The organism is Acinetobacter sp. YH12040 (assembly GCF_013420005.1).
GTDB classification, from domain to species: domain Bacteria; phylum Pseudomonadota; class Gammaproteobacteria; order Pseudomonadales; family Moraxellaceae; genus Acinetobacter; species Acinetobacter amyesii.
In genome coordinates this window covers 1-57,671 of record NZ_VOZB01000014.1, presented here as the reverse complement: position 1 = coordinate 57,671, position 57,671 = coordinate 1, and the positions used below count along the sequence as shown (strand labels likewise).

The 57,671-nt window shown below is 40.7% G+C and carries 55 protein-coding genes (1 of these 55 running past the window's edge); 15 read left to right on the top strand and 40 right to left on the bottom strand.

Going from position 1 to position 57,671, the window contains the following annotated elements:
* A protein-coding gene (locus FTT99_RS14360) for an energy transducer TonB (protein WP_180130718.1) crosses the window boundary here: on the top strand, positions 1-496 show its 3' portion. The gene continues 239 nt to the left of window position 1, outside the view; 496 of the gene's 735 nt are visible here — the last part of the coding sequence; its start codon lies beyond the left edge, outside the window; the stop codon is at positions 494-496.
* Between the two features lie 57 nt (positions 497-553).
* Here the strand turns inward: FTT99_RS14360 and FTT99_RS14355 are convergent, their stop codons facing one another.
* Together FTT99_RS14355 and FTT99_RS14350 are read right to left on the bottom strand one after the other, a co-directional pair.
* Positions 554-982, bottom strand: a complete 429-nt coding sequence (locus FTT99_RS14355; protein WP_180130721.1) for a YqaA family protein — start codon at positions 980-982, stop codon at positions 554-556.
* 12 nt (positions 983-994) lie between these two features.
* On the bottom strand, positions 995-1,279 hold the full coding sequence (locus FTT99_RS14350; protein ID WP_078192639.1) for a hypothetical protein: 285 nt from the start codon (positions 1,277-1,279) through the stop codon (positions 995-997).
* A gap of 181 nt (positions 1,280-1,460) precedes the next feature.
* Between FTT99_RS14350 and FTT99_RS14345 the strand changes: the two genes are divergently transcribed.
* Complete coding sequence (locus FTT99_RS14345; protein WP_180161615.1) at positions 1,461-1,874, top strand: energy transducer TonB; 414 nt, start codon at positions 1,461-1,463, stop codon at positions 1,872-1,874.
* A gap of 30 nt (positions 1,875-1,904) precedes the next feature.
* Here FTT99_RS14345 and FTT99_RS14340 read toward each other — a convergent pair whose 3' ends face one another.
* Positions 1,905-2,522 carry a glutathione S-transferase N-terminal domain-containing protein gene (locus tag FTT99_RS14340; protein WP_180130726.1) on the bottom strand — a complete coding sequence of 206 codons (618 nt, stop codon included), beginning with the start codon at positions 2,520-2,522 and terminating at the stop codon, positions 1,905-1,907.
* 319 nt (positions 2,523-2,841) lie between these two features.
* Here FTT99_RS14340 and FTT99_RS14335 point away from each other — a divergent pair, with 319 nt between their 5' ends.
* The gene (locus FTT99_RS14335) at positions 2,842-3,303 is read left to right on the top strand and encodes an Hsp20 family protein (protein ID WP_078192642.1); all 462 of its coding nucleotides are present in this window, start codon (positions 2,842-2,844) and stop codon (positions 3,301-3,303) included.
* Positions 3,304-4,015: 712 nt separating this feature from the next.
* Here the strand turns inward: FTT99_RS14335 and infC are convergent.
* Together infC and thrS are read right to left on the bottom strand one after the other, a co-directional pair.
* Positions 4,016-4,564 carry a translation initiation factor IF-3 gene (gene infC / locus FTT99_RS14330; RefSeq protein WP_078192643.1) on the bottom strand — a complete coding sequence of 183 codons (549 nt, stop codon included), beginning with the start codon at positions 4,562-4,564 and terminating at the stop codon, positions 4,016-4,018.
* A 5-nt stretch (positions 4,565-4,569) separates the two neighbouring features.
* Positions 4,570-6,492, bottom strand: coding sequence for a threonine--tRNA ligase (gene thrS / locus FTT99_RS14325; protein WP_078189589.1), 1,923 nt, complete (start codon positions 6,490-6,492; stop codon positions 4,570-4,572).
* A gap of 319 nt (positions 6,493-6,811) precedes the next feature.
* Here thrS and FTT99_RS14320 point away from each other — a divergent pair, with 319 nt between their 5' ends.
* Positions 6,812-8,431 carry a glutamate synthase-related protein gene (locus FTT99_RS14320; RefSeq protein ID WP_180130729.1) on the top strand — a complete coding sequence of 540 codons (1,620 nt, stop codon included), beginning with the start codon at positions 6,812-6,814 and terminating at the stop codon, positions 8,429-8,431.
* A gap of 63 nt (positions 8,432-8,494) precedes the next feature.
* Here the strand turns inward: FTT99_RS14320 and FTT99_RS14315 are convergent, their stop codons facing one another.
* Positions 8,495-9,646, bottom strand: coding sequence for an alanine racemase (locus FTT99_RS14315; protein ID WP_180130732.1), 1,152 nt, complete (start codon positions 9,644-9,646; stop codon positions 8,495-8,497).
* Between the two features lie 57 nt (positions 9,647-9,703).
* On the bottom strand, positions 9,704-10,984 hold the full coding sequence (locus FTT99_RS14310; RefSeq protein ID WP_180161619.1) for a D-arabinono-1,4-lactone oxidase: 1,281 nt from the start codon (positions 10,982-10,984) through the stop codon (positions 9,704-9,706).
* A gap of 534 nt (positions 10,985-11,518) precedes the next feature.
* Here FTT99_RS14310 and FTT99_RS14305 point away from each other — a divergent pair.
* A complete protein-coding gene (locus FTT99_RS14305; protein ID WP_111884733.1) occupies positions 11,519-13,159 on the top strand; it encodes an acyl-CoA synthetase in 1,641 nt (546 codons plus the stop codon).
* Between the two features lie 176 nt (positions 13,160-13,335).
* On the opposite strand, the gene yjgA is transcribed toward FTT99_RS14305, so the two are convergent.
* The 9 genes from yjgA to mazG all read right to left on the bottom strand — a co-directional run bounded on the left by yjgA (position 13,336) and on the right by mazG (position 20,009).
* Entirely contained in the window at positions 13,336-13,869 is a 534-nt protein-coding gene (yjgA, locus tag FTT99_RS14300) for a ribosome biogenesis factor YjgA (RefSeq protein WP_180130735.1), read from the bottom strand.
* 2 nt (positions 13,870-13,871) lie between these two features.
* Complete coding sequence (locus FTT99_RS14295) at positions 13,872-14,141, bottom strand: HPr family phosphocarrier protein (RefSeq protein ID WP_067763492.1); 270 nt, start codon at positions 14,139-14,141, stop codon at positions 13,872-13,874.
* The gene (gene rapZ, locus FTT99_RS14290; protein ID WP_078189595.1) at positions 14,138-14,989 is read right to left on the bottom strand and encodes an RNase adapter RapZ; all 852 of its coding nucleotides are present in this window, start codon (positions 14,987-14,989) and stop codon (positions 14,138-14,140) included. The genes FTT99_RS14295 and rapZ overlap by 4 nt, the downstream gene beginning before the upstream one ends.
* Positions 14,990-15,011: 22 nt before the next feature.
* Positions 15,012-15,860 carry a pantoate--beta-alanine ligase gene (gene panC, locus FTT99_RS14285; protein WP_078192648.1) on the bottom strand — a complete coding sequence of 283 codons (849 nt, stop codon included), beginning with the start codon at positions 15,858-15,860 and terminating at the stop codon, positions 15,012-15,014.
* Between the two features lie 3 nt (positions 15,861-15,863).
* Positions 15,864-16,673 (bottom strand): 3-methyl-2-oxobutanoate hydroxymethyltransferase, encoded by an 810-nt coding sequence (panB, locus tag FTT99_RS14280; RefSeq protein WP_111884734.1) that lies wholly within the window; start codon positions 16,671-16,673, stop codon positions 15,864-15,866.
* A 46-nt stretch (positions 16,674-16,719) separates the two neighbouring features.
* Positions 16,720-17,205, bottom strand: a complete 486-nt coding sequence (folK, locus tag FTT99_RS14275) for a 2-amino-4-hydroxy-6-hydroxymethyldihydropteridine diphosphokinase (protein WP_078192650.1) — start codon at positions 17,203-17,205, stop codon at positions 16,720-16,722.
* Complete coding sequence (gene pcnB, locus FTT99_RS14270) at positions 17,202-18,671, bottom strand: polynucleotide adenylyltransferase PcnB (protein ID WP_180130737.1); 1,470 nt, start codon at positions 18,669-18,671, stop codon at positions 17,202-17,204. The genes folK and pcnB overlap by 4 nt, the downstream gene beginning before the upstream one ends.
* Positions 18,672-18,805: 134 nt before the next feature.
* Positions 18,806-19,237, bottom strand: a complete 432-nt coding sequence (locus FTT99_RS14265) for a ComEA family DNA-binding protein (RefSeq protein WP_180130739.1) — start codon at positions 19,235-19,237, stop codon at positions 18,806-18,808.
* A complete protein-coding gene (mazG, locus tag FTT99_RS14260) occupies positions 19,215-20,009 on the bottom strand; it encodes a nucleoside triphosphate pyrophosphohydrolase (protein WP_180130741.1) in 795 nt (264 codons plus the stop codon). Before mazG ends, FTT99_RS14265 begins: the two co-directional genes overlap by 23 nt.
* A 104-nt stretch (positions 20,010-20,113) precedes the next feature.
* Between mazG and FTT99_RS14255 the strand changes: the two genes are divergently transcribed.
* Together FTT99_RS14255 and FTT99_RS14250 are read left to right on the top strand one after the other, a co-directional pair.
* Positions 20,114-20,890 carry an SDR family oxidoreductase gene (locus tag FTT99_RS14255; RefSeq protein WP_180130743.1) on the top strand — a complete coding sequence of 259 codons (777 nt, stop codon included), beginning with the start codon at positions 20,114-20,116 and terminating at the stop codon, positions 20,888-20,890.
* A 165-nt stretch (positions 20,891-21,055) separates the two neighbouring features.
* Positions 21,056-21,475, top strand: coding sequence for a hypothetical protein (locus FTT99_RS14250; protein ID WP_078192655.1), 420 nt, complete (start codon positions 21,056-21,058; stop codon positions 21,473-21,475).
* Positions 21,476-21,561: 86 nt separating this feature from the next.
* On the opposite strand, the gene FTT99_RS14245 is transcribed toward FTT99_RS14250, so the two are convergent.
* Entirely contained in the window at positions 21,562-22,203 is a 642-nt protein-coding gene (locus FTT99_RS14245) for a 4'-phosphopantetheinyl transferase superfamily protein (protein ID WP_180130745.1), read from the bottom strand.
* A gap of 277 nt (positions 22,204-22,480) precedes the next feature.
* On the opposite strand from FTT99_RS14245, the gene FTT99_RS14240 reads away from it, so the two are divergent.
* Positions 22,481-23,050: a hypothetical protein gene (locus FTT99_RS14240; RefSeq protein ID WP_111884741.1), complete on the top strand. Its 570-nt coding sequence runs from the start codon at positions 22,481-22,483 to the stop codon at positions 23,048-23,050.
* 77 nt (positions 23,051-23,127) lie between these two features.
* On the opposite strand, the gene der is transcribed toward FTT99_RS14240, so the two are convergent.
* The 22 genes from der to FTT99_RS14130 form a co-directional block, all read right to left on the bottom strand.
* Positions 23,128-24,537, bottom strand: a complete 1,410-nt coding sequence (der, locus tag FTT99_RS14235; protein WP_078192658.1) for a ribosome biogenesis GTPase Der — start codon at positions 24,535-24,537, stop codon at positions 23,128-23,130.
* Positions 24,538-24,710: 173 nt separating this feature from the next.
* Positions 24,711-25,856: an outer membrane protein assembly factor BamB gene (gene bamB, locus FTT99_RS14230; protein ID WP_078189607.1), complete on the bottom strand. Its 1,146-nt coding sequence runs from the start codon at positions 25,854-25,856 to the stop codon at positions 24,711-24,713.
* Positions 25,853-26,551: a tetratricopeptide repeat protein gene (locus tag FTT99_RS14225; RefSeq protein ID WP_078189608.1), complete on the bottom strand. Its 699-nt coding sequence runs from the start codon at positions 26,549-26,551 to the stop codon at positions 25,853-25,855. The genes bamB and FTT99_RS14225 overlap by 4 nt, the downstream gene beginning before the upstream one ends.
* Positions 26,552-26,581: 30 nt before the next feature.
* Complete coding sequence (gene hisS, locus FTT99_RS14220; RefSeq protein WP_078189609.1) at positions 26,582-27,877, bottom strand: histidine--tRNA ligase; 1,296 nt, start codon at positions 27,875-27,877, stop codon at positions 26,582-26,584.
* Between the two features lie 3 nt (positions 27,878-27,880).
* On the bottom strand, positions 27,881-29,002 hold the full coding sequence (ispG, locus tag FTT99_RS14215) for a flavodoxin-dependent (E)-4-hydroxy-3-methylbut-2-enyl-diphosphate synthase (protein WP_078192661.1): 1,122 nt from the start codon (positions 29,000-29,002) through the stop codon (positions 27,881-27,883).
* A 23-nt stretch (positions 29,003-29,025) separates the two neighbouring features.
* Positions 29,026-29,820, bottom strand: coding sequence for a RodZ domain-containing protein (locus FTT99_RS14210; protein ID WP_180130747.1), 795 nt, complete (start codon positions 29,818-29,820; stop codon positions 29,026-29,028).
* Complete coding sequence (gene pilW / locus FTT99_RS14205) at positions 29,811-30,614, bottom strand: type IV pilus biogenesis/stability protein PilW (RefSeq protein WP_078189612.1); 804 nt, start codon at positions 30,612-30,614, stop codon at positions 29,811-29,813. Before pilW ends, FTT99_RS14210 begins: the two co-directional genes overlap by 10 nt.
* Before the next feature lie 15 nt (positions 30,615-30,629).
* Entirely contained in the window at positions 30,630-31,865 is a 1,236-nt protein-coding gene (gene rlmN, locus FTT99_RS14200) for a 23S rRNA (adenine(2503)-C(2))-methyltransferase RlmN (RefSeq protein ID WP_180121602.1), read from the bottom strand.
* Between the two features lie 123 nt (positions 31,866-31,988).
* Positions 31,989-32,420, bottom strand: coding sequence for a nucleoside-diphosphate kinase (ndk, locus tag FTT99_RS14195; protein WP_078189614.1), 432 nt, complete (start codon positions 32,418-32,420; stop codon positions 31,989-31,991).
* Between the two features lie 109 nt (positions 32,421-32,529).
* Positions 32,530-32,730 (bottom strand): Fe-S cluster assembly protein IscX, encoded by a 201-nt coding sequence (gene iscX, locus FTT99_RS14190; RefSeq protein ID WP_078189615.1) that lies wholly within the window; start codon positions 32,728-32,730, stop codon positions 32,530-32,532.
* Positions 32,731-32,851: 121 nt separating this feature from the next.
* Positions 32,852-33,403 carry a phosphatase PAP2 family protein gene (locus tag FTT99_RS14185; protein WP_180130749.1) on the bottom strand — a complete coding sequence of 184 codons (552 nt, stop codon included), beginning with the start codon at positions 33,401-33,403 and terminating at the stop codon, positions 32,852-32,854.
* 193 nt (positions 33,404-33,596) lie between these two features.
* On the bottom strand, positions 33,597-34,874 hold the full coding sequence (locus FTT99_RS14180) for a glycosyltransferase family 4 protein (RefSeq protein ID WP_373684577.1): 1,278 nt from the start codon (positions 34,872-34,874) through the stop codon (positions 33,597-33,599).
* Between the two features lie 119 nt (positions 34,875-34,993).
* A complete protein-coding gene (locus FTT99_RS14175; RefSeq protein ID WP_180130752.1) occupies positions 34,994-35,467 on the bottom strand; it encodes a sensor histidine kinase in 474 nt (157 codons plus the stop codon).
* 475 nt (positions 35,468-35,942) lie between these two features.
* The gene (locus FTT99_RS14170; protein WP_180007213.1) at positions 35,943-36,353 is read right to left on the bottom strand and encodes a hypothetical protein; all 411 of its coding nucleotides are present in this window, start codon (positions 36,351-36,353) and stop codon (positions 35,943-35,945) included.
* Positions 36,354-36,366: 13 nt separating this feature from the next.
* Positions 36,367-38,676, bottom strand: coding sequence for a fimbria/pilus outer membrane usher protein (locus FTT99_RS14165; RefSeq protein ID WP_180130754.1), 2,310 nt, complete (start codon positions 38,674-38,676; stop codon positions 36,367-36,369).
* 5 nt (positions 38,677-38,681) lie between these two features.
* A complete protein-coding gene (locus tag FTT99_RS14160) occupies positions 38,682-39,410 on the bottom strand; it encodes a molecular chaperone (RefSeq protein ID WP_180024408.1) in 729 nt (242 codons plus the stop codon).
* A gap of 91 nt (positions 39,411-39,501) precedes the next feature.
* On the bottom strand, positions 39,502-40,002 hold the full coding sequence (locus tag FTT99_RS14155; protein ID WP_180130755.1) for a hypothetical protein: 501 nt from the start codon (positions 40,000-40,002) through the stop codon (positions 39,502-39,504).
* 836 nt (positions 40,003-40,838) lie between these two features.
* Positions 40,839-41,663 (bottom strand): hypothetical protein, encoded by an 825-nt coding sequence (locus FTT99_RS14150; RefSeq protein ID WP_257229308.1) that lies wholly within the window; start codon positions 41,661-41,663, stop codon positions 40,839-40,841.
* Between the two features lie 114 nt (positions 41,664-41,777).
* Positions 41,778-42,569, bottom strand: a complete 792-nt coding sequence (locus FTT99_RS14145) for a DUF2971 domain-containing protein (protein WP_180132092.1) — start codon at positions 42,567-42,569, stop codon at positions 41,778-41,780.
* Between the two features lie 443 nt (positions 42,570-43,012).
* Positions 43,013-44,029: a ketol-acid reductoisomerase gene (ilvC, locus tag FTT99_RS14140; RefSeq protein WP_078192867.1), complete on the bottom strand. Its 1,017-nt coding sequence runs from the start codon at positions 44,027-44,029 to the stop codon at positions 43,013-43,015.
* Between the two features lie 109 nt (positions 44,030-44,138).
* Positions 44,139-44,630, bottom strand: a complete 492-nt coding sequence (gene ilvN / locus FTT99_RS14135; protein ID WP_078189625.1) for an acetolactate synthase small subunit — start codon at positions 44,628-44,630, stop codon at positions 44,139-44,141.
* Positions 44,627-46,354 (bottom strand): acetolactate synthase 3 large subunit, encoded by a 1,728-nt coding sequence (locus tag FTT99_RS14130; protein ID WP_180132091.1) that lies wholly within the window; start codon positions 46,352-46,354, stop codon positions 44,627-44,629. The genes ilvN and FTT99_RS14130 overlap by 4 nt, the downstream gene beginning before the upstream one ends.
* A 699-nt stretch (positions 46,355-47,053) precedes the next feature.
* On the opposite strand from FTT99_RS14130, the gene FTT99_RS14125 reads away from it, so the two are divergent.
* The 7 genes from FTT99_RS14125 to FTT99_RS14095 all read left to right on the top strand — a co-directional run bounded on the left by FTT99_RS14125 (position 47,054) and on the right by FTT99_RS14095 (position 56,753).
* Positions 47,054-47,395, top strand: a complete 342-nt coding sequence (locus tag FTT99_RS14125) for a DUF4124 domain-containing protein (RefSeq protein WP_249708160.1) — start codon at positions 47,054-47,056, stop codon at positions 47,393-47,395.
* Between the two features lie 127 nt (positions 47,396-47,522).
* Positions 47,523-50,144 (top strand): leucine--tRNA ligase, encoded by a 2,622-nt coding sequence (gene leuS / locus FTT99_RS14120; protein WP_180161613.1) that lies wholly within the window; start codon positions 47,523-47,525, stop codon positions 50,142-50,144.
* 197 nt (positions 50,145-50,341) lie between these two features.
* A complete protein-coding gene (gene lptE / locus FTT99_RS14115) occupies positions 50,342-50,875 on the top strand; it encodes an LPS assembly lipoprotein LptE (RefSeq protein WP_078192675.1) in 534 nt (177 codons plus the stop codon).
* A gap of 9 nt (positions 50,876-50,884) precedes the next feature.
* A complete protein-coding gene (gene holA / locus FTT99_RS14110) occupies positions 50,885-51,868 on the top strand; it encodes a DNA polymerase III subunit delta (RefSeq protein WP_180109003.1) in 984 nt (327 codons plus the stop codon).
* Between the two features lie 136 nt (positions 51,869-52,004).
* Positions 52,005-53,357 (top strand): MacA family efflux pump subunit, encoded by a 1,353-nt coding sequence (locus FTT99_RS14105; RefSeq protein ID WP_180132089.1) that lies wholly within the window; start codon positions 52,005-52,007, stop codon positions 53,355-53,357.
* Positions 53,358-53,359: 2 nt separating this feature from the next.
* Positions 53,360-55,339, top strand: coding sequence for a MacB family efflux pump subunit (locus FTT99_RS14100; RefSeq protein ID WP_180132088.1), 1,980 nt, complete (start codon positions 53,360-53,362; stop codon positions 55,337-55,339).
* Between the two features lie 10 nt (positions 55,340-55,349).
* Positions 55,350-56,753, top strand: a complete 1,404-nt coding sequence (locus FTT99_RS14095) for an efflux transporter outer membrane subunit (protein WP_180132094.1) — start codon at positions 55,350-55,352, stop codon at positions 56,751-56,753.
* A 29-nt stretch (positions 56,754-56,782) separates the two neighbouring features.
* Here the strand turns inward: FTT99_RS14095 and FTT99_RS14090 are convergent, their stop codons facing one another.
* Positions 56,783-57,286 carry a hypothetical protein gene (locus tag FTT99_RS14090; RefSeq protein ID WP_257230547.1) on the bottom strand — a complete coding sequence of 168 codons (504 nt, stop codon included), beginning with the start codon at positions 57,284-57,286 and terminating at the stop codon, positions 56,783-56,785.
* Positions 57,287-57,671 lie beyond the last annotated feature (385 nt).

Genomic DNA, 57,671 nt, shown 5'->3' with positions numbered 1-57,671 from the left:
TGCAAGTGTTGAAGAAAGTACAGGGGTCGATCAACTCGACCGAATCTTAATTGCTGCTGTCAAAAAAGCTAAAGTCAAACCACATTTAGAAAATGGTGAATCCAAAGCCATTATTGGCTATCAAGCGTTTAATTTGAGAGTTAAAGGCAATACGCCTGAATGTGATTTCAACTTTGATTCAAAAGTTTGGAATGCACAGAGTGCAGATAAGAAAACGCCATTCCAATATGTATATCAACCAAAATTAGATCTCACTAGTCATGAGTTGAAACAGCACGATCGTAAAGTCAAATTTAACTTTAAAGTGGATAAACACGGACAAGTAAAAAAGGTCAAGATCAAGCAAGGCTCTGGCATTTATGTACTCGATCAGAAAGTCGTTGAAGCACTAAGAAATAGTCAGATCTCGGTTAAACGTACTGCGAGCACCCTTTGGATCTACAAAAAGTCGAACTTTAAAGATGAAATTCAATTTAAAGTGAATGGCTGTAAATAAATAATAGATTCAACTTTTCAAACAGGGATTGAATATTTCAATGCCCTGTTTTTTATCTCAGAAAAAACCTAAAAATATAAGATAAATACAGAGATAACGCCCTGTTTTCGCCACGGTAACCATCAATACAAAGCGCCAAAAGTTTTCTTTCATTAAACCCGCGATTAAAGTAATTGGGTCTCCAATTATCGGCAGCCAACTCAGTAGCAAAGACCAATAGCCATATTTGTGATAAATGCCCTGTGCCTGCTGCATTTTCAGCTCTGACACTGGAAACCATGTTTTATTTTTATAATGTTCTACTTTTAAACCAAGCCACCAATTCGCACAAGAACCGAGAATATTACCAATACTGGCCACCACAATCAGCAGCCATGGATTATGTTGACCATAGCTCAACAAGCCGAGCAATACGGCTTCGGACTGTAAAGGAAGTAAGGTCGCAGCCCCAAATGCCGCGAAGAATAAAACTAAAAACGACCACATCGAAACGAATGCTTAGAGACCTAATTTTTTCTTCGACTTCAAATATTCAAAATTTGACCAAAGCACTGCTGCAACAATTACAACGATTCTCGACCATTTATATTGTGAAGAAATCGGTTCAATCGCAGCTCGCATCAAGTTTTGATCTTTGGTATGTAAATCTGCAAGAATATTTTGAACATGCACAATTTCAGCGACAAATAGCACTAAGCAGCCTGCAATACCAAAAATAATACTCCAATAGATTCTTGGGTTATTTTCAACAATACGGGTAAAATTTAAGAAAAAGTCTTTCATCGCAAAATCGTCCAACTAAGCCGTCAACAACGCGTTCTTTTCGGCAGCGCCGCATTCTAACACAGCGTTAGAATTTTCTTCCGTCCTATCTAAAATCTTAAGGTGAGTCTTTCCGCACTTTACTTTTATACATGAGACTTCTAATCTGCCACGCAAATATTGAATAATTTTAACTCACTTTATGAAAAAAATTCTTTGCTTAAGTTTTATCGTGTTATTACAAATTTTGACCGCTTTATATGCACAAAGTCCTTCTGAAGTTGCCAAACAACACCTGATTACACAAGATCAAATGATTTGGCAAAAGCGACCTATCTTTAACTTCAACAATGACGATCTGGGCAATCAAAATCGTGACCTTAGTTTTAAATTGTATGTTTTAGCCACCGGCGAAGTTCAAAAAGCTAAATTAATCAAAAGCTCTGGACTTACACACATTGATAAGCGGGTTGAGCAGTCACTTTTACGTGCCAAGTTCAAACCTTATATCGAAAATGGTGTAGCCTCCCCCTTTGTTGCCTTACAGCCCTTCTCACTCAAGACCCTGAAAGAAAACCAAAGACCTTGGTGGAAAAAGCTTCTATTCATTTCATAAAAAAAAAGAGCATGTTTCCATGCTCTTTTTTTAAACCTGTATTGTTAAGGCTTTTTGTACCGCTGGACGGACCGTCAGTCGATCGATATAGTCTTTCACGTATGGATAATCTTCCAACTGAATTTGCTGCCATTCATGACGCAGCGCCCAAGGCAGAATAGCCATATCTGCAATCGAATACTCTCCAGCCACAAATTTTTGACCAATCAACTGATGGTTCAAAACTTTATATAAGCGTTTAGATTCATTTACATAACGTTCAGTTGCATACGGAATACGTTCAGGTGCAAAACGACTAAAATGATGATTTTGTCCTAACATGGGCCCAAAACCACCCATTTGCCACATCAACCATTGTTCAACTTCAACGCGCTCAAACTCATCTTCTGGATAAAACAAACCTGTTTTACGTCCAAGATATTGCAGAATCGCACCAGACTCAAAAACTGAAATTGACTCTCCTCGTGGGCCATTCTGATCCACGATTGCAGGGATTTTATTGTTCGGAGAAATTCTCAAAAAGTCTGGCTGAAATTGATCATTTTCCAAGATATTAATCGGAAAAATTTGGTATTCCAAACCCATTTCTTCTAAAGCGATGGTAATTTTATGTCCATTGGGTGTACCCCAATAGTAGAGATCAATCATCTATATTCCTTTTTAATTTTCAGTAAGGCAATCTCATTTTGCTTTATGTATAACATGTTTAATCCAGTGAAAGCTTGTCAGTTTTTCTGAAAAGTAACGTTAAAATGTGAATTATCACTTTGCTTTTAAAATCACTTAAGGTACAAAAATTCAAAAAATATAATTTTTTTATAAAAATCCCTTGAAAAAAATCAGCACAGACCGATATTGATACATGTACAAGGATCAAACGATCTTGTTAGTGAACAGTGGATGCCAAGCATCACTGAACATTTCTTTCTTATTGTTACAACTTTGCTTATTAAAGAGAGTTCTAATTATGAGTAGTTTAAATCTTAACCCACTTTTCCGTCGTAGCATTGGTTTTGATCGTTTCAACGATTTATTTGATTATGCCATGCAAAGCGACACTCCAAATTACCCGCCATACAATATTGAAAAAACGGCTGAAAATAGCTATCGCATTGTGGTGGCAACCGCAGGTTTTACAGAAGATGAACTTTCGCTAAACTTAGAAAATCAAGTGCTAAGCATTTCAGGTAAACCAACTGAAGCGCAAGATACAACTGTGGAATTCCTGCATAAAGGCATTGCTCGTCGTACATTTAAACTGTCTTTACGCTTAGATGAACATATAGAAGTGCAACAAGCCCTATATGAAAATGGTTTATTGACAGTGGACTTACAGCGTATTATTCCTGAAGAAAAACTACCACGCCAAATTCCAATTGGCAAAAAGGCATTGATAGAAAGTCCTGTCCAAGAAAATATCGCTGAGTAAACTCTCATAAAAAAAAAGACCCTTCGGGGTCTTTTTTATATTAAGAAAATTAGTTAGATTCAAAACATGACAAACAAGAATAAAAAATCATGCCATCTCAAGAATATAGTGTCTCGATTCCAATTTATATGTTTCGTTTTTTATCTATTCTAAACTTAATCTTACCCATAGGTGTTTTTAATGAATCCTTGGTGGGTCTGGCTTACAAGCTGTTCATCTACTCTTTTTAAATTTTGGCGTATCTTGCAAAAAATAATCCTACTCTGTATTACTATCTATTTATATGAAATGTACTTTGTTCTGATCGCTTTTATGACATGGAATATACGACCTAATATTACCAAGATGAAAATCTATTGGAGGGTACTGAAAACCCCTATTTCACGGCCTGTTTTATGTAAAAAGATCTCACATAGTTAGCTCAATAAAAAGCTTTGCTCACTTCATACCTACATTAAAACTAAATTAAAGCATTTCAAAACGTCTGAATCGAAACAACGATTGAATATCAATTAAAATATAATCAAATTTGTCTTTCTTAAAGAAACTTACTTAATACCCTCAGACATAAGTTCGCATTCATGAATTTTGCTCTATTTTACAATCAATACGCAGCAAAAATTATTGGTGCCCTTGAACATCATTGAGATTAAAAAACCAAAATATAGGCAAAAAAAAAGCACTGCAAATGCAGTGCTTTTTTAATGGATACTTACTTTTTCTTTTTAGGACCAAGCAGCATACCCATTTGACGGCCTTCCATTTTTGGTGTTTGTTCAACAACACCATAGTCAACCACGTCAGCTTCAATTTTTTGCAATTGAGCCAAACCTAACTGTTGGTGTGCCATTTCACGACCACGGAAACGAAGCGTGATTTTTACCTTATTGCCTTCTTCAAGGAACTTGATAATGGCACGTAGTTTAACGTTGTAGTCACCAACATCAGTACCAGGGCGTAGCTTGATTTCTTTCACCTGTACTTGATGTTGTTTTTTCTTCGCTTCTTTTTGCTTTTGTTTTAGATCAAACAAATGCTTGTTAAAATCCATGATTTTGCAGACTGGTGGCTCAGCATTAGCAACAATCTCAACAAGGTCAAGATCTACTGCTTCTGCAGCACGCAAAGCGTCAGCAAGAGATACAATCCCTTTTTGCTCGCCATTTTCGTCTACTAGACGGACTTCTTTTGCACGAATTTCATCATTCAAGGCAGGACGGTTTGATTTTCCGCCCTGTTGATTACGGTCAGGCTGTTTAATCGCTTTTACTCCACAATGTACCGGCCGCGTTCGGCTACGGCTGCTTTTACTAGGTCAACGAATGCATCAATTGACATAGTACCCAAATTTTTTCCAGAGCGAGTACGGACGTTTACAGTACCTTCCTCAACTTCACGGTCCCCAAGAACCAATAAGTAAGGAATACGCTCTAAAGTACGTTCACGAATCTTAAAGCCGATTTTCTCATTTCTCAAGTCTGAAATCGCGCGGATACCGCTTTCTTTAAGTTTAGCGACGACTGACTCACATGCTTCAGCTTGTGAATCGGTAATGTTCATCACACATGCTTGAATTGGAGACAACCAAGGTGGCATGAAACCAGCATAGTGTTCAATAAGTATACCAATAAAACGCTCGAAACTGCCAAGAATTGCACGGTGCAACATTACAGGCTGATCACGGTCGTTATCTTCAGTCACATAAGACGCATCTAAACGTTCTGGTAAGTTAAAGTCACATTGAATTGTACCGCACTGCCATACACGACCTAAGCAGTCTTTCAATGAGAATTCAATTTTCGGACCGTAGAATGCACCTTCACCCGGTTGAAGTTCCCACTCTAGGCCTGCAGCATCTAAAGCATCTGCTAAAGATTTTTCTGCCATGTCCCAAAGTTTGTCATCACCCACACGTTTTTCTGGACGTGTCGACAACTTCATTTGTACTTCTTCAAAGCCGAAGTCTTTATAAACATCTAATGTCAGTTTAATAAAGTCTGCAACTTCAGTACCGATTTGTTCTTTGGTACAGAAGATATGCGCATCATCTTGTGTAAAGCCACGTACACGCATAATGCCGTGTAATGAACCCGATGGTTCGTTACGGTGACATGAGCCAAACTCAGCTAAACGGATTGGCAGGTCACGGTAAGATTTTAAACCTTGGTTGAACACTTGCACGTGACATGGGCAGTTCATTGGTTTTACTGCATAATTACGGTTCTCTGAGTGAGTCGTAAACATGTTTTCAGCATAGTTAGCTGCGTGCCCTGATTTTTCCCAAAGCGTGAAATCAACCACTTGCGGTGTACGAATTTCTTGGTAACCATTAGCTTGTTGAACTTTACGCATGTATTGTTCAAGCACTTGGTAAATCGTCCAGCCGTTCGGATGCCAGAACACCATACCTGGTGCTTCTTCTTGCATATGGAACAAGTCTAACGCTTTACCAATTTTACGGTGATCGCGTTTTTCAGCTTCTTCAATACGTTTAATGTAGGCAGCTAACTGTTTTTTGTCCGCCCAAGCTGTACCGTAAATACGTTGTAGCTGTTCGTTTTTCGCATCACCACGCCAGTAAGCACCAGAGATTTTAGTCAACTTGAACGATTTTAAGAATTTAGTATTTGGAACGTGCGGACCACGGCACATATCCAAGTAGTCTTGATGGTAATACAAGCCCATTTCAGTTTCTTCAGGCATGTCTTCGATCAGACGCAGTTTGTATTCTTCGCCGCGTGCAGTGAACTCTTTGATCACTTCATCACGTGGAGTCATTTTTTTGATGACATCATAGTCTTGGTCGATGAGCTTTTTCATGCGCTCTTCGATTGCTGCCATGTCATCTAAAGTAAACGGACGTGGCATCCAGATGTCATAGTAGAAACCTTCTTCAATGACAGGACCAATGACCATCTTTGCTTCTGGGAACAATTGCTTAACTGCATGACCCACCAAGTGCGCACAAGAGTGACGAATAATGTGAATACCATCTTCATCTTTAGGCGTGATAATTTGTAGGCTAGCATCTTCTGTAATTAAATCAGACGCATCAACTAAACGATCGTTTACACGACCCGCAACTGTATTTTTTGCTAGACCAGGACCGATGCTTTGAGCAACTTCCATCACAGACACGGCATGATCAAATTCTTTTTGATCGCCATTTGGCAAAGTGATAATTGGCATATAAAAATCCTTAAGGAGTGATGCCCCGTACAATGGAGCATGTCACCGCGAGATTATGATCGAGGGAGACCCTCAAAAGATAAAAACGGTGGATAAATAAAATTCGACCTAAATTTTACACGCCCTGCCAACTTTAATAAACCTCTAATCCCATGGAAGTTGATTTTTCTACCGCCTTTTACAAGACTCCTGATAATTCAAGCAGATTTCAGCCGAAATGCGCTTTATGCTGTCAACATAATAATCACGTTCTAATTCATAAAATTATTCCGAATTTCGAACACCAATACCCACTGAAATCTTTATGTAGGCAGGTATCATGCAAGCACACTCACTTATATCTTGGTCTAGTTTAAAACCGCTCCAACCCGCTTATGCCCTCGCAGCCAATGTCGATCTTGTGGTCTTAAGGCTCGAAGATAATGATGCAGAACAAGTCGTGGTCATGTATGGTCGCTGTCAGCATCGTGGCGCCCTCATGGCTGATGCCCATATTCAAGGGGATAAAATCGTCTGTGGGCTGCATGGCTCGCACTATATTTATAAAACTGGTATCAACCCACGTTATCTGAATAAAAATTTGCAAAAGTTTAAAGCGTGGGTGGAAGGTGATCAGGTGTATGTCGATCTTGAAGAAATTCAAGCGTGGGAAAATAGAAATCCTCAACAATATAAGCGTGATCAATACCAAGGCCTATATGCTGACTCCGCGCCCGCACCAGAAGAACCACATAATAAATTGATCTTGGAACTTGCACGCAATGGCTTAAGTAAATTTGGACATCATGGTCCGACAGCGGCGATGGGCGTACCTTTTAATCAACTTCCGAAATGGGATGATATTCAACTGATCACCGCACAACTGTGGAAAATTCCATTGTTAGATGATGCACCCGTAGCAACCGAAGTGGTAATTGGCCCAAATGCTAAAAAACCATTAAAACTCAAAATCCCCCTGTTTGTGTCAGATATGAGTTTTGGTGCGTTATCTCAAGAAGCCAAAGTTGCCCTTGCAACAGGTGCTGAAATTGCGGGTACAGGAATTTGCTCAGGTGAAGGTGGAATGCTTACTGAGGAACAAGCGGCCAATTCACGTTATTTTTATGAACTTGCATCGGGTCGTTTTGGCTATGACATCGAAAAAGTTAAAAAGTGTCAGGCCTTTCATTTTAAAGGCGGTCAAGCTGCAAAAACAGGTACGGGAGGACATCTTCCAGGCCATAAAGTGGTTGGAAAAATTGCAGAAGTGCGCAAATTACCAGAAGGCACCGCAGCCATTTCTCCTGCAACTTTCCCCGACTGGACTCATCTTTCACAATATCGTGAATTTGCAGAATATGTCCGAGCAGAAACCGGCGGCATCCCGATCGGCTATAAACTCTCCGCACAGCATATTGAACGTGATATTGACGCAGCACTCAGCATCGGTGTGGACTATATTATTTTAGATGGTCGTGGCGGTGGAACAGGTGCAGCCCCAACCTTATTCCGTGACAATATCTCTGTACCGACCATTCCCGCGCTTGCACGAGCACGTCGTCATTTAGACCGTTTAGGACGGTCAGATATTAGTTTAGTGATCACAGGTGGACTTCGTGTACCCGCTGACTTTATTAAAGCACTGGCTTTAGGTGCAGATGCCATCGCGATTTCAAACTCTGCCATGCAAGCCATTGGCTGTTTAGCTATGCGTGCCTGTCAGACCAATGATTGTTCTGTCGGCATCGCCACACAACAAGATCATTTACGTCGTCGTTTAGAAATAGACAAGTCGGCACAACAACTGGCGAATTTTCTAAATGCATCCGTTGAACTGATGCAAGTTATGGCACGTGCCTGCGGACATCATCATCTGAATCAATTCTGCAAAGATGACCTGACCACATGGAAAAAAGAAATGTCGAACCTCACGGGTATTCACTACAGTGGATTTGAGTAAGCGTCAAATCATGAGCTTTTTTCAAAACAATTGAACCTAAAAAGAGTCCATACGGGCTCTTTTTTATTCTCTGAAGGTTTCAAAGGCAATGAATTGATCGGCTTGGTACAACCAAAGCTGTGAAAATTGAGGGATGATCATTTCACTTTGTGCAGGACGTAAAAATATATAATCATCTACATCTATGCTGCTTGTCTGTGGAATTTGCACAAGCTCCTGATTACTACTGCGACCATATAACGCATGGGGCTGACTGCCTTGAGGATAAACATAGTCCCCTCGCCAATAACCTCCATAAATAAACACAGCCTGAGATTTTGCCCAATGACTGAGCCATTCTAACTGTGGTAATTCAGTCCGCGGCAACACTTTTAGCACAGGTGTGGCGATCCATAAGGCACTTTGGAAAGCTTGTAAATTTTTCAGTTCAAAATCTACGGGTTTTAATAACATCGAGCCAAACGAGACTTCGTTACAGACACTCTGCTGACAATGAAAACTAAAACTAGGACTACCACCACCATTCCAACAGGTGTGTTCATCACATAAGGTTGGGTAGCGCTGTTGTACATAAGCTTTGAATTGTTGATAACTTTGCTGGGACTGTTGATAAGTCTGTTCAGTAGATTGGATCAGCCGTGGAATCTTCGCCACATGTGCGTCATAGCCCATTAATCCTGAAAATTTTAAATGTTGGGGATGTTGAACGATTTCATCCAAAACAGCCTTTAGCTCATCGATCGTTTTCAGACCACCACGGTGTAAACCCACATCTATTTCAATATTGATGCGTAGACACAGTTGATGCTGCTCAGCAAATTTGAGGTATTGGGCTAAACGCTGTTCACTATCAATCAGCCATTGCACTTGCGATTGCGTTGCCTGCAAAAACGCCTTGTCTGCATGGTTTAAGGCCTGAATCGGCATCGGTTTTCCAAACAACACATCGGCTTGCGGAATCGATTCGAAAAGCGTTTTTAGATGTGCAAAATGAAATAGCATGAAACGCTGTGCCTGAAGCTGAGTAGCACAGTGTTGAAGCAGAGCCATGCACGCCAAGGATTTCACCACCAAGCGCGGATGTAGCCCTTTTGGCATTTGCTGCTGAGTGACCACCAAGTTGTGATTTAATGCATCAACATCCACGATTAACTGGGGCATCCCCGTACCATTTTGTTTTAACAGTGAATTCAACTTTTGAAAATATGCATCCATTCCATCCCCTTTTTCATATCGTTCGATTGGTCTTCAACGTTTAACTTTCCACGATGCTTATGCAATCAGTAATTGCTGTAGCTCTGGACTGAGCCACTTTTGCTTCGGATCTAATTCTTGTCGAATCTTTAAAAAATCCTGCCACTTGGGGTACACATTTTGAAGCTGCCGCGCATTTAGGCTATGCAATTTCCCCCAATGCGGACGCCCGCCATATTTTAAAAAAATCGGCTCCACGAGCTTAAAGATGACTTGATAATCTTGCTTATAGAACTGATGCACCGAAATTGAGGCCGAATCTTGCTGATAAAACGGACTGAGCCAAATATCATCCCCACGTACAAGTCGATATTCTAGCGGAAAAAACATCGGAACCTTATGTCGTCGAAGGGTATGCAAAATTTCTTCTAAACAATTCATCCCGTGTTGCAGCGGAATCTGGTATTCCATCTCATTAAATTTGGTATTTCGAGCAGAAGGAAAAATTCGACTTGACCAGTCTACGCTGATCGAAGGTTTGACAAAAACACCCAATAAGTTTTGTAGCCATGGATTCAGTGGTGGAAAAATTCGCGTCAATTCTGCACAAAATTTGAGTAATACGTCATCATCTAACCACTGTTCTTTCCGCGGTTGAAGGTCATCTTCTGTCACATCTAAGGTTTTTAAAATAACCTGATCGGCATGACTAAATGCCCAGAACTCAATATGTCGATGTTCATATTGCCATTGCTGCATATTTTGCATGACGTCTTTCAGCGGACATAATCGCGTTTGTTCTTTGAGTTTATACATCGACCGATTTTGCAGCTGTACATGCGTCAGCACGCCTAAACTCCCGAGTGAAACACGCCCTGCTTGGAAAATTTCGCTGTTCTGTTCAACACTGCATTGTAGTAATTCGCCCTGCGCGGTTAATAATTCAAACCCCGTAACCAATGCCGATAAACATGGTAATTCGAGTCCGGTACCATGCGTCCCTGTTGCAATCGCTCCAGCCAAACTTTGACGATCAATATCACCTTGATTAATCAGTGCCTGATCAAAAGACGCGAGCTTCTCCCCCAAATCAAATAATCTTGTGCCAGCTTGGACGGTACTTTGGCAGCGTTCTACATCGATATCTAGAATGCCTTTGAGATGATCTAAACGTACTAAGGTATCTGTAGTTTTTGCCAAAGGGCTAAATGAGTGCCCTGCGCCAACCAAGCGAATCTTAGGATGGGATTGCACCACATCCATTAATTGCTCAAGATTTTGCGGTTGTGTAAATGACTTCGGGATCGACTTCTGAGCACCTGACCAATTTTCCCATGCAATGTCGTGTTGAATTGTCATATTCATCCTTGTCGCCATACTTTTTATTGTATTTAGCCGTATTGTTTTATTTTTGATTCCGCTTTTGCAATGTTAATGCACAAGCCATCTTGATTTTTTACTTAGATTATACGAAGTTCTGTATCTTCTCAAATTTAAGTTTATTGTTATAAAACAGCAAATAAGCAACGATCAATTAAAAAAAATATCATTCGTTTATACCCACACAAAGACTATTCAAGGCGCTCTACATTATTCGTTAAGCATCATTCAAACCGAATCAATAAAAAAGATCACACACGGAAATATCTGCCAAATCAGTATAAAAAACCAACAACACCTGTATATTTTTCAACTAAATTATTTATGCTAAAAAATCAATTTTGAGAACTACAGGGTTCATTTTCGTCACCTTATTGTTTTTATTATGTTAAATTTCAATCACTTAAAAATTTAGTGTAAATACTCGACTAAAGCATAAATGCAGAGAAGCTACGGACTGAATTATTGTTAAGTCAGATTTAAAACAAATAGACATGGACTTGGAGTACCACGATGGTTAGCGCATACGATGAATTGCCACGGACCCCGGCAAATTTTGTGGCACTTTCGCCTCTACGTTATTTAGAGCGTGCAGCTTATATTTATCCTGATCAGGATGCCATTATCCATGGCAATCGTCATATTTCATGGCGCCAAACGTATAACCGCTGTCGTCAATTTGCACATCAGTTGCAACAATTAGGCATTGGCAAAAATGACACCGTGTCTGTGTTATTACCGAACGTTCCGGCTATGGTTGAAGCACACTTTGCCGTACCGATGGCGGGTGCTGTACTAAATACGCTAAATACACGCCTTGATGCGAAAACCATTGCCTTCATGCTGGAACATGCAGAAACCAAAGTCCTGTTGGTTGACCCTGAATTTGCTCAAGTTGCCACCGAAGCTTTGGCTTTGATCGATCAAGACATTTATGTCATTGATGTTGCAGATGCTGAATTTGAAGGCACAGCACAACCGATTGGACAAATTGAATTTGAAGACTGGTTGGCGCAAGGCGATGCGAACTTTGAATGGCACTTACCTCAAGATGAATGGGATGCGATTAGTTTAAGCTATACCTCGGGTACCACAGGGAATCCAAAAGGCGTGGTGTATCATCACCGCGGCGCATATATCAATGCAGCGAGTAACATCATTGCTTGCGGCATGACGCCACGTGCAACGTATCTGTGGACGCTTCCTCTATTCCACTGTAATGGCTGGTGCTTTGCTTGGACAATGGCAGCCAATGGCGGAACCAATATTTGTCTACGTAAAATTGACCCTGAACTGATTTTCAAATTGATTGCAGAACACAAAGTAGATTATTTCTGCGGTGCGCCAATCGTACTTTCAATGATGATCAATACGCCTGAAGAGAAAAAAGCACAATTTGACCATCGCGTTGAAGTGATGGTTGCTGGTGCAGCGCCACCTGCAGCGATTATTGAAGGGATGCGTAATATTGGCATCAATGTTACACATGTTTATGGTTTGACTGAAACATATGGTCCATCGGCACTTTGCGCATCGCAAGCTGGTTGGTCTGATCTTTCCATTCAAGAACAAGCACAGTTGCATTCTCGCCAAGGTGTGCCATACCCGCTTCAAGATGGCATGAAAGTCATTGATCCTGAAACCATGTTACCTGTTCCGCATGATGGCCAGACCATGGGTGAAATCATGTTCCGTGGCAACATCGTAATGAAAGGTTATTTGAAAAACCCAGAAGCAACGGCTGAAGCCTTTGCCGGTGGCTGGTTCCATACCGGCGACTTAGCAGTCTGCCAACCTGACGGTTATGCCAAAATTACTGACCGCTCTAAAGATGTGATCATTTCAGGGGGTGAAAACATTTCATCGCTCGAAGTAGAAGAAATTCTATATCAACACCCTGCTGTACTGACAGCTGCAGTGGTTGCAAAACCTGACCCTCGTTGGCAAGAAGTGCCTTGTGCCTTTATTGAATTAAAAGCAGGTAAAGAAGCAACGCCTGAAGAACTGATCGAATTCTGTAAGCAGCACCTTGCACGTTTCAAAGTACCTAAAGATGTAGTGATTACCGAAATTCCAAAAACCTCGACAGGTAAACTTCAGAAGTTCGTTCTCCGTGAATGGGCTAAAGAGCGCGCTGTTGGTGAATTTGGTTAATGTTAAAACTCAAAAGCCAAGCATGATTTTTTCAATCATTTAAGCAACAAAAAGCGACCTAATCAGGTCGCTTTTTTGATGTGAAGTCTATAACTTCACGTTTTGCTTCAATGATCAGATCATGTTGAATTATCTGATCATTGAGCTATCTAAGTACTTGGTTATCTAATCATGCATTAGTTATCAGATAATAAAGCTACTTGTTGAATGTAGTTAAACAATTTCAACTTTGACGCAGACAGTTCTTCTTCGCTTACATTTTTGGATATATCACGTTGAATACGCAAAATATGCTGACGAATAGGATGATGTTCAGCAGCATTATGTGCTTTCATGAACTCTTTAATGACGGGATCACCTTGGGCAATCATACGTTCAGTCCAGCGTTGAAGCTGCGCTGTTTTTTTCGCACCTTGCTGCGGGGTTAAGTAAGATAAAATCATGGTTTCATCTTCATTACGCAGTAATTTACCTACACGTTGAAACTGACGGCGTCGCGCTTCATGTGAAGTAATTGTTTGTGCATCTAGTAGTGCTTCGATCAGACGCTCTTCAACAGGAAGATTTTTAATCTGTTTAGGATTCAGTTTTGCAAGTTCCTCGCCCAAAGCAGCCATACGTTGTACAGCTTTCTTTTGCTCAGTTTTACTTGCACGTCCTTCTAAGGATTCAAAGTCTTCTTCGGTATAGCGGTTCGGTCGACGTGCCACGTTTAATCTGCCTCGTAAAATTTTGCCGCAAACAGTGCTTGAATTTCAGATAAAGCTTTTTCTTCATCTGCACCTTCAATCACTAAGCGTAAAGTTGTGCCCTTGCCTGCGCCAAGCATCAGCAAAGACATAATATTTTTGGCATCTACTAATTTTCCACCCTTACCAATTTGAATCGACGATCGAAATTTGGTCGTGACTTCGATTAGCTTGCCAGATGCACGCGCATGTAAACCCAGTTTATTAATTACGTCAACAGTTGTGTCGATCATGACCAGTGCTTCATTTCTCTATGTAGAACCTGAATAGACCATTTTGCCTCAAGTGCTTTTTTTAGTCTATCTACGATATATACCGAACGGTGTTGCCCACCTGTACAACCGATCGACACCGTCATGTAATGACGATGCCCTTCGGCAAATGCCGGCAGCCATTTATCCAAGAAATTATAAATATCTTGGAACATTTCATTGGTTTGTTCACTTTGTTGTAAAAACTGACGAACTGGCTCATCTAATCCTGAATACTTACGTAATTCCATATCCCAGTGTGGATTGGGCAAATGACGGACGTCAAAAACATAATCTGCATCGAGTGGAATACCATGCTTATAGCCAAAAGACTGTAAGATCAAAATTAAATTATCTGCCTGTCCAAGTTTAGACAGCAAAGTATGTTTTAAATCATGTACACTCTTATCTGTAGTATCAATATGTACTGTCGAACGTAATTGAATCGGCAACAGTAAAGATTTTTCTTCCTGTATGCACTCATTTAAACTTTTGAAACGACTTGCCAAGGGATGGGGACGTCGAGATGAACTGAATCGCGCAATCAATTCCTGATCACGCGTGGTCAAATAAATAATATCGACTGAGCCATGGCGTTGTAGCTGTTGAAAAACCAAATCGAACTCTTGTAAATCTGCACGTGTACTGCGGACATCCACACCCAGTGCCAATTGTTCAAGATTATTTTCTGAATCGAGTTTTTCAACAATTTCGGGGAGTAAGGCCAATGGCAAATTATCGATACAGTAATAACCCAAATCCTCAAGTATCTGTAATGCAGATGACTTTCCAGATCCAGATTGTCCTGTAACAATTAAAATGCGCTTCATCGCTTGCTACCCCATAGCCGTTTTAAACTGCAGTATATTTAACCTGCATATTATCAATAAGACGTGTTGCGCCTAATTTAGCCGCAATAAACAACACCACGTCTTGATCAAATTCTTCAATTTTCTGTAATTCAGGTGTACGTGCTTCAACATAGTCCACAACAAAACCCGCTGCTGTCAATGTTGCTTTAATATTCGCTAACACATCTGCAAGTTGAGTTCCAGCATGTAATTCTGCCTCAGCCGTTTTCAAGCTTTGGTAAATCGTTGGTGCAATCGCACGATTTTCCGCACTTAAATAACCATTACGTGAGCTCAATGCCAAACCATCTTCAGCACGAGTAATCGGCACACCAATCACTTCTAGTGGAATATTTAAGTCACGTACAAACTGACGAATCACTGCAAGTTGCTGGTAATCTTTTTGCCCAAAGAATGCAAAATTCGGTTGAACAATATTAAAGAGTTTTGTCACAACAACAGCAACACCGTCAAAATGACCCGGACGCTGTTCGCCACACAAATCATTGGTAATGCCGCCCACGCTAATATTGGTTAAGCGCGGTTTGTTGCCATACATTTGTTCAACAGTCGGTGCAAACACGATGTCACAACCCACTTCAGCCAATAAGTGCTGATCTTGTTCCAAAGTACGTGGATAGTTGTCAAAGTCTTCATTTGGACCGAACTGAATTGGGTTAACGAAAATACTCACCACCACGACATCACACAGTTTGCGTGCTTCACGAACTAAATTGAGGTGACCTTCATGCAAGTTCCCCATCGTTGGTACAAAACCAATGATTTTACGCGCAGCACGTGCTGGATTTAGCGATGCACTTAAACCTTGAATCGTTGTTTCAGTTTTCATGTCTTACAGCTCAATTTGGAATGTATGTTCTTTGGCAGGGAAGCTACCATCTAATACGGCAGCATGATACGCCTTAAACGCATCCACAATTGCCGTTTCCCCTGCTTGCTCTTTCATAAAGTTGCGAACAAATTTCGCCACGTGACTAAACGTCAGTCCCAACATATCTTGTTGAACCAAGACTTGAGCATCCGTTTCTGCACCGGCACCGATCCCAATCACAGGTGTATTTGGGAATAATTCACTAATTTCTTTACCCACTTGGGCAGGAACACATTCCAAAAGTAAAATTGCTGCACCTGCATCAACCACAGCTTTACAATCTGCAATGAGTTGATCCGCGGTTTCGCGTGTACGTGCTTGCACTTTATAACCGCCAAACACATGAACCGATTGCGGAGTTAACCCTAAATGCACACACACTGGAATACCATTACGGGTCAATACTTCAACTGTTTCTGACAACCATGCACCACCTTCCAATTTGACCATCTGTGCGCCTGCTTGCATCACGGTCTTTGAATTCACCAAAGCGTCATTCAAAGTGGCATAGGTCATAAATGGCAAATCAGTCAAAATAAACGCATGTTTATTGCCACGACGCACTGCTGCAGTGTGATATACCATATCTTCAACAGTGACAGGTAAAGTCGAGTCATTCCCTTGAATGGTCATCCCCAATGAATCCCCAATCAAAATGCTATCGACTTCAGCAACTTCCATTGCTTTTGCCATGCTCGCATCATAGCAAGTCAGGCAGGAGAATTTGCGACCTTCCGCTTTAAATTTTTTCAAGTCACTTAGACTAATCATTTCAATATTCCTCAGATGACGGCTTTCTCAAGTGGTCATACAAAAATTAAAGATGGGCCCAGTTTCCTGCATCCAATACAGTTAAATTTGGATTATTCAAAATAGGTAAATCTTTTAATGGTTGTCCTTTAATCTGTAGATTCTCATCTAAATCCAACAAAGGTTTCAACACAAAATCACGTTCTAAAACACCAACATGAGGCACCGTTAAACGTTCATTTTGAATGTGCTGTTCACCATAAATCAGTAAATCTAAATCCAGTGTACGCTCCCCCCAATGACGTAGGCGTACACGCCCCGACTCTTGTTCAAAGCGTTGCAATTCATCCAACAAGGCCAAAGGTGCTAGATCCGTTTCTAATGCAACCGCTGCATTTAAATAATTCGGCTGATCTTGTGGACCCATTGGCGGGCTTTGATACAGTTTTGAGACTTTCACTTTTCCGAGCGTTGCAAGTTTATGCACCGCTTCACTGAGGATCTGTAGAGAATCACCTAAATTACTGCCTAAACCAATATATGTCAGCGTCATTGTGTTGGCCCAAAAATAACCTGAGTCAAATCTCGTTTCACACGTTTACGTTTTAAAATCGGATGATCTGCACCAATTTCACCACTGGCTGACGCTGCAACGATTGACACTGTCTCTAGACTATTGGCATGTGATTTAGGCTTACGTTGACGGCGACTTCTACTTTCTGGTTCATTCACCAGCGGTTCAATTTCAACTTGCTGATGTGCAGAAGTTTTGGCTTCCACATCTTCATGCGCCGCTTTACGACGACTCTTGGCACGTTGACGATTGTATTGGCTAATTGCCAGTTCTTTTTCGTCAGTGCTCATCTGCTGATAAGCATCCCACCACTGCCCCATGCCTTGCGTGCTTATATCGCCCGATTTTTCACGCAGCAGCAGAAAGTCAAAGCCTGCACGGAAACGTGCATGACCTGAAAGTGCTTCAATTTGCTGTGGTTTTGGATTCAGCAAACGGGTTTGCATTTCCCAAACTTCACGAATAAATGTTTCGGCAAAGCGTGGAATAATGGTTCGTGTAGCCTGACGTTTCAATACATCCAAGCCCGCTTGAGCACGCGCTTCAGCAGGAACAACACCTTTATTTAAATAGAACGTACAACGTTCTTGGAACGGAATCCACAATAACACGGCATAGAAAAATGCAGGGTTAATGGTTTTCCCAATCGAAATACGTTGATCGGTATTTTTTGCAGCCAACTCAATAAATGGCGTTACGACTGGTTTGATATCTGCAAATAATTGATACCAAATACCAAAATCGATCAGCATCGGTAAGACGCGATTGAGATGCCCCATGGTAAAAAGCTTTTGTGACTCATCGTATAAACGATGTGGAGACACATCACGCAGCAATTGAGTAAGTTCTGGAGTAAAGACATCCAGAATTTTTTGATCAATATTAAAGTTTAATTTGGCTGCAAAACGTAAAGTCCGAAGCATCCGCACAGGATCTTCTTCAAAACGTAGTTGTGGATCACCCAATAAACGCAACATTTTATGTTTTATGTCATCTACTGCATGACAAAAATCTAGCACTTCACCTTTGCGTGGTTGGTAATACATTGCATTGATCGAGAAGTCACGACGTGCAAAGTCTTGCTCAATCGTACCCCAATTATTATCACGTAAAATCATGCCCGCAGCAGAAGTCACGGCTTTTTTAGGCGGCGCACGGAAGGTCGCAACTTCGATCAGTTCACGTCCTGAGTAGACATGCGCCAGCTCAAAACGACGACCAATAATTCGGCAACGTCGCCCGAAGACTTCTTTCACCTGAGCTGGTGTCGCATTAGTTACGGCATCAAAATCTTTAGGTGTATGACCCAACATTAGGTCGCGGACACTGCCACCCACGATATAAGCTTCATAGCCTGCCTTAGTTAAGGCATCAATCACATCTAAAATGGAAGAAGGTAATTGTGCGGTTGATAAACCACATTTGGACGCGCGCAAAGTTTGCAAAAGACGCTGTCTCCTACGTCTGAACGTAAAATTCTTAAGATGTCGCTAATGATATCTCTAACACAATCAAAGGGCAATTTGATTATCTCGATGCTCAAGCTGAGCTTAACCTAATTCTTTTTTTTACACTTCACTTAAAGTGCCAATTTTGCTTTATTTTTAGCAAACAGCGCAGGACCGATTCCCTTAACCTGTTGAATATCATCAATGCTTTTAAATAAGCCATTACTTTTGCGATATTGCACAATTGCTTCTGCTTTTTTCTGACCAATTCCATGCAATGTCTGCAGTTCATCGACTGAGGCTGTATTTAAACGTACCTGATCTGTTCGACTATTTTGTTGGGTGCTGGGTCGTGACAAATAATAGTTGGCATTGCTCGGTGCAGTTGTCGCTTTGGACTTCGAGGCCTCAGATTGCTTTTTTAATTGTTGATCTTTGGCTTGCTGTAAGGCTTTCCATTCCGCGTAGCCCGAAGGGCTTTGCGCAAAAGTTAAATCTGCCATTAAACTCAAAGCCAAGATAAGTAGTTGTGTAAAATATTTATTCTTTAGGATGTTGTACATATTCAGCCTGTTGTTTTAATTGTTGTTTTGCCTGTTCCCACAACTGATCCATCTCAGTTAAGGACAAGTCTTCTACATGTTTTTGTTGTAATGTGGCCTGTGCTTCAATATAAGCAAAGCGGCTTCTAAATTTATGAATGGTACTTAACAGTGCCATCTCACTTGAGATGCCAATCTTACGTCCAACATTCACCAGAGAAAATAAGCAATCACCAAATTCATCAAATATTTCGTCGGATTTTTTGCCTGCTAAGGCCTCTTTTAACTCCCCTAGCTCTTCCTCAAGCTTGCCATAAGCCCCTTCAATATCTGGAAAATCAAAGCCAATTTTCGCCACATTTTTTTGGATTTCATCTGCTTGGCTTAATGCAGGACCATGTTTAACCTCATCTAATCTTGATGCTGATTTCCCTGCTTTTTCTTGTTGTTTAATCTGTTTCCATAGTGTTGCCACATCATCCGCATTGAGTGCTGAGAATTGCTCTGCCTGAAACACATGGGGATGACGGCGAATTAATTTATCTGTAATGGCTTGCACCACATCTTGAAAATTAAACGCGCCTTGTTCGCTATACATCTGCGACTGAAAAACCACTTGCAGCAACAAATCCCCCAGTTCATCTCGTACATCATCACTCTGACCTGAACGAACTGCCGCTTCAACTTCATAGGCCTCTTCGATGGCATAACGAGTCAGACTTTCTGGGGTTTGCTTTTGATCCCATGGACATTTTTCACGTAATTCTTTCATCACTGCTAATAATTGTTCCATGTGAACTCCAGCTATTTACTCATCAGTACATTGTTTCGATTACAGAATTTGATATGCTCAAAATTCACTCAGGGAATGAGCAACTCAATTCAGGGAAGCATAACATGCAAAGTATTTTTATTAGCGGTGCAGGACAAGGGATTGGCGCAGCAATTGCACGACTGTTCATACAACAAGGCTATAAAGTTGGGCTTTACGACATCAACCAATCTCAAGTCACCTCATTAGCTGCTGAACTCGGTAGCCATGCCAAAGCTGGGCTTTTAGATGTGACACAACCAGAGCAATGGCAAAGCGCTTTAGCTGAATTTGTTGCTTGGGCAGGCCAGCTGAATATCTTAGTCAATAATGCCGGAATTCTGTATTCAGGCAGCTTTGAACATACGGAACTGTCTGCACACCACCGAACAATTGATATCAATGTCAAAGGGGTGATAAACGGTTGCTATGCGGCATTCCCCTATTTACAGCAAAGCAATTTTGCTCGTGTGATTAACCTCTCTTCGGCTTCAGCAATTTATGGACAAGCCGATTTAGCCAGTTATGCCACATCTAAATTTGCTGTCCGCGGGTTCACTGAAAGTTTGGATATTGAATGGCAAAAATACAATATTCGCGTTTTAGATGTGATGCCTTTATTTGTTCAAACCGCGATGGTGCAAGACATGGATGCCCAAAGCATTAAGAAAATGGGGGTCAATCTTCAACCGAGCGATGTCGCTCAGCAAATTTATGCCTTGGTACAAAAACGGGATTCGGTCTTAATGGCCACACATACACCTGTGGGGATGAAAGCTAAATTTTTATTTAATTTATCGAAGTTTAGCCCGCAATTTGTCAACCGCTTAAGTAATATTTGGATTGCACAAAAACCTAGATAGTAACGTGTTACTAATCATTTAATTTTGCAATCATTTTTGTACGCAAATTACACAAAGTTACACAATTGTCACATTTTAACAGGACAAAATTCCTTTTTTTGAATAATATTCACCCGCCCATTACTTTCGGGCGTTTATTTTCTAACAATAAAAGTGAATTATTTCATGAAAAAATTACTTGTTCTTGCAACTGTTACTTCTATTTCAATTTCTGCTTTTGCTACAACTCAATTCGCATCTTCAGAATTAAAAGCGATGGATTGTGCAACTCTTGCTGTTGAAAAAGCGAATGCTAAGCGCTCTTTAGAAGCTGCTGACAAAAACATTGCAAACATCCAAGCATCTGCTCAAGCACCAGGCAAATCATTGAGCAAATTTGCTGGTTTAGCGGGTGGCGCTCTTGCTGCTTTCGGTGGTAACTCTGAAAAAGCTGCTCGTGCAGGCAACATTGCAAACAGCTTGGCTGGTGAGCAAGATACTTCTGATGCAGGCAACCTTGAACTTCAACAAGCGAACAAATCAGCTGCTCAAGCAAACATCGACAACATTGGTATCTATCAAGGTTCTAAAAAATGCAAAATCTAATCTAAAGCCAGTTTAGATTGATTTAAAAAAAGCCCTGTTCAGCCAGAACAGGGCTTTTTTCATGGTGATTTCTATTTCATACCGATTTATAAGACATTCAACTCAATTTTCGGCAAATGAAAGCCTCGGCAAGATTGTTCACTTTGCCATGCTACCGTCAACATCACATGCGGTAGTTGAATATTCTGATAAGCAAATGTGCCAATGGTGGGATGGCTACACATCCCACCATTCTGCTCAGGATGACACTGCGTATTCAGTTCATTCAGGTTCACTCGAATCCCTAAACCTGACGCTTTAAGTACCGCCTCTTTGGTGGTCCAAACTTTAAACCAAAAATCAGGATCATGCTCACAGCTCTCCCAATGAAGCAATTCTTCGGGATGAAAACTGTGTTGAGCCATCACATCAAAACGAACTTTTCGATTTAAATCCTCAATATCCACACCAATATTGGCGATTTTTTCACTGCTGGCCAAAACATAATGCTGCTGGCTATGACTATGATTAAAATGAAAGTGTGGAAAATCAGGAAGAAAAGGCTTACCAAATGCAGACTTTGAAAAATCTGAATTTTCAACTGATCTATTAAGCCGCTGCGCAAGTAATTGATTGCGATATTGGTAAATGGCTTTTTTACGCACGGCAATTACCTCTTGACGACTCAAGCCATGCGGCTCCACAAAGAAGTCAGTAATTGCACTATATTCAAGCTGAATTTTCGCCATAAGTTATTGATCCAATATCTTTTACACTACGTCCATGACGCTATATTTTATGCGACTCTCCAACACAAAATACACCACAATACAGATGAGCGCATCGGTCCTTTGACTTATCGAGATTTTAAAACTCAGTTTAAAAATATTTCAAACCACTTAAGAAATACTTAATATTATAAATATATTCAAATACTTAAGTATAATAAATATTTTAAATACATCTTCAATTAGATAAAATACTCTAGATTCTTATAACTTTAATTTAAAACTCGGGGTAAATCAGATGCTAAGAAAAATCACGTTAATCAGTTCACTTTGTGTCCTACCATGTTTCGCTCAAGCAGGCTTATTGGATGCAGCTGTTGCAGTGATGGGTGCCAAAAATGGCGCGATTATGGACCAAGCTGAAGCGCGTATGAATCAAAGCCGTCAAGAAGCTGCCAATGCTGTAGCTCAAGCAGACCGTGGCTATGCCTCAAATTTCAATCAAGCTAACCAAACCAACAATAGTGTTTATAGCACCAGTTATTTAAAAACCTTAGATTGCACTGATCTGAGCGTTGAACGTAAAACTTTCGAACGTACATTGGAAGCATCGCAACTGGCATTAAGCCAAGCGTCTGCACAGCAAAATAATCAAGTGTCAAAATGGGCTGGTCTTGCTGGCAACGCGCTATCCGCATTTTCAGGTCAATCTGAAACAGCCGCGCGTATGGGACAATTTGCGACAGCTTTTTCTGGCAATAAAAATACACAACAGGATAGCAGCAGCGCACAGCAAGCCATGGAAATTGCTCAAGCTAATCTGGATAATATTGATATTTACCGCCAAGCTAAAAAGTGCAAAAACTAATTTTCACATCTTTTTAGATAAATAAAGTGAAATAAAAAAGCCTGCATATCTGCAGGCTTTTTTTTTCTTATCCAAACTTAGCGTTTGAATTTCTTTTCCGCTTTTTTGAACTTCTGAACATAACGACGTTTACGTGCAGCCGTACGCTCATCGATTTGCGACTTACGACCTTCAAATGGGTTATCAGAGGTTTTAAATTCAATTTTGACTGGCGTACCTTCAAGTTTATAAACTTTACGGAACACGTTTTCTAGGTAACGACGATAGTCATTTGGCGTTTTATCGACCTTGTTACCATGAATCACAATCGTCGGTGGATTTTGTCCGCCAATATGCGCATAACGCATTTTGATACGACGACCTTGAACCATTGGTGGTTGGTGCGCATCAGTTGCATCATTCAAGATCTGAGTGATTTTCGCAGGTGATACTTTCAAATGCGAAGAATCATAAGCACGGTGGATCGATGGATAAAGATCACCAACACCTGTACCGTGAAGTGCAGAAATTAAGTGAATTTTTGCCCATGGAATAAAGTCAAAACGACGTTCAACATCTAATTTACACTGTTTACGGTCATAGTCAGACATGTTGTCCCATTTGTTGATGGCAATCACCATCGCACGGCCTGCTTCAAGCGCATAACCAATCAAATGCAAGTCTTGCTCAACGATCCCTTCACGTGCATCGACAACAATAACCACAACATGCGCATCTTTCATCGCTTGTAAAGTTTTCACAATCGAGAATTTCTCGATCATTTCGTCCACTTTACCTTTACGACGTACACCCGCAGTATCGATTAATGTGTATTTACGACCGTCACGTTCAAATGGAATATAAATTGAGTCACGTGTAGTACCTGGTTGGTCAAATGCAACCACACGGTCTTCACCCAACAAACGGTTCACTAAAGTCGATTTACCCACGTTTGGACGACCAATAATCGCTAAACGTAAGCCTGTGTCTTTATCGTGTTGTTCTTCACTTTCATCTTCAGGCACTTCAGCTAACACTTCTTCAAGCATTTGCTGAACACCACGACCATGGCTGGCAGCCACTTGAAGTGGTTCACCCATACCCAATTTAAAGAATTCAACTAAAGCTGCTTCGGCATGTACACCATCAACTTTGTTGGCAACAAGATAAACTTTTTTACCCAGCGTACGTAAGTCACGTGCAATTTGCTCATCAGATGCCAATAAGCCTGCGCGCGCATCGACCACGAAGACAATAATATCTGCTTCATTGATGGCAGTTTTTGACTGTTCTGCCATGTACGAGTCGATACCGCCTTCAGTTTCGCCAATACCCCCAGTATCAACGACGATGAAGGATTTATTTTGATAAGTCGCGTCACCATACTTACGGTCACGAGTCAGACCGGCAAAGTCAGCAACGAGAGCATCACGGCTCTTGGTTATCTGGTTAAACAACGTTGATTTTCCGACGTTCGGACGACCAATGAGCGCAATTACGGGTTTCATAGATTAACCTTTATTCCAGATCAGCCAGTTTGGTCTGGTCTGAACATCAGAAAGCTTAGGAAGAATGGAAATAGGATAAATGCCTAAAATAAATAAAAACACGGGGCATTGATGATTCAATCCCCCGCGTTAAAAATACGGTTTGGCTTATTTTAACATAAGCCGCAGAAAAATTAACGGTTCTGCCAAATGCTTAATGCACCCTTACGTGTCGACACATATAATTGGTTGTCAATTACACGTAGTGAACGTACTTCACCACTAGTTTTAGAACGACCAACCAACTCGCCTGTCGCTGGGTTGATTAAGTGAAGTACACCATCCAGATCACCAACCACAAGGTCTTGACCTAACATCACTGGGTTACTCAAATTACGATTAAGCAATTGGTCATTTTCCCACAATGTTTGACCAGTGGTAATTTCATAAGCCACAATTTTACCATCAGTTTGTGTCACAAAGACACCATTGCCCGCAACTTCAGGACGCTGAATGCTGCTCGCATCATTGCTCCAGATCACTTGTTGTGAGGCAAGATCAAGCGCTGTCACTTGGCCTTGGTAACTGGTGGTAATTAAAAATTGACCTGCTACAGTCGGTTCACCGTCAATATCAATGAGACGTTGTACATCTGAACGACCGTCTGACACTGCAACACGACGCTGCATTTTCGGAATACCGCTCAATGCATCAATCACATAGATATAGGCATTTGAAGAAGCGATGAGAACATGACGCGCATCGAGTGATACCGGTGCTGCCATACCACGTAAACTAAACTGCACATTTGGCAAGTTATAGGTCCAAGTTTGTTGGCCCGTTGCCACATCGTTTGCGTATACCGTACCATCATTGGTAACTGAAATAACGCGACCTGCTTGAATCAACGACGGTGAAAGTAACGCGCCGGTTAATTGCGCAGTCCACTTTTGTTCACCTGTTGCCTGATCTAATGCAAATAATTGACCTTTTGCATTACCAACAACCACAATTCCGTCAGCTGCTTCTACACCTGCAGTCAAACCTTGTTTAGAGATTTTCTTCTGCCATAAACGCTCTTTGCCTTTGTAGGCTTGAACTTCACCATTAGGATTTACGCTAAAAACAACGCCATTATCTGCATCCATACGTAAACGCAGTGGATCTGCTTCTTCAGTTGAAGCCACACTGTTTGAAAATACAGGTGCTAAAGTTTTTGCCTGTTCCAATTTTGGTAAAGGATTTGGTTTTACTTTTTCTACTTTTCCTTTATTTGCACAACCAGCCAAAGCAAGTGTTAAAACTGTCAGCGCACAGGTAATTTTGTATTTTCTATTCATTCAGTTGCTTCCACTTGTGTATCTATAATCGGACGTTCAATTTCAGGATCATCAACTAAAACGCCTACACTTTCGAGTTTAATTTGTAAAATTTGACGTTCTTCTTGTCGCTCAACTAAAGCATCCCATGCACTTTGATAAACTTTCTTTGCATTTTCGATATCATTTTTTGCAACATAGACATCGCCACGGGCTTCATCTGCAGTTGCTTGAAAAGCAGGTTCTTTAACCGCTTCTAAAGTTTTTAGTGCTTCATCAAATTTCTTTTGTGCCAATTGTGCATACGCCAAACGTAATTTCACCAATTGAACTAAGCCTGCATCGTCAACTTTTGAATTTTCAACTTTTTTCAAAGCTTTTTCAGCGTTGGCATAATCCGCTTTATCATACGCCAATTTTGCCATAAGCAACTGAGTTTGAATGGCTTGTGGCGAATCTGGCGCTTCTTTTACAATTTTATCTGCAGTCGCAGAAAGTTGTGTAAAAGCGTCGCCAGTCGCCGACTGAGCATCATCCATTAACTGCTGTACTTTGGCTGTTTGCATTTGCGATTCAGCCAAAGTTTTCTTCTGCCAGTATTCCCATCCGAAAAAGGCAATCAACGCAATTAAAATGCCGCTAACAATGGCAGAGCCATATTTTTTAGCAAACGATTTTAAATTATCAAGTTGTTCTTCTTCACTCAATGCGCTCATGAAATTACCTTTTTCCTTATGTTATAGGGATTATTTTGAAGAAATTTTTTCGATAATGAAGGCAACAAAGTCTGCCACATTCACTTCGTGTTGTTCTGCAATCGCTAGCTCTTTTACCAGCACTTGCCCTGCTGCTTGCTCACGTTCACCGTAAATCACAGCAAATAAAGCACCCGATTGGTCAGCTTTTTTCATTTGCGATTTCATTGAACCTTGTGAACCAACTTTTAAGCGAATGTTACTACCCGCTGCTTCAAGTTGATCACGTATTTGTTCAGCAAGCACCAACGCTTTACCTTGAGTTGCAGGATCTGAAACCAAGAATAGCTCACAGTCACGCACTGGGGTATTGTCTTCCACTTGTTCAAGGAGAAGAAGCAAACGCTCCATACCCATTGCAAAACCAACAGCAGGCACAGACTGGTCTGCTTTACCTTTAAGCTGACCGACTAAACCGTCATAACGACCACCAGCACATACCGTTCCTTGAGAACCTAAGTGTGTAGTTGTCCATTCAAAGACCGTTTTGTTGTAGTAGTCGAGACCACGAACCAATTTTTGATTGATCACAAAACCAATACCAGCATCAGTCAAATACTGCTGTAATTGAGCAAAGTGAGCCAACGTTTCTTCACCCATAAAGTCGTGAAGTTTTGGCGCATTTTCCAAAATGCTTTGTGTTTTTGCATCTTTAGAATCCAAAATACGCAGTGGATTCGTGGTTAGACGACGCTGTGAATCTTCATCTAAGTCATTTTTATGTGACTCTAAGAATTCAACCAATGCTGCACGATAAGCTGCACGTTCATCAGACTCACCTAAAGTATTGAGTTCTAATTGAACTTTATCTGCAACGCCCATGCGTTTCCACAAACGTGCAGTCATTAAAATCAATTCTGCATCTTGATCTGGTGTTGCAACACCAAAAGTTTCTACGCCAAATTGATGGAACTGACGGTAGCGACCTTTTTGTGGTTTTTCATAGCGGAACATTGGGCCGACATACCATACACGCGGTGTAGCACCACGAAGTAAGTTATGTTCAAGCATTGCACGCACACACCCTGCTGTTCCTTCAGGACGCAAAGTCAAAGACTCAGGCGGATTACCTTTGTCTAAGAATGTGTACATTTCTTTTTCAACGATATCCGTTGCATCACCAATAGAACGTTTGAACAGATGAGTCTGCTCCACAATCGGCAAGCGAATTTGCTGATAACCATAAGCATCCATCAGGCTTGATAGATGCTGTTCTAGACGTCTCCATGCAGGACTTTGCGTAGGGAGAATGTCATTAAAACCTTTGATTGCGACGATTGAACTCATGATCTACTCAGAAAAACTTGTGCGAATAATCTCTTTAGCTTTAGCGTCTTCAAGATCGCTAACACGTTGACGAACCATCGCTTCGATTTCGTCAACCAACTGATTTGTGTCAATTAAATGGCTCTTTTCGCCATTACGATACACCAGTGAACGCGGACTTGCACCTACTACACCAATATCGGCTTCTTTGGCTTCGCCCGGACCATTTACTTTACAACCAATCACCGATACATCCATTGGGGTACGAATATCTTCTAAACGCTCTTCCAATGTTTGCATAACTTTGATGACATTAAACTCTTGGCGTGAACAACTTGGGCACGCAATAAAGTTAATGCCGTTTGAACGTAAGCCCAATGATTTTAAAATATCAAAGCCAATTTTGATTTCTTCTTCAGGCTCTGCTGCCAATGAAATACGCATGGTGTCACCAATGCCTTCCATTAACAAACCACCTAAAGCGATAGCAGATTTGACTGAACCCGTGCGGTAGACACCTGCTTCAGTCACACCTAGGTGTAATGGGTTATCAATTTGTTTAGACAACAAACGGTAAGCATCCATAGTCAGGAATACATTCGATGCTTTGACTGACACTTTAAATTCATGGAAATTTAAACGGTCTAAAATATCAATATGGCGCATTGCAGATTCAAGCAAAGCCTGACCTGTAGGCTCACCATATTTCTTTTGAATATCTTTTTCCAGTGAACCGGCATTGACACCAATACGCATAGAAATATCATTGTGTTGTGCAGCAGCTACTACTTCACGAATTTTAGCTTCTGAGCCAATATTACCCGGGTTAATACGCAAACAATCTGCACCAAGGTCTGCAACACGTAAAGCAATTTTATAATCAAAGTGAATATCGGCAACCAATGGCACTTGCACACGTTTACGAATTTCACCAAAAGCTTCAGCAGCTTCCATACTCGGTACAGAAACACGCATGATGTCCGCACCGACGTCTACACAGCGCTGAATCTGTGCCACGGTCGCTTCGACATCACAAGTTTCAGTATTGGTCATACTTTGGATGCTGATCGGCGCATCACCACCGACATACACCGAACCTACTTTAATTTTACGCGTTGGACGGCGCTTAATTGGATTTTCAATCATTGTTCAGTCTGCTCTGTTGTCCCTTAACGTGATAAACGGAAATCTGCTTTGCCGTTTACGGTATATGGTGACAATGAAATATTTTCATTATTTAAGCTTAATGACACTGCTGTTGCATCATCCAAACGAATTTGGAATGGTGTTTCACCGTTTAAGTTGAGCGTCGATGCTTGGCGACCAGTCGCCAACACCTTACCCGTCGAATCAACAATATGTACTGAAGTCGGGCTACTAAAGGTCAATGTCAATTGATCACCGCTGACTGTTGCATTCCCGCCATTCATGTCGAGGACTTGAACTTCTGAAGCGACTTCACTGGTCACAGCGTCTTCATTATCGCTGCCCGAGGTCATGCCCTGAATCGCCGCCACGATCGCACCAATGACCAACAACACCGCCAATGCAATCAGACCCCGTTTGATCCATTTACGATTACGGTCACGATTAGAACCGGGTAATTTACCCATTATTTTAATCGGTGAATTGTTTAACGCGTGATTTGGCAACAATCCCGTATCGTTGGCATAAATATCATCAAAACGTTGAATGATATTGGTTGCATCAACTTTTAAATATTTGGCATAAGTGCGGTAGTAACCTTTAATAAAGGTCGCTTCAGGCAATGACTTATAATCATCTTGCTCAAGTGCAGTCAGTGTTTTTAATGGAATATTGAGTTCTGATGCGACAGCTTCAAGTTCCAGTTTTTGCGTAATACGTACTTGACGTAAATACTCACCTGGGCGTTGTACATTTCCTAATGCATTTGGAGCTACGCTCGAACCATTCGATTGCGGTGAATTAGGATTTACTTCCATACGGCCTCAGTACTGTACTGTAATTGCAAATAGCGTTGGTATTCAGGACTTTCTGGGAACAAAGCACGTAACTGGTTAACCAGTACTTGCATACCCAAATTGTCGCCATTGGCACGCGCTGTTCGAATGCCAATCCAGAGTGCACGCGCACCCTGATTTTTTTGTCCTACTGCACGTACAAATTGTTCATACATTTGTGTGGCAGCAGGGAACTGCTGATTCAAATAAAAGATTTCAGACAACTCTAACATTGAAACATAGGAATCACGATTAGCCTGCAAAGCTTGTTTGAATGATTTTTCAGCATTCGCCACATCACCCACTTTCAGGTAAATTCGACCTAAATTTTCCAATGCTTTGAAACGTTGATCATAACCTAAAGTTGAACCTGCGATGCTGAACTGTTCAATCGCATCATTATAGCGCTCAACTTGGTATAAATACGTACCGTAGTTGTTACGTGCTTGAGAATTTTTTGAGTCTGCTGAAATTGCACGCTTAAAATAACTATCTGCTTTTTCTAAGTTGGCTGGACTGCCTTCTCGTTGTAGTAAGACACCCATCATCATATTGGCTTGGGAATCGCGAGAATCCACCTCTAAAGCCTGATCTAATGCACGTTTAGCAGAGTCCAAATCCCCTGCTTTCAGGTGTTCAACAGCCAATTGCGTTCTGATTTTTACGGCTTTCTCTGGGTCTTTTTTCCCAATCTCAGGCGTTTGACATGCTGTTAATGCCAAAACCGATGCACATAAAGCTGAAACGAAAGTGAACTTATACGTTAACTTTTTCAATTGGCTGCCTCTTTATTATCCTTGTGAGCGCAGTATCTCATTTTGCTGCGCAACTTTCTTTTTCCATTGCTCCGCACGACGAGTACGGTCAGCAACTTGCCCCACGAGTTGTCCACACGCAGCGTCGATATCATCACCACGTGTCTGACGAATCGTACACACAAAACCGGCATCAGACAAAGTTTTTTGGAAAGAAATAATACGGTTACGGCTTGAACGACCGTATGGCGCATGCGGGAACGGGTTAAACGGAATTAAATTAATTTTGCTTGGTAGGTTTTTCAACAGCTTTAACATTTGCTGTGCATGTTCAGGATGGTCATTTACACCATCTAACATCACGTATTCGATGGTCACGTGTTTACGTGAACTTTCATTACCATCTTTGGCGATATAACGCTGACACGCTGCAATCAACTGTTCCAACGGATATTTTTTATTGATCGGAACAAGTTCGTTACGTAGTTCATCATTTGGCGCATGGAGTGAAATTGCCAAGGCTACATCAATGTCTTGTGCCAATTGGTCAATTTTAGGTACCACACCGGAGGTTGATAAAGTCACACGGCGCTTCGACATGCCATACGCAAAGTCATCCAGCATGATACGCATTGAATTCAATACGGCATCATAGTTCAACAGTGGCTCCCCCATACCCATCATCACCACGTTGGTCACTGAACGCTCACGATCAGCAACTGGCACATCTTCCATATAAGAGAAGTTTGCCATCCAAAGCTGTCCAATAATTTCAGCTTGACTCAAGTCACGCTGGAAGCCTTGTTTACCAGTTGAACAGAATGAACAGTCCAGAGCACAGCCCACTTGTGATGAAATACACAAGGTCTTACGTGCGCCGGTTTTATCTTCCGCAGGAATCAGCACAGTTTCAACCAATGAACCTGCACCTTCACCTACACGGAACACCCATTTACGAGTACCGTCTTTTGAGTAATTTTTATGCACCACTTCAGGCGCTTTAATTTCACAAATCTTTTCTAGTTTTTCACGCAATTTGCCAGAAATATTGGTCATTTCAGCAAAATCAGTCACGAAGAACTGATGAATCCATTTCATCACCTGCCCAGCACGGAACTTTTTCTCCCCCATATCTTCGAAGAATTTTTCCATTTGCGGACGTGACATGCCCAGTAAATTCACTTTCTCTACAGTATTTTGCTGCGTCGGAGCGGATGGAGATTGTTGCTGTGCATCAGAAACAACTGATGTAGCGACTACTTCAGTACTCATGTGTATTTACCTAAACCATGTCTAAAGATCAAAGGAGAAGCTCAGTTATTGAGCAAAGAATTATTCAGAGAATAAAAAAACCAGACAAGCAGTATACCACTTATCTGGTTTGAATACTTCGAATTAACGAGTACGTGGAGCGATCTCAGTTTGAGCGAAGAAGTAGTTAACTTCACGATCAGCAGATGCTACAGAGTCAGAACCGTGAGCAGCGTTTTCGTCGATGCTTACAGCGAAGTCTGCACGGATAGTACCAGGAGCAGCTTCTTTAGGGTTAGTTGCGCCAAGGATTTCACGGTGAGCAAGAACTGCGTTTTCGCCTTCAAGAACTGAAACTACAACTGGACCAGAAGTCATGAATGCAACTAGGTCACCAAAGAAACCACGTTCTTTGTGCTCAGCGTAGAAGCCTTCAGCTTCAGCTTGAGTCAAGTGTTTCATTTTAGTTGCAACGATTTGAAGACCAGCTTTTTCGAAACGAGCAAAGATGTCGCCGATGTGGTTTTTAGCAACTGCGTCTGGTTTAACGATAGATAAAGTACGTTCAATAGCCATGAGAGGCTCCTTAAGTCAATTTGACGTGAAAAATTTGCCGCATTATACCGAATAATGCGCTATTTTCTGCTTTTGCTATACAAAAAAATTGCTTTTTTCGATGTAGGGATTAACTTGCCTCATCAATCCAGGCCATCTGAATTCCCTCAAGCAGACCTTCAGTCGACTTTTCTGGGTCATCAGTGAAATTTGGCAATGCACATACCCATGCATGTAGGTCAGTAAAGCGAATCCATTGCGGATCAACATCAGGGTGAGCTTCATACAGCTCAATTGCGATATCAATGGTATCTGTCCAGCGTAAACCCATGGGTCTTCCTAACATCGTCTATAAAATGATGACTTACTTTAACAAATTTCAGCAATTCGACGTGATAAACCCTTTTAATTTTTTTATTACCAGATTTTGCAATTGTGATGTCCACATCAAACTATAAAACCAAACCTAAAAGAGGTGCACAGAGAATAATTGCGGCACCCACTGCAGCGCCTATTGCAGCACCGACGGCAACATCACTCGGGTAATGCAATCCTAAGATCATGCGGGATAATGCCACCAATAAGCTAAAGGGCAACATTAAGACCAACAACATGGGTTGAATATAGCCCAGCACTGTTGTTGCCATGACCGCATGTAGAGTATGCCCCGATGGAAAACTAAAATGATCTAGAGGGCGTTCACCTAAGCGAATCACTTGATGCACTTGGTACGGTCTTGGGCGCACAGTTTTCTTTTTGAGGAGTTTATAGATCGAGGTGCCGACGAAACCACCCAGTAATACATAGACGATTTGTACACTGTAAGACATGCCCTGCACGATCCAGACCGTCGCCAACATGACATACCAAAACACACCATTACCTAGTCGACTCACCATTTTAAATATGTCAGCCACAACTTGTTGATGTGAAAAATGATTAAGATAAATACAGCCTTTTAAATCGAGATGCAGCATTCTTGTTTTTGCATTTTTAAAATTCATCGCTAATCTCCTATCTACAGTCAAAGCCTGACTATGTTGGGGTTGAGCTAGATTTGTGTTGTTATTTTTACAAGTTGAGATCTATGTTTGACTCAGCTTAAGTTATCTTTTTGACAGTGCAATGATGCTTTGATGACAGTTCGATGAATATTAATTTTTGAAGATGCTCAACTTTTCTATACAACCAATAGCGCTAGCTCCATTGGCTCATCATGGCTTGATCCACCACGCGATATAGCGCGTGCTCAAATTGCTGTACAGGATATTGCCATCCGATTTTAGCTGCGTCTTTTGCCGCTTCGATGCCCATCGTTTTTAATTTGGCGCGTTGCGGCAATTGTTGCATAAGACGAATAAATTCATCGGTTCGAGATAAATGACATAACCATCCCGTTTGCTGATTTCTCACGTGCAATTGGGCACATGCGGCATTATATGCAATCACCGGCAATCCACTGGCCATTGCCTCCAAAACCACATTACCAAAGGTCTCAACCTGACTTGCAAAAACGAAAACATCCGCACTAGCATAGGCTTCAGATAAAGCCTGACCACTTAAACTTCCCATAAAAATAACACCTAGTGATTTTGCCAGTTGCATTAATCGTTCACGATCTGGCCCATCCCCCACAATGACCAATTTTGTCCGTGCATCCATAGCCAACATCGAACGATAGGCTGAAATTAAAACATCTACTTCTTTTTCAGGAGATAGCCGACCGACATACAGCATCACGCGGGTATGTTCATCTGCTTGCCACTGTTGTCTCAGTTCTGCTTGATAGTGTGAGGGAGAAAATCGACTATGGTCCACACCTCGCCCCACCACCACCAATGGACAACTAAAACCTAATCGATGCAAGGCATCCGCAGTATCTTGGCTCGGGACACAGGTGAGTTGAGTATTGTTATGAAACCATCGTAAATAATGTTGTACAGGCTTCATTAAAAACGCTAAATCAAAGAATCGACTAAAATCATGAAAGGCCGAATGAAAACCACTGGACACAGGGATGTGTAAAGAACGCGCCAGTTGAAGCATAGCAAATCCCAAAGGCCCTTCAGTGACTATATGCACAATGTCGACTTGGGCTTTTTTTAAAGCTTTACTCAGTTTAATTAGTTGCGGCCAGCCAAATTGTAAACCTGAATATTTAGGAATCGACTGCGCTCGAACCAAACACTCTTGATCAGGTCTGAAATCATGACAACTTTCAGACTGTTCAGGACGTATTAAAAAAATTGAGTGGCCTTGTTGCTGCAAACCTTTACACAACTGCAATAAAGAATATGCAACACCATTAATTTCTGGCGCCCACGTATCTGTAACAATGGCGATTTTTAGACTTGGACGGATTAAAGTTGAGACCGTTTGCACATCCATTCGTGATTGCATATGCTTAAATTGGAATTGAAAGCGTGCAGGTTCATCCTGCATACGTCTTAAATTGATAGCCGATTCTGTCATGATCTTACATGCTTCTTATAAATGTATAGTCACAGTTTAAGCAGCAGTTTTTTTCATTTTGATGATTATTTGATGACAGTTTATTGAAAGAAATTATCTTATTTCTTCTACAAAATCATGATTTATCCGTAATTTTTAATCAGTTTTAAAATCGTCTGACCCACACGAGAAGCTATTTGCATATCTGCGTTCATCCGTTCTAAACACCCACTCATACTACGAAGCCCCACACTTAAACCAGCTTGATTGACCAGATCCACATCAACCCCCACGCCATTGTCTTCAACTTCCATTATCAACGCCGAGTTTTCATAATAAATTCGGATCTGCACCACGGTCGCATGACTATGCTTCACAATATTGGTTAATGCTTCTTCAGCTACACGCTGTAAGCTTAGACATTCCAATGGGGTAACATCCACTTCCCATTTTGCAGGAACTGACCATTTAGCGTGTATATCGAGCTCATCAAATAACTGATTAAAACGGTGTCTAAAGGATGCCATCCATAACAAAGGGGTTTCAGGTAGTTTAGTGCCTAAACTAGGACCACTATCAATGATCTGTCGTAAATCATCTCTTAAAATTTTCAACATCGATAAAAATTGTGGATTGGTCAGATCTTTGGCGCTCTGCTCAGCCTATACCATTAATCGCAATGATCGAGCTGAGCCATCATGTAGGTCATGTGCTATTTGAATACGCTCTTGCAAGCGAATATTTTCCATTTCCAACTGATAATGATTGTGTAAAATGTGTATTTACTCTCATTTGTTTGTGCGACCAGTGTGGCCAAAGTGCCATTAAATTTTTCAATTCGTCTTACACTTTTAGTCAAGCGTAGTGCAAAAAAAATCGCCACACCCAAAGTAGTTTTCGGGGAAGCATATGCTGAAATCAAATTTCCTTCATTTCTGACTTTATATGCATAGCAGAAAATTAAGCTACTTAGATTAAAGCCCAAGATTCACCTAAATATCTATCATCAAGCTTCAATCTAGCGGTATGAACGAAATCAGCACTCCGCATATAATCACCTTGGGCTTGAAATAAATTTTGTCGCTAAGCAACTCAAAACACCATATTTACAAAGACTGTATCGCGGTAGATTCCTGCTGGTGTCGTTGCATTCACTCGCTCCACCAAACGCACAGCAATCACATAGTTATTTTTGCCAGCGCCTTGCTCGGTAGAAACATTCCACAGATTTTCCATCGCACCTGAAACAGTCATCCGTGTTTTGAGCTTAATCGGGCCATTCGTCACAAAACTACTGCCCGAAGTATCCTGCAAATTACGGCTATTAAAGCGTATGCGGTATTTACCTGAACAATCGACACTAAATGAACTCGCCGCTTGACTATTATAGTAATTTGCCAAGCGCATATTGGTTTCACTGATTCGTCCCATTTCACAGCGACTCGGTGCTGCAAATGTCATTGAACTAAATAACGCTGCTGAGATGAGTAAAATACTTTTCATTGGAAATACTCCTTTATTTACACTGCAATGTAATTAATTCAGGAGTTTGGTTTTCTACCTTTTTCGGCACTGTTAATGCTGTTTGGCAAGATCGACCACCACTGGTCCTCACCGTCAACTTGTAGTAGCCTTCAACCAAACCATATAACATTACCGTGCCATCTGAACCCACTGGATAAACATCAGCTTCTGGGGTATCAATTGCAACTTCACTTCCTGCCACAAATTGATGACCTTGTTCATCCAATATTTTGACCAATATTTGTTGTGTATCAAATACTGAAAAATTAATGTTATAACCACGCTGTCTTAACGCAACTAAACGATGTGCAGCATTCGGAACTTTGCTTTCGATCGGCAATTGGTTTTCATCGAATGAAATATCGTAATTAATATAAGGAACGATATCGTGTACAAAGGCATAGCCTTTTTTATTGGTTTTCGCGACTGGAGACATTGATCGCATGACATCAATATCTTCACGACCACCAACATTCACTAAAGCAAAAGCATTATCGACAAAACTGGTCAATGCGTATTGACCACCCAACCACACCATAGCGCCACGGTAGCCAACCTGTGTTGTTGAATCATTTTCACTATAGAGATGACTTAGGGTTAAATCACCAACATTAGTGGACAAACCACCATAGGCATTTAATACCGTTTCATCATTACGATAATCCACACCTAGCGCATAATTTGCACCATATTCACCAAATGCATTTTGGATGAAACGTACACCGCCGGATTTATTGGTACCTGCATCAGCCTGAATACGTTTACCACCACCAAAATTATAAGAAAATGTAATAAAAGCACCTGAGTCATCGCTATCACCAAATTCTTTAAAATAATTGGCGGTATACATTAAATTCTGTGTGATTTCGCGACTCACACCCACTGTGAGCATTTTGCGATCCTCTAATTCAAATAAAGGATCATTAGATTCATACTGGGTTTGTTCGATATAGTTCAGGTTTAAATTTTGAAAGAATGGAAAATTAGCAAAACTTAAATACGCCATATTTTCAAATTTTGGGAAAATATGATTATCCTCATAACCTAACGCCCGATAATCATTTGTAGCGTAGCGTGAACTCACACCAAAATTGAGTTTTCCGAAATTACGACTGATAGCCAAACCTGCAGAATAACCATCGTCATTATCGGTTTTACTGCCTAAAAAAATACTGTCTAAAACAAACCATCGATTGACCGCTTGCGTCCATAGCAGTCCTGCATTTTTTACTTTGTCACTATAGGTTGCACTTGCACCCAACGTGGTACGACTGGTGACACCTCTACGCCAATAGGCTGAACTAAAAAAATCGCGATAATCACTATTTTCTTCGTCATAACTGAAGCGTAGTTTCCCTAATGATATGTTGTAATCATTTAAATCTTCTTTGAGCAATTTACTACTAATTAATACCGGGAAGCTTCGAACAGTGGTATTCCCCAGTACATCTTGTACAACCATTTGCGCTGTACCGGCACTTTCAATATTGGCACCTGTTTGTAAGTTATAATCTCCAGGTGAAATCTTTTTCTGATAAATATTTACGCCATCAATATATAAATCAACAGTCGAAGGTAAAACCGCACTACCTTTTAGACTTGGAATATTCCAATACACGAAATCTGGACGTGATGTATAGTCTGTACCAAAACTCAAACCACCAAATCGCACACCATGAATTAATGCACTATATGCAGAGGTCGTATCACCAATAATCAGTTTGGTCACACTTTTAGAAAAATCAAACTCAAGACTACTATTTAACCTGACGAATTTTTCTTCACGATAATCATCACCTTTATTATTTCGATAAAAGGCATTATTTCTTAAAATCCAATTGTCTTTAAACACGCCCAGTTCAGGTAGCACACCAAAATTATTATGTTGAGTATTATTTTCAAAATGCATTTCATAATTAAGAAATGCACCAAAATTTGCAGGCATCGGCTGGCTGATTAAGGTATCAGTTTCTAGCCCAAAGAAATATTTTGATGGAAGATTAATTTTGACGGCTTGCAATTGAGGATCAAATCCAGACTGAATATCTTGATCCGTTACCAAACAAAATGAATTTTTAGTTGCATGTCGTTTCAGAATTTCTACTTTGATTTGCAGCTTATCAAGATCTGCGCACTCTATATAAAACTTGTTATTTTCAGTCAGTAATAATACTTCGCTCTTGCGGTCTACTTCGTTTACCCAAATACTGGTTGGAAACAAATCACCAGGCATATCAACGGCTTCTGCATGAGCAGAATTAGCACATAAAATACAATATAGAAGCAATGTAATTCTGTTCATAGCCACTACTCAACTAAATTAAACTCCAAAGGAGTGTCACCTTTATCTGTTTCCACAACGACTTTATAATTACTAGCGCCTTGTAAAGAAACATTCCCGATGTCGTATTGGTTTTTACCTAATGCCAATAAATATTTCATATCGGAAGATTCAGCGACTGTTTTCTTGCTTTTATCGATGACATAAAGTTTTTGGATTTGAATGTGTGATTTTGCTAAATTTTCAACCTGAATAATGGTGCGACCATTCATTTTTTTGGCAATAAATTTTAAATAAGCGGGTTCTTGTTTGCCGACAAAAAATGGCACATTAATACTTAATAACAGTGCAATTTTCGATTCAGAGTTCGTCACTTGAGGTAGCTCAGTATAAATAATACGCCATGCTTCTTCTTGTTGTAGATTCATACTCTCTACAGATTGAGTAAAACCCACACGAACCATTTGTTTTGAGTTTGGTTTTAGAATGAAATTTTTCGGATTGATAATAATATTGGATTCAGGTGAAAGAATATCTTCACCTGCAGCATTTTGAGTCCATTTAAATGCTTTAGCTTCAAAAATACGTGGTGTCTCATCATCCCCTTTCGATTCCAAAGTAAATGTCGCACTACGTTGTTTAGATTTATCGGTTAAATATAATTGCACAGGGCTAATTGAAATTCCTGCAAATATTTGAGCACTCAATAAGCAAGTCATTAAACTAAATGAAACGACTTTAAATAAACTTTTCATATACTCCCCCCAGTACATTTAAATATTATTATCAATTCAAAATAAAAAGAAGTTGACCCTAACTGTGTAGAATCAACTCCCTAAATTTGGATTAGTAAGCTACTTTGATATATAAAGTATCTTTGTATGTACCAGCACGTTGAGTCGCTGAAATTGCAGTTTTTGGAGCAACAGATACTGTGAAGTTATCAACACTCATACCAGCTACAGGTGTAGAGCCGATTGGATAATTCACACCACCTTTTGAAGTCGTGATTTTTGTAGCTACTTTATCAGTAGTCGTTTCATGTTTTACAAAAGTATCTGCACTTGTACCTGCATTCAGTGTAGATAAATTCAGTGTATATGGGGTGTTTGTTGTAACTTGAAAGCTACTAGCACCTGTATAACTGTCTTCAACGAGTTTGATGTCTTTACCTACCAAAAGCTCACATGCTTTCAGAATCTGTAACTCGATGTCGATTTCGCCTTCACACGGCGCACCGCCACATTGTTTAGATTCTTTTTTACCACCAGCGATTGCAGATGTTGCTGGAAGTGCTACGAACAATGTTGCAGATAGTACTGCGGTTAAAATTTTAGATGTAGACATTTCACTTCTCCATTCTCATATGAGATTTATTAGTATGTGCATCAAAGGATATTTATTAAGAAAAACTAATTAATCTTACTTTCCCTAGGTGCTGATTCATTCTTAATCATGTTGAGAAAAAAAGAACCTAATATGGAAATTTCACACGAATATTCATGTAATATTATTTTTTACAAATATTTAAATTATGTGTTTGTAATATATTAAATATTTTTAATTTTTATATTTTCATTTAATTTTTCTCTTTATCCCAAATTTTGGGGATTTTTTTCATATCCCTATTTTTTGGTATATTATATCTTATTGTTTTTATTAAATTTAGTAACATTAAAAATAATATAGGCTGTTACATATTTCACCAAATATTTGTGAAATAGTTCAAAATAATTTTCAAACAAACCAATACTACGTGAATATTCAACTATATTAATAGTAAAGACCGATTAAATTTAAATTTTAAATAGAATCTCAAATGTATAATCACCACTTTCAGGTATGTCTTTTGAAACGCAATACAAGAATTACGTCACCAAATACTGAGACTTTGTATTAAATTACAGGTTCTGAAACACGTCTTAGTTTCCAATGTTTAGCTTTTGTAAAACATATTTTCTTTCTTTAAATTTCAGTTTTTGTTTTTCAAATTTTTAGAATCTCATTTATTACGTGAATTATCACATATATAGAAATTCACCCCCTCTCTTTCAACACTCATTTTACTTTGTTTTTTTATTCAAAATACGGACCACCTCTTTTAAAACTGCCTGGATTCTTCTTTAGAAAATTCTATAAATAAAAAAAAGCCCCAAGTTATGGGGCTTTTTAAAAAATTTAACTTACTCACTGACTGGATAAAGCAATCCTTGATCGACTCGAAAGATTTGACCTGATCCAAAGTCGATCTGCTGCAACTCTCCTTTTAATTTTGGGAAGCCAACAATTTTTTCCAATTGTGGTGAGCGTTGAAAATTCTTCGTTTTAGGATTGTACATCCAATAAATAAATCGCTTATCTTCTATTTTTCGACCATCAGAGGTATCTGAAAGTACAACATCATAGTATCCATCAAAGTTTACATCTAAGAATCCCATACTATTACCAAAGGCACTAAAGCCTTGTAACGACTGCAAAACTTTGCCATTTGATTTATTAATCACATCTACGCGTTTTAGAGACTTCCCATAAGGTTGGTCTGCGGATTGCACCCCATAAAACTTAAACAGCAGGATAGGTTTATCTACTGCTTTAAATGCAGGTTCAAACTGTAGATAACTTGTAGATGGTGATGCCGTTTTTTCCATCAGTTCAGCTTTAAACGAGCCTGTATTGGCATTCAAGGTTCCTGCTAATCGATAAGCTGTTGCAGCACTTTGTTCAGTCACAACATTAACTGAATTCAAGTCAATAAAGTCAGCTTTTTGAGTCCCTTTAAAGTTAATTTGTTTGGGCTCTTGCAGATCAGTCAAAGTCCCATGCGGATTCCATATACCAGCATATAGATCTAAGAAATAGCGTCCTTCAGTTGAGCGAAGCATCCGCTGCATGGATATGCGAACATCAGGTAAAGGCTTTAACTCAGACTGTGCTATATCTGGATCTTGTGCAAAACTCACCACTGGTAGACAAAGAGCGAGTAAAAGAGAGATTTTTGATATTTTCATTGCAATTACACACTCCATGCAGCATGAATAATGCCTACTCTATCACAACCTAAATTCAACACAGATGACACAAATATAGGAGTTTTGAAACCACCTACAACTCAAATCATCAGATTAAATTGGAGTCGCTTTTAAAGCCCAAGTTTCCAAATCTAATGAAATACATTTCAAACCAATATTAAATTGAATACATAGATCTTTCAGCAATTCAAACTGATCTACCTTATGATCAATTACTGGCTTCACAAGCTCTTGCTTTCTTCTAAGATCAATATATGCATTTTTCCCAACATATACTTCAACAAAGGCTTCTTCAGGCAATTTTAATGTATAAATTGGACGCGTTTGCAATTGGACTCTTTGCCAAAGTTGGTCATTGATATATGCATGTGTTTTTGTAGAAAAGTGATACCCGAATTGAGCATCGCTAATATTCTTTACAATACGTACTTCCTCTTCGTATGCCCATTCCTGCATTTTATAAAGCAAACCATGCTTTATTAAAACTTCTTCATTATCCCAATTTAAAATATTTGAATTTCCTACCGACATTAATTTTTCAACACTTGCCACATTGGCCTGCTTCGGCGCTTTTTTTAAATATCTCAACTCTCCTTTTGTTGAAGGAATAATAAATTGATCACCATCTTCAAAACCTGCTTTGCATGTGTCAATTCCGATCACAACACCTTTGTAACTATCCCCATAATGTGACCACATGAGTGGATTAAAAGCGGTTCTAGTCAAACTTAAAATCACATACTTTCTAGAAAACTGATTACGGAATGCCCCTATTGCTACGGATGTCGGTACATCCAAATCATAAAAACCAAAACCAGTGCATTCAAATGGGTCGTTAAAATCTTCTAAATGTGAAAAACCTAGAGATTTTGTTTTTAAAATCATTAAAGCTGCTTCAAAACTAACATTAAAGCGAGAATTTTAGAATCTCGCTTTTTTTGTGAACCTAATGGATCACACTGAATTGAAATTACTGGACTACTCTTAATTGAAATTAGTGGACTAATATTGATGATATATACACTTACGATTTTGTCCGCTTAGATCTAAGGCAAGAAAATGATGTAAGCATCGCTTACATCATTTGAGGCACGCAGCCTTGATTTTCTCTTCTATGAGGAAAAAAAGCCCCTGTTAAAATCAGGGGCCTTTTGACTTAGATATCAGAACTTAGTTCTTTTCTTTGTCTACGATTTTGTTCACTTGGATCCACGGTACGCAAAAATAGAAAAGTATGCTTTTCTATTTTTAAGGCAAGTAACTTTAGATATTAAAAAACCCACTCAAAATGAGTGGGTCTTCGTATTCAAATCAATTGATTCAAGAAATTAGTTTTTCTCTTTATCAACGATTTTGTTCGCTTGGATCCAAGGCATCATCGCACGTAACTTGTTACCAGTTACTTCGATACCATGCGCCGCGTTTTGACGACGACGAGCAGTCATAGAAGGATAGTTCAACGCACCTTCTTGGATGAACATCTTCGCGTATTCACCAGATTGAATACGTTTAAGCGCATTACGCATCGCTTCACGAGACTGTTCGTTAATCACTTCAACGCCAGTTACGTATTCACCATATTCAGCATTGTTTGATACTGAGTAGTTCATGTCCGCGATACCGCCTTCGAACATTAAGTCAACGATCAATTTAAGTTCGTGTAGACATTCGAAGTAAGCCATTTCTGGCGCATAACCAGCTTCAACCAAAGTTTCGAAGCCCATTTTAACCAATTCAACAGCACCACCACAAAGAACTGCTTGCTCACCGAAAAGGTCAGTTTCAGTTTCTTCACGGAATGAAGTTTCGATAATACCAGTACGGCCACCACCAACACCTGAAGCGTAAGAAAGCGCAACGTTACGTGCATTACCAGAAGCATCTTGGTGAACAGCGATAAGATCAGGTACACCTGAACCACGTTGGAATTCTGAACGTACAGTATGACCAGGCGCTTTTGGAGCAACCATGATTACGTCAAGGTCAGCACGTGGAACAACTTGGTTATAAAGAACAGAGAAACCATGAGCAAATGCTAGCGTTGCACCTTGCTTGATGTTTGGCTCAATTACGTCACGGTATAGTTGTGATTGGAACTCATCTGGAGTCAAAATCATAACTAAGTCAGCTTGAGCTACAGCAGCAGGAACTTCTGAAACTTTAAGACCAGCATTTTCAGCTTTTTTCCAAGAAGTAGAACCAGCACGTAGACCTACAGTTACATCAACGCCTGAATCTTTAAGGTTAAGCGCATGAGCATGGCCTTGTGAACCATAACCAATGATTGCTACTTTTTTGCCTTGGATGATAGATAAGTCTGTGTCTTTATCGTAAAAAATTTGCATTGCTGTCTCCGCTAAAATGCTTTTGTTTCCTTTAACTTGATAACGTGATTCTGTTTGATTATTCACGTTTCAAGTACCTCACCCATAGGAGTGAGGTGAATATATAAAATTAGATAGTTAAAACTTTTTCGCCACGTGCGATACCTGAAACACCTGAACGTACAACTTCTAGAATTGTATTTTCAGCTAAGGCATCAATAAAACCATCTATCTTTTCAGTTGTACCTGCGATTTGAATGGTATAAGTCGTTGGTGTTACGTCTACGATTTGTCCACGGAAAATATCCGCAGTACGTTTAATTTCTGCGCGCGCTGAACCAAGTGCTTTGACTTTAATTAACATCAATTCACGTTCAATATGAGCACCTTCAGACAAATCAACAACTTTAACAACTTCGACAAGCTTGTTGAGTTGTTTGGTGATTTGTTCAATTTTATGCTCATCGCCATACGTGGTTAAAGTCAAACGCGAAAGCGTCGGATCTTCTGTTGGCGCTACGTTTAATGTCTCAATGTTATAACCACGCTGAGAGAATAAACCTACCAAACGTGAAAGCGCACCTGCTTCGTTTTCTACAAGTACAGAGATAATATGTCTCATTGTGTGCGCTCTCCTTTGCCTAACCACATGTCTTTCATTGACTGGCCAGCAACCAACATTGGATATACATGCTCTGAACGGTCAACCATCACGTTAATAAACACGCACTTGTCATTGATCGCCATCGCTTCAGCAAGCTTCGACTCGAGTTCATCTGCATGGTCAATTTGAATACCTACATGACCATACGCCTCCATTAATTTAGGGAAGTCTGGAAGTGACTCAACATACGAGCTTGAGTGACGACCTTCGTAGTTCATGTCTTGCCATTGCTTAACCATACCTAATGCACGGTTATTCAAGCATAGAATTTTTACATTCAAGCCATATTGCTTACATGTAGATAGTTCTTGGATACACATCTGAATCGATGCTTCGCCAGTAATACACACTACTTGTTGATCTGGGAAGGCAAGTTTAGCTGCCATAGCATATGGCAAACCTACACCCATGGTTCCTAGACCACCTGAGTTGATCCATTGACGTGGACGTGTGTATTTGTAGTAAAGCGCACCAAACATTTGGTGTTGACCAACGTCTGAAGTAATGATGGCTTGACTATTGGTAATTTTATCCAACGCTTCAACAACTTGCTGTGGCTTCATCGAACCATCAGTTGGTTTGTCATAGTTCAAACCATGAACTTGGCGCCATTCATTGATTTGTTTCCACCAAACCCCGATATCTTCAGGATTTGGTTTAGACACATTCAATTGTTTTAATTGCGCCAACATTTCAGTCAATACAGGCTCTACTGCACCCACAATTGGGATGTGCGCCATAATTGTTTTTGAAATCGTTGCTGGGTCAATATCAATATGAATGACTTTCGCATTTGGACAGAATTTCGCTGGGTTATTGGTTACACGGTCATCGAAGCGCGCACCTACACACAAAATCACATCTGCATTGTGCATCGTCATATTGGCTTCATAAGTACCATGCATACCCAACATACCAATGAATTGTTCATCATTGCCCGGATACGCACCAAGACCCATTAAAGTACTGGTTACTGGATAACCCAATAAATGTGCAAGTTCTGTCAACTGTGCAGAAGCGTTGCCTTGAACCACACCACCGCCTGAATAAATAATTGGGCGTTTAGCATGAATCAATTCATCAATTGCTTTACGAATTTGACCAGAGTGACCACGATGCGGCGGTTGATACGAACGCATTTTCACTTTTTCAGGATATTCGTAAGCAAATTTCTCTGCTGGATTCGTCGCATCCTTTGGAATATCAACAACAACAGGACCCGGACGGCCACTTGAAGCGATATAAAATGCCTTCTTAATAATCGAAGGGATTTCGCTTGCATGACGTACTTGGAAGCTGTGTTTTACGATTGGGCGCGAAATACCGACCATATCCGTTTCTTGGAACGCATCCTCACCGATAAGATGGCTTGCAACCTGACCTGACAAAATCACCATTGGGATTGAGTCCATATAGGCAGTTGCAATTGGAGTTACGGTATTTGTTGCACCAGGACCAGATGTCACCAATACGACACCTGTTTTACCTGTGACACGTGAGTAAGCATCAGCCATATGACCAGCAGCTTGCTCGTGGCGCACTAGGTAATGATTGATTTTTTCTTGTTGAAATAGCGCATCATAAATATGCAGTACTGCGCCGCCTGGGTATCCAAAAATATGTTCAACGCCTTCGTCCGCTAAAGCGCGAACAAGCATTTCACCACCAGATAAAAGTTCCAACGTGATTCACCCTAATCTTTTTTCACGCACAAATGGAGGGCATTTGTCGTGGTTAATTCATTAACTGTGTGCTCTGTTATAGCACACAAATTTCATAGTTTTCATAGCAATAAGAAAAAAATCTGACCTGCTTGCTGTTTGAGCAATATGGGGTCTAAAACATGTTGGGATAAACATATTTTGTTGGCTTTGTTCAACCTCTCGGCTAGAGAAGAAGTCCATTGCTAAAATGCACTCATTCGAAGGGTGATCGATCTAAGGCATATAAAACTAAAGACAGCATTTTTGTAGTTTCAACCATTAAAGTCAAGTTTAAAAATCGGCTTTTTTCTGATTACTTACAGACCGTTTGTTTTTTAAGCACACTCCCGTTCTTTGCATTCTTTGTAGTTTGTTTATTTATAACCAGTTAGCATGTAATTAATAAAATACTTTTATAAATCTAATAAATAAATTAAATGAATTGCTGTGGGTTTTTAATTCAATTGCCTCACTTTCAACTTAAGGCATGGATTAAATGATAAAAACACAATATTTTTATTGCTTATAAATCCCCCAATTCATCATTCACAAAGTTATTCATCCCACACGATGCCCCTTTTATCCTTTGTGCTAAAAAATGCATAGATTCTACTGTCAAAAAAGCGCAAAATTTTCAGCATAATTTTGCATGATCACTCTAACTTTGGGACTGAATTTATGATGAAGACGACGATTGCTCGCACTGCCTGTATTTTATCTAGCATGGCATTTTGCCTGACCAGTTTGGACCTTTCAGCGAAAGAATATTACAAATGGGTAGATGCAAAAGGTTCAACGCATTACACCACCACGCCACCGCCAAAAAATGCGCAGCGTAAAGGTAAAGTAAATACCTATGGTGCAACAACGACTACGCAATCAACTCCAGCAAAAAACCAAGAAGAGGTTTCACGTGAAGCCGAACAGTCGAATGAACAAAATGAGCAACTAGCGGAACAACAACGCGAAGCCAATGCAGCGCTCCGCCAAGGTCAAGCCGTAGCCTCCGCACCACAATAATTTACGCCAAAGTCTGCAATTTTGACTTAAATTATTTACATCTACACAGCATCGCAAAATTCACTCTAGGCGTATTTTGCGCTATGCTGTAGCACAAACTTTTTAACCGTTATTTCTATTTACGTTTATGACTACTCACATTGACCCTGAATATCAAGCCAGTGCGATTGAACCTACAGTCCAACAAGACTGGGAAAATCGCAAAGCCTTTAAAGTTGCCGACCAAGTAGAAGGGCCACGTCGTTATATCCTCTCTATGTTCCCTTATCCAAGTGGCAAACTGCATATGGGTCATGTGCGTAACTACACCATTGGTGATGTGATCAGCCGTTTCCACCGTTTACAAGGTGAAACTGTGCTACAGCCCATGGGTTGGGATGCTTTCGGTTTGCCTGCTGAAAATGCGGCGATTGCCCATCAAGTCGCTCCTGCAAAATGGACTTTTGAAAACATTGATTACATGCGTAATCAGCTTAAAAAGTTAGGTCTTTCTGTAGATTGGGATCGTGAATTTGCAACTTGCACACCTGAATACTACCGCTGGGAACAATGGTTATTCGTTCAGCTTTATAAAAAAGGTTTAATTTACCGTAAGCTTTCAACAGTGAACTGGGACCCTGTAGACCAAACTGTTTTAGCAAACGAACAAGTTGAAAATGGTCGTGGCTGGCGTTCTGGTGCATTGGTCGAAAAACGTGATATTCCAATGTACTACTTCCGCATCACTGACTATGCGCAAGAATTACTTGACGATTTAGAAACATTAAAAGACGGCTGGCCACAGCAAGTTTTAACCATGCAACGTAACTGGATTGGTCGCTCACAGGGTATGGAAATTACCTTCCCTTCAGCGAATCCAGACGTTTATGCAGATGGTTTAACTGTATTTACCACTCGTGCTGACACACTCATGGGTGTGACTTATGTTGCGGTTGCAGCAGAACATCCGATGGCACTTAAAGCTGCGGAAAACAACCCAGAGCTTGCTGCATTTATTGAAGAATGCCGTATGGGTTCTGTTGCAGAAGCTGATCTTGCGACTGCTGAAAAGAAAGGCATGGCAACTGGTCTTTCTGTGAAGCACCCAGTTACAGGTGAAGAAGTTCCTGTTTGGATCGCAAACTACGTCTTGATGTCTTACGGTTCAGGTGCGGTGATGGCAGTGCCTTCACACGATGAACGTGACTTCGAATTTGCCAACAAATATGGCTTAACCATTAAGCAAGTGATTGATGCCAAAGGTGCAGACGATGCAGACTTTGACGCAACAATTTGGCAAGAATGGTACGGTTCTAAAGAAGGCAAACTGGTGAATTCAGGCGAATTTGACGGTTTAGATTTCCAAGGCGCATTCGATGCATTCCTTGCAAAACTTGAGCCTCAAAAGCTTGCAAATGTAAAAGTTCAATTCCGTTTACGTGACTGGGGTGTTTCTCGTCAGCGTTATTGGGGTTGTCCAATTCCTATGATCAACTGTGAAAAATGTGGTCAGGTTCCAGTACCTGAAGAACAACTTCCAGTTGTATTGCCAACGGACGTGGTTCCAGACGGTTCAGGCAATCCACTCAACAAAATGCCTGAGTTCTATGAAACCACTTGCCCATGCTGTGGTGGCGACGCTCGTCGTGAAACAGATACGCTAGATACCTTTGTAGAATCGTCTTGGTACTATGCGCGTTACGCATCTCCAGACTTTACGGATGGCATGGTGAAACCTGAAGCGGGTCAAACTTGGTTACCTGTGAACCAATACATCGGTGGTGTTGAACACGCAATTCTTCATTTACTTTATGCACGCTTCTTCCACAAATTGATGCGTGATGAAGGCGTCGTTCAAGGTAACGAACCATTCACCAACTTGCTTACTCAAGGTATGGTGCTTGCGGATACTTACTACCGTGAATCAGAGTCAGGTAAGAAAACTTGGTTTAACCCTGCTGACATCGATTTAGAACGTGATGAAAAAGGTCGTATCATTTCTGCGAAATATCAAGGTGATGGTCAAGACGTCGTGGTTGGCGGTCAAGAAAAAATGTCGAAATCAAAAAATAACGGTATCGACCCGCAAGCGATTATTGATCAATACGGCGCAGATACTGCGCGTGTGTTCATGATGTTTGCTGCGCCACCAGATCAATCACTTGAATGGTCAGATGCAGGTGTTGAAGGTGCAAACCGTTTCTTAAAACGTGTATGGCGCCTAGCATCTGGTTTCCTTGAACAAGGGAACTCTGCTGCAAACATCGACAAAGCGACACTATCTACCGCTGCACAAGACTTGCGTCGTAAAACACACGAAACCATTCAAAAAGTGGGTGATGACATTGCACGTCGTCACGCCTTCAACACCGCAATTGCTGCGATGATGGAACTTTTGAATGCAAACAATAAGTTTGAAGCCAAAGATGACAATGACGTTGCCGTTGCACGTGAATCAATCATTACCCTTCTAACTTTACTTGCTCCGTTTGCACCACATTTAAGCCAAACCTTATTGGCTGAGTTTGGTATCGAATTAACATCAGCACGCTTCCCTGCGGTAGATGAATCTGCGCTGACTCGCAATACACAAACGATTGTAGTGCAAGTGAACGGTAAACTTCGTGGCAAATTAGAAGTGTCTGTCGATGCCTCTAAAGATGACATTTTGGCACAAGCAAAAGCATTACCTGAAGTTCAGCAATTCTTGGCTGGTCCAACCAAGAAAGAAATTGTGGTGCCGAATAAATTAGTGAACTTGGTGGTTTAAATTCCTTATATTTCCTTCTCCCTTTGGGAGAAGGTTGGGATGAGGGTAATTAACCTCTCCCTAACCCTCTCCTATGAGGAGAGGGAACAAAAGGATTTCACAATTCCCAAACAAAGCCCGTTGCGAGTCAACGGGCTTTGACTTTACAATCCACACAGGATTTCAACATTATCCCTTCGGGAAACAGAGGACACTTTATGCACTTGGTTCAACGTGTTGCTGCAATTGTATTAACTATGGGCCTGAGCGCAGGCATGGTCGGTTGTGGTTTTCATTTAAAAGGCACCAACCCTGCTGCTGTACCTGTAGCCTATTCCAATATGCGATTGGCACTTCCTGAAGATACGGATGACTTACATGAAAAGTTAGCGATTTATTTAGGTTCTGCAGGCGTGCAATTGAGCAATAATCAAAATGCCTATGTCTTACATGTGTTGGATTACACTCCACGACGTTTAGAACTCAATGGTAAATTGGTTGAAACTTTACTGCGCTTGAATGTGACGTTCCAAATTGAAGATGCTCAAGGTAACCCTGTGACAGAACCCCGTACATTGATGGCAACACGTAGCTACCAATACGACGTAGCAACCGTGAACACTGATGACCAAGAAGAAAAATATTTAAAACAAGTGATTATTGATGACATTGCACAACAGATCGTGCGCCAAATTTCATCAAACCGCTTACCAAAAGCGAATCCACTAACTGCACCGACCAAAGCTGAGTAAGAACCATCCATGAAACTTGACTATCTTCAGGCATTAAAACGTGTAGATGAAGCGCAAGGTGCCTGGGTGCTACATGGTCAAGAGCCATTACTTGAACAAAATCTCCTCGATGCATTTCGTAAGAGTTGGAACGCTAGAGAAATCGAGCGTCAACGGTATGACATTAGCTCTGCTGCTGATTGGAAAAATGTCTTTAATGCTTTAAATAGCTTGTCATTATTTTCCAGTCAACTGGCAATTGAGGCACATGGCAGCATTAAACCCGATGCCAATGGACTAAAACTGTTAAAAAGCTATTTACAGCAAAATGAAAGTAACTTGCTGCTCGTGGTCATGCCGAAGCAAGACAGTGCGAGTTTAAAGACCAGTTTTTTCCAAACCATTGATGCCAATGGAGTCAATGTTGCACTGACTGCAAACTACCCTAAAGATCGTCAGCAAATTTTGGCCGTTGAAGCACAAAAGCTTGGCATTCAACTCGCCAATGATGCTTGGCAATGGCTAGAACAGCATCATGAGCACAATTTACTGGCGGCAAAAAATAGTTTAATGCGTGTCGCAGATACTTTTCCTGAAGCAGAGATGATTCAGATTGATCATCTGTACTCTTGCTTACAAGATCAGTCACGCTACACCACCTATGATTTAAATGATGCCATGCTGCAAGGCAATTTGGCGCAATCAATTAAAATTTTTCAATACTTAATCGCTTCAGGCGAGCCGATGTCGCTGATTTTATGGAGTATCAGTAAGGAAATGCGTTTGCTGATGCAACTGTTTGAGCAGCCACAAAATGCCTTGCAAATTGGTATTTGGAAAACCAAAGTCGGGCTGTATCAACAAGCGTTACGCCGTTTAAATGCGAACGATTTTTTGACTTGGCCTGCCCTATTACTTCGTTTAGACGCGTCAATAAAAGGTTTAGGTCATGAAAATCCTGAGCACTTGGTACAACAAGCTATTGCCAGCTTGTGTGGGCGCAGACTCTTCTAGTCTAATAAAAGGCTGTAATAACTTGCATTGCAGTATAAAAGAATAATTATCATTACTGTTTGTTCAAAAAGTTCACAATTTATCCGTATTTAAATCTTATAATTCAATCATCTTTATAAACTTTTAACTGCCAATCATGCCAAAAATAAAACCAGCAAAATTGATCGTAGCCATCATCGTTGCTTTGGCAATCGCTGTCACTGCATGGCATTTCCTAAAACCTAAAGAAACTCAGCCGCAATATATTACTGCTGAAGTGAGTCGTGGTGACATTGAAAACTCTGTACTTGCAACAGGTGTACTTGAAGCAACCAAAATGGTGAGTGTTGGTGCACAGGTTTCTGGTCAGGTGAAAAAGATGTATGTGCAGCTCGGCGATGAAGTGAAACAAGGTCAGCTGATTGCCCGTATTGACTCGGTACGTCAGGAAAATGATTTAAAAACTGCAGAAGCCAGCATCAAAAACCAACAAGCGCAATTGGCAGTTAAACAAGCAAATCTTGCAAAAGTCCAAGCTGAATATAATCGTCAACAAGCAATGTACGCTCAAGACGCGACTAGTCGTGCAGAACTTGAATCTGCGCTAGCAAGTTATAAAACTGCGCAAGCTGATATTGCAGCCATTAATGCACAAATCGAACAATCACGTTTAACTTTAGCGACTGCAAAAGAAGACTTAGGCTATACACAAATTGTTGCACCTATGGATGGAACCATCGTGGCGATTGTGACTGAAGAAGGTCAAACCGTAAATGCCAACCAAAGTGCGCCAACCATTGTGAAATTGGCAAAACTCGACACCATGACCATTAAGGCGGAAATTTCTGAAGCCGATGTGATGAAAGTCCAAGAAGGTCAAAACGTCTATTTTACAACCTTGGGCGACAGTGAAACAAAACACTATGCTACCCTGCGCCAAGTTGAACCTGCGCCAAACTCAATTAACACCGAAAGTAACAACAACACCTCTTCGTCTTCAAGTACTGCGGTTTACTACAATGCGTTATTTGATGTCCCAAATGAAGACGGTAAATTGCGTATTGATATGACTGCTCAGGTGTATATCATTTTAGATGAAGCCAAGAATGTCTTGACTGTACCTGCCGCAGCCGTTCAAACCTCGAACCGCCCACAACGTAGCCGTAATAATGCATCTGCAAATGGTCAATCTGCTGATAAAAATGCCATCGCAGAAGCTAGATCGAACAAAGACAATCCAAACCGTCCTAAACGTTTAGAACTGACTGAAGCTGAAAAAGCATTGGTCAAACAAGGTAAAGCCAGCGTTGCGATGGTTCGTGTACTACAAGCCGATGGTTCAGCTCAACCACAACAGGTATTACTCGGTTTAAATAACCGTGTGACCGCACAAGTGATCCGTGGCTTAAAACAGGGTGACAAAGTCGTGATTGCCGACGGTTCTGATACTTCAAATGATTCAGCGAAACGCAGCAACCGCGGTGGTGCTGGCGGCCCAATGAGAATGTAATCATGAGTCAAAATCAGACGCCTCTACTTGAGGTCAATAATCTGACGCGTGAATTCCCTGCCGGTGAAAGCACAGTCCAAATTCTAAAAGGGGTTAATCTTGAGATTTACCCAGGTGAGCTGGTGGCGATTGTAGGTCAGTCCGGTTCTGGTAAATCTACCCTCATGAACATTTTGGGGTGTTTAGATAAACCCACAAATGGCAGCTACAAAGTCAAAGGGCGTGAAACTCGTGAACTTGAACCAGATGAACTGGCACAGTTACGCCGTGAATATTTTGGCTTTATTTTCCAGCGCTATCACTTACTCGGTGATTTGAATGCTGCAGGTAACGTTGAAGTTCCCGCAATCTATGCCGGTGCAGATGCAACCGAACGCAATGCACGTGCCAAGCAACTACTAACCGATCTTGGACTGGGTGAAAAAACCCAAAACCGTCCGAGCCAACTCTCGGGTGGTCAGCAACAACGTGTATCGATTGCGCGTGCCCTCATGAATGGTGGCGATGTTATTCTTGCCGATGAACCCACCGGTGCATTGGATAAGAATAGTGGTATTGAAGTGATGCGGATTTTGCGCGAACTCAATGCCAAAGGTCATACCATTATTTTGGTCACGCACGACCATAATGTTGCAAAAAATGCGACTCGAATTATTGAAATTTCTGACGGTAATATCATCTCAGATCAGCCCAATGTACCTGAAACAGATGATGAACCTTTAGAAAAACAACAACTCGTTCCAAACACACAGAAAAAAACTTCAAGCTGGCGCTCTGCCGTTGACCGTTTAGGTGAAGCATTCCGTATGGCGATCCTTGCCATGAATGCACACCGGATGCGTACATTTTTAACCATGCTCGGGATCATTATTGGTATCGCTTCTGTGGTTTCTGTTGTGGCTCTTGGGAATGGTTCACAAAAGCAAATTTTAGAAAATATCAGCAGTTTAGGTACCAATACCATCACGGTGTATCAAGGTCGAGGCTTTGGTGATAATTCCAGATCCTCCCAAGTAAAAACATTGGTTCCAGCCGATGCGACAGCCCTTGCTGAGCAACCTTATGTCGATGGCGTTAGTCCTTCGGTTAATTCATCTGTCACAGCACGTTTTAAAGATACAGAAGCGTCGACCACAGTGAATGGCGTGAGTGAAGATTTCTTCTATGTCAAAGGAATGAACTTCGCTTCGGGTCAGCCTTTTGATAAAGAAAGCGTGACTGAGCAAGCGCAAGATGTGGTGATTGATAGTAATACTAAAAATACCTTCTTTGCCGATGGCACTAACCCAGTGGGTCAAGTGATTTTATTAGGCAGTGTACCGAGCCGTATCATTGGCGTGATCGAAGAACAAAAAAGCATGATGGGTAACTCAGATAGCCTGAATGTGTATTTGCCCTATTCAACGGTTATGAGTCGTATGCTGGGGCAGTCGAACGTACGTAGCATCATTGTTCGAGTAAAAGATGAATACCCAAGTGCTGCGGCTGAGAACGCCATATTGAACTTGTTGGTGCAACGTCATGGCGCGCAAGATGTCTTTACACAAAACTCCGATAGTATCCGTGAAACCATTCAACAAACCACTGCAACAATGACCTTATTGGTGTCTGCGATTGCGGTGATTTCATTGATCGTCGGTGGTATTGGGGTCATGAACATTATGTTGGTTTCGGTGACTGAGCGTACTCAAGAAATTGGTGTGCGTATGGCCGTGGGTGCCCGTCAAAGTGATATTTTACAGCAGTTCCTGATTGAGGCGGTGTTGGTGTGTATCTTAGGCGGTGTGCTTGGGGTTTTATTATCTTTAGGTATTGGACAATTGATTAGTCATTTTGCCGGTGGAACATTCCAAATGGCCTATTCAACGACGTCTATCGTTGCTGCATTTGTCTGCTCAAGTATGATTGGTATTGTGTTTGGCTTTATTCCTGCACGTAATGCCGCACAGCTTAACCCTGTCGATGCGCTTTCTCGCGAATAAGGAAATAATGATGCAAATGACCTTAACTAAACTTGCAAGTGCCTTCATTCTCGGAAGTAGCCTAGTCGGCTGTGCCGCTGTGGTTAAGACCCCGTATGAAGCTCCTGCAACACAAATCCCGACGCAATTTCAAAATGCGAAAGCCATGAGTCAGCAAGTTCATGCAGATACGTATGCTGACCAATGGTGGACATTGTTTAATGATGCTCAATTAAATCAGTTGGTGAATCAAGTTTTAGCTGCCAATACAGACCTCGCTGTTGCAGGTATTAATTTACAGCAAGCTCGACTAAAAGCTGGTTTGGCTGAAAATAAACAAGGGCCACGCGTGAGTTCAGGTGTTTCGACTGGACATAACTTTGACCTTAACTCAGGTGATGACTCATCAAAAGGTGTATCACTCAGTGGTGGCGTCAGTTATGAAGTAGATTTATTTGGTCGTTTGGCTAGCCAGACTGAGGCCGCAAAATGGGAAGCTTTAGCGACTGAACAGGACCTACAAGCCACTGCCCAAAGCTTGATTGCGACAACAGCAAACTTATATTGGCAGCTTGGTTATTTAAATGAGCGCTACAGTATTGCGCAGCAAAACTTAGCCAGTACGCAAAAAACCTATGACTTAGTCAAAGTGCAATATAAAGCCGGCGCTGTGTCAGGTTTAGACCTAACGCAAGCAGAACAGTCGGTCCAAAGTCAAAAATCGACCTTAAGCCAAATTGCCCAACAAAAACTGGAAACACGTACTGCATTGGCTGTATTGTTGCATCAACCTGTGCAACAACTGAATATTTCAGAGCCGCAGCGTTTACCTCGAATTGCATTACCGACGATTGCAGCAGGTTTACCTGCCGAGTTGTTGTCTCGCCGTCCAGATTTACAAGCGAGCGAATTAAGATTACGTAAAGCTTTGGCAAATAAAGATGCAACGAAAGCCAGTTATTATCCTTCAATCAGTTTAACTGGCAGTTTAGGTTCGAGCAGTACGTCTTTGAGTAATTTATTACAAAACCCAGCTTTGGCTTTGGGTGCAAGTTTAAGTTTACCGTTCTTGCAATATAATGATATGAAGAAAGACCTTGCGATTAGTGATTTAGATTATGAAAAATCTATTATTCAATATCGTCAGACCTTGTATCAGGCTTTTGCCGATGTGGAAAATGCACTGTCTAATCGTACTGAGTTAAGTCAGCAAGTTGCTTTGCAAGAGCGTAATGTGCAGCTTGCAGAAAAGACTGAACGCTTAACAGAAGTTCGTTATCGTAATGGTGCAATTGCGTTGAAAAACTTGCTGGATGCACAGGAGACCACACGTAATGCGCGACTGTCTTTGGTTCAAACCAAGCAAAGTCAATACAATGCTTATATGACTTTAATGCAGGCGTTGGGTGGTAGTCCGATTAAGCAGTTGCCTTAAGTTCTTTATAAAAAGCCCGAAAGGGCTTTTTATTTATCCATCATTTTAAACATCGTAAATTCAAAATTATCTTTTGCGCTGATTTCCTCTGGGCGCTCTAAATCCATTTTGTTTTTTCGTACTACATCTTCATGCCAAACGGGCAATGGTTTGATATGCAATAAAATTCTTCGTGCAACAAAGTTACACACATCAAATGGATAAGCAAATAAAGCTGGAACCCAATTATAATGATAAATGATTCGAAATGATTTCCATGTATCTCTCCAACTTTCTTTTGCACCCACGACCTTTTGACAATAGGTTAGTTGGGTAAACGGATCGATGGTACCGTACATAGGATGCGGTTTGGGGTAAAGCTCCTCTGGTCCTTTCATCATAAAATGACAAATAAAAGTCCATAAACCTTGAGTACGAAATATTCCAATCATTGGAAAGCCAATCACAAAGGTATGTTTTAGGATGCCGTCTTCGATGATATGTGCCCGAAGCTCTCGTAATGGAATGCCAGACAACCCAAAACTACTGCCCATAATATAAACTACATCTGTCCATTTCTTTTCTATATATTCTTGATCATTAATATAGAAAAAAACTTTACCTGTTTTTCTATTAAAAAGAACAGGCTTACAAATAGGTTGTTTATGATCATATTTAAAGTAAGGACGTAGAAATGCAACACAAGGAAGTCCTATTACAAAAAGTACAGCTATAAGGAAAAAAAAAGCCTCTCCTACACTAGAATTATCAAGAAAAGAAAGAATACCAATGTAGTAAAATAAAAATAAAAAGAGCCTGTAAATAATTTTGTGTAATTGCTTTTCATAAATTTAAAGGTGATTGCTTAAGCGGTCACCGAATTCAATAATAAAGCGGCTCATGGCTAAACGCCAGTCGCGAATAGGCATATTCCACTTT

Excerpts from the sequence above, each read along its gene's own strand:
- thrS (WP_078189589.1), bottom strand. The coding sequence starts at position 6,492 with ATGCCAATTATCACTTTGCCAAATGGCGATCAAAAAGAATTTGATCAT.
- FTT99_RS14185 (WP_180130749.1), bottom strand. The coding sequence starts at position 33,403 with ATGAATTTTAAAAATGCAAAAACAAGAATGCTGCATCTCGATTTAAAA.
- FTT99_RS14225 (WP_078189608.1), bottom strand. The coding sequence starts at position 26,551 with ATGAGCGCATTGAGTGAAGAAGAACAACTTGATAATTTAAAATCGTTT.
- FTT99_RS14350 (WP_078192639.1), bottom strand. The coding sequence starts at position 1,279 with ATGAAAGACTTTTTCTTAAATTTTACCCGTATTGTTGAAAATAACCCA.
- panB (WP_111884734.1), bottom strand. The coding sequence starts at position 16,673 with ATGATTAGTCTAAGTGACTTGAAAAAATTTAAAGCGGAAGGTCGCAAA.
- panC (WP_078192648.1), bottom strand. The coding sequence starts at position 15,860 with ATGAAAACTGAAACAACGATTCAAGGTTTAAGTGCATCGCTAAATCCA.
- FTT99_RS14295 (WP_067763492.1), bottom strand. The coding sequence starts at position 14,141 with ATGATCGACACAACTGTTGACGTAATTAATAAACTGGGTTTACATGCG.
- FTT99_RS14245 (WP_180130745.1), bottom strand. The coding sequence starts at position 22,203 with ATGGCGAAAATTCAGCTTGAATATAGTGCAATTACTGACTTCTTTGTG.
- FTT99_RS14345 (WP_180161615.1), top strand. The coding sequence starts at position 1,461 with ATGAAAAAAATTCTTTGCTTAAGTTTTATCGTGTTATTACAAATTTTG.
- FTT99_RS14090 (WP_257230547.1), bottom strand. The coding sequence starts at position 57,286 with ATGGGCAGTAGTTTTGGGTTGTCTGGCATTCCATTACGAGAGCTTCGG.
- FTT99_RS14240 (WP_111884741.1), top strand. The coding sequence starts at position 22,481 with ATGCTAAGAAAAATCACGTTAATCAGTTCACTTTGTGTCCTACCATGT.
- FTT99_RS14265 (WP_180130739.1), bottom strand. The coding sequence starts at position 19,237 with ATGTACAACATCCTAAAGAATAAATATTTTACACAACTACTTATCTTG.
- FTT99_RS14340 (WP_180130726.1), bottom strand. The coding sequence starts at position 2,522 with ATGATTGATCTCTACTATTGGGGTACACCCAATGGACATAAAATTACC.
- FTT99_RS14095 (WP_180132094.1), top strand. The coding sequence starts at position 55,350 with ATGCAAATGACCTTAACTAAACTTGCAAGTGCCTTCATTCTCGGAAGT.
- FTT99_RS14145 (WP_180132092.1), bottom strand. The coding sequence starts at position 42,569 with ATGATTTTAAAAACAAAATCTCTAGGTTTTTCACATTTAGAAGATTTT.
- rapZ (WP_078189595.1), bottom strand. The coding sequence starts at position 14,989 with ATGAAGCGCATTTTAATTGTTACAGGACAATCTGGATCTGGAAAGTCA.
- FTT99_RS14320 (WP_180130729.1), top strand. The coding sequence starts at position 6,812 with ATGCAAGCACACTCACTTATATCTTGGTCTAGTTTAAAACCGCTCCAA.
- FTT99_RS14305 (WP_111884733.1), top strand. The coding sequence starts at position 11,519 with ATGGTTAGCGCATACGATGAATTGCCACGGACCCCGGCAAATTTTGTG.
- bamB (WP_078189607.1), bottom strand. The coding sequence starts at position 25,856 with ATGAATAGAAAATACAAAATTACCTGTGCGCTGACAGTTTTAACACTT.
- FTT99_RS14175 (WP_180130752.1), bottom strand. The coding sequence starts at position 35,467 with ATGTTGAAAATTTTAAGAGATGATTTACGACAGATCATTGATAGTGGT.
- FTT99_RS14250 (WP_078192655.1), top strand. The coding sequence starts at position 21,056 with ATGAAAAAATTACTTGTTCTTGCAACTGTTACTTCTATTTCAATTTCT.
- FTT99_RS14310 (WP_180161619.1), bottom strand. The coding sequence starts at position 10,984 with ATGACAATTCAACACGACATTGCATGGGAAAATTGGTCAGGTGCTCAG.
- holA (WP_180109003.1), top strand. The coding sequence starts at position 50,885 with ATGAAACTTGACTATCTTCAGGCATTAAAACGTGTAGATGAAGCGCAA.
- FTT99_RS14100 (WP_180132088.1), top strand. The coding sequence starts at position 53,360 with ATGAGTCAAAATCAGACGCCTCTACTTGAGGTCAATAATCTGACGCGT.
- FTT99_RS14170 (WP_180007213.1), bottom strand. The coding sequence starts at position 36,353 with ATGAAAAGTATTTTACTCATCTCAGCAGCGTTATTTAGTTCAATGACA.
- ilvC (WP_078192867.1), bottom strand. The coding sequence starts at position 44,029 with ATGCAAATTTTTTACGATAAAGACACAGACTTATCTATCATCCAAGGC.
- iscX (WP_078189615.1), bottom strand. The coding sequence starts at position 32,730 with ATGGGTTTACGCTGGACAGATACCATTGATATCGCAATTGAGCTGTAT.
- ndk (WP_078189614.1), bottom strand. The coding sequence starts at position 32,420 with ATGGCTATTGAACGTACTTTATCTATCGTTAAACCAGACGCAGTTGCT.
- der (WP_078192658.1), bottom strand. The coding sequence starts at position 24,537 with ATGAAACCCGTAATTGCGCTCATTGGTCGTCCGAACGTCGGAAAATCA.
- mazG (WP_180130741.1), bottom strand. The coding sequence starts at position 20,009 with ATGGAACAATTATTAGCAGTGATGAAAGAATTACGTGAAAAATGTCCA.
- FTT99_RS14210 (WP_180130747.1), bottom strand. The coding sequence starts at position 29,820 with ATGGAAGTAAATCCTAATTCACCGCAATCGAATGGTTCGAGCGTAGCT.
- FTT99_RS14315 (WP_180130732.1), bottom strand. The coding sequence starts at position 9,646 with ATGGATGCATATTTTCAAAAGTTGAATTCACTGTTAAAACAAAATGGT.
- FTT99_RS14155 (WP_180130755.1), bottom strand. The coding sequence starts at position 40,002 with ATGTCTACATCTAAAATTTTAACCGCAGTACTATCTGCAACATTGTTC.
- FTT99_RS14165 (WP_180130754.1), bottom strand. The coding sequence starts at position 38,676 with ATGAACAGAATTACATTGCTTCTATATTGTATTTTATGTGCTAATTCT.
- FTT99_RS14335 (WP_078192642.1), top strand. The coding sequence starts at position 2,842 with ATGAGTAGTTTAAATCTTAACCCACTTTTCCGTCGTAGCATTGGTTTT.
- FTT99_RS14125 (WP_249708160.1), top strand. The coding sequence starts at position 47,054 with ATGATGAAGACGACGATTGCTCGCACTGCCTGTATTTTATCTAGCATG.
- hisS (WP_078189609.1), bottom strand. The coding sequence starts at position 27,877 with ATGAGTTCAATCGTCGCAATCAAAGGTTTTAATGACATTCTCCCTACG.
- FTT99_RS14160 (WP_180024408.1), bottom strand. The coding sequence starts at position 39,410 with ATGAAAAGTTTATTTAAAGTCGTTTCATTTAGTTTAATGACTTGCTTA.
- folK (WP_078192650.1), bottom strand. The coding sequence starts at position 17,205 with ATGACGCTGACATATATTGGTTTAGGCAGTAATTTAGGTGATTCTCTA.
- FTT99_RS14355 (WP_180130721.1), bottom strand. The coding sequence starts at position 982 with ATGTGGTCGTTTTTAGTTTTATTCTTCGCGGCATTTGGGGCTGCGACC.
- FTT99_RS14255 (WP_180130743.1), top strand. The coding sequence starts at position 20,114 with ATGCAAAGTATTTTTATTAGCGGTGCAGGACAAGGGATTGGCGCAGCA.
- ilvN (WP_078189625.1), bottom strand. The coding sequence starts at position 44,630 with ATGAGACATATTATCTCTGTACTTGTAGAAAACGAAGCAGGTGCGCTT.
- FTT99_RS14105 (WP_180132089.1), top strand. The coding sequence starts at position 52,005 with ATGCCAAAAATAAAACCAGCAAAATTGATCGTAGCCATCATCGTTGCT.
- rlmN (WP_180121602.1), bottom strand. The coding sequence starts at position 31,865 with ATGAGTACTGAAGTAGTCGCTACATCAGTTGTTTCTGATGCACAGCAA.
- leuS (WP_180161613.1), top strand. The coding sequence starts at position 47,523 with ATGACTACTCACATTGACCCTGAATATCAAGCCAGTGCGATTGAACCT.
- lptE (WP_078192675.1), top strand. The coding sequence starts at position 50,342 with ATGCACTTGGTTCAACGTGTTGCTGCAATTGTATTAACTATGGGCCTG.
- FTT99_RS14150 (WP_257229308.1), bottom strand. The coding sequence starts at position 41,663 with ATGAAAATATCAAAAATCTCTCTTTTACTCGCTCTTTGTCTACCAGTG.
- ispG (WP_078192661.1), bottom strand. The coding sequence starts at position 29,002 with ATGATTGAAAATCCAATTAAGCGCCGTCCAACGCGTAAAATTAAAGTA.